General features: G+C 45.1%; 54 protein-coding genes. 38 read left to right on the top strand and 16 right to left on the bottom strand.

The genetic code is table 11. The features are described 5' to 3' along the window. Positions 1-45: 45 nt before the first annotated feature. From BCU75_RS17980 to argE, 3 genes are all read right to left on the bottom strand, one after another. Positions 46-585 (bottom strand): PadR family transcriptional regulator, encoded by a 540-nt coding sequence (locus BCU75_RS17980; protein WP_102474648.1) that lies wholly within the window; start codon positions 583-585, stop codon positions 46-48. Between the two features lie 373 nt (positions 586-958). After that, the gene (ppc, locus tag BCU75_RS17975; RefSeq protein ID WP_198593436.1) at positions 959-3,595 is read right to left on the bottom strand and encodes a phosphoenolpyruvate carboxylase; all 2,637 of its coding nucleotides are present in this window, start codon (positions 3,593-3,595) and stop codon (positions 959-961) included. A 251-nt stretch (positions 3,596-3,846) separates the two neighbouring features. Continuing rightward, entirely contained in the window at positions 3,847-4,983 is a 1,137-nt protein-coding gene (argE, locus tag BCU75_RS17970; RefSeq protein WP_102474647.1) for an acetylornithine deacetylase, read from the bottom strand. Positions 4,984-5,136: 153 nt separating this feature from the next. Here argE and argC point away from each other — a divergent pair, with 153 nt between their 5' ends. From argC to argH, 4 genes are all read left to right on the top strand, one after another. Further along, entirely contained in the window at positions 5,137-6,141 is a 1,005-nt protein-coding gene (gene argC, locus BCU75_RS17965) for an N-acetyl-gamma-glutamyl-phosphate reductase (protein WP_102474646.1), read from the top strand. Positions 6,142-6,153: 12 nt separating this feature from the next. Further along, positions 6,154-6,942: an acetylglutamate kinase gene (gene argB, locus BCU75_RS17960; protein WP_102474645.1), complete on the top strand. Its 789-nt coding sequence runs from the start codon at positions 6,154-6,156 to the stop codon at positions 6,940-6,942. Positions 6,943-7,055: 113 nt separating this feature from the next. Next, on the top strand, positions 7,056-8,267 hold the full coding sequence (locus tag BCU75_RS17955; RefSeq protein WP_102474644.1) for an argininosuccinate synthase: 1,212 nt from the start codon (positions 7,056-7,058) through the stop codon (positions 8,265-8,267). A gap of 347 nt (positions 8,268-8,614) precedes the next feature. Next, positions 8,615-10,489, top strand: coding sequence for an argininosuccinate lyase (gene argH / locus BCU75_RS17950; RefSeq protein ID WP_076675449.1), 1,875 nt, complete (start codon positions 8,615-8,617; stop codon positions 10,487-10,489). A gap of 259 nt (positions 10,490-10,748) precedes the next feature. Here the strand turns inward: argH and BCU75_RS17945 are convergent, their stop codons facing one another. Continuing rightward, positions 10,749-10,997, bottom strand: coding sequence for a DUF3624 domain-containing protein (locus BCU75_RS17945; protein WP_076675447.1), 249 nt, complete (start codon positions 10,995-10,997; stop codon positions 10,749-10,751). 89 nt (positions 10,998-11,086) lie between these two features. On the opposite strand from BCU75_RS17945, the gene BCU75_RS17940 reads away from it, so the two are divergent. Further along, positions 11,087-11,434 (top strand): RidA family protein, encoded by a 348-nt coding sequence (locus BCU75_RS17940; protein ID WP_004729674.1) that lies wholly within the window; start codon positions 11,087-11,089, stop codon positions 11,432-11,434. Between the two features lie 237 nt (positions 11,435-11,671). On the opposite strand, the gene BCU75_RS17935 is transcribed toward BCU75_RS17940, so the two are convergent. The 3 genes from BCU75_RS17935 to BCU75_RS24635 all read right to left on the bottom strand — a co-directional run bounded on the left by BCU75_RS17935 (position 11,672) and on the right by BCU75_RS24635 (position 14,436). After that, positions 11,672-13,138 (bottom strand): dihydrolipoyl dehydrogenase, encoded by a 1,467-nt coding sequence (locus BCU75_RS17935; RefSeq protein WP_102474643.1) that lies wholly within the window; start codon positions 13,136-13,138, stop codon positions 11,672-11,674. A gap of 345 nt (positions 13,139-13,483) precedes the next feature. After that, entirely contained in the window at positions 13,484-14,212 is a 729-nt protein-coding gene (locus BCU75_RS17930) for a glutathione peroxidase (RefSeq protein ID WP_004729672.1), read from the bottom strand. 44 nt (positions 14,213-14,256) lie between these two features. Continuing rightward, positions 14,257-14,436 carry a hypothetical protein gene (locus tag BCU75_RS24635; protein WP_017080197.1) on the bottom strand — a complete coding sequence of 60 codons (180 nt, stop codon included), beginning with the start codon at positions 14,434-14,436 and terminating at the stop codon, positions 14,257-14,259. On the opposite strand from BCU75_RS24635, the gene oxyR reads away from it, so the two are divergent. Beyond that, positions 14,435-15,328: a DNA-binding transcriptional regulator OxyR gene (gene oxyR, locus BCU75_RS17920; protein ID WP_076675443.1), complete on the top strand. Its 894-nt coding sequence runs from the start codon at positions 14,435-14,437 to the stop codon at positions 15,326-15,328. The two genes, BCU75_RS24635 and oxyR, sit on opposite strands and share 2 nt — an antisense overlap. A gap of 105 nt (positions 15,329-15,433) precedes the next feature. Here the strand turns inward: oxyR and BCU75_RS17915 are convergent, their stop codons facing one another. After that, on the bottom strand, positions 15,434-17,995 hold the full coding sequence (locus tag BCU75_RS17915; protein WP_198593435.1) for a penicillin-binding protein 1A: 2,562 nt from the start codon (positions 17,993-17,995) through the stop codon (positions 15,434-15,436). 151 nt (positions 17,996-18,146) lie between these two features. Here BCU75_RS17915 and pilM point away from each other — a divergent pair, with 151 nt between their 5' ends. From pilM to BCU75_RS17825, 18 genes are all read left to right on the top strand, one after another. After that, on the top strand, positions 18,147-19,172 hold the full coding sequence (pilM, locus tag BCU75_RS17910) for a type IV pilus assembly protein PilM (RefSeq protein ID WP_102474641.1): 1,026 nt from the start codon (positions 18,147-18,149) through the stop codon (positions 19,170-19,172). Continuing rightward, positions 19,156-19,770, top strand: coding sequence for a PilN domain-containing protein (locus tag BCU75_RS17905; protein ID WP_102465050.1), 615 nt, complete (start codon positions 19,156-19,158; stop codon positions 19,768-19,770). The genes pilM and BCU75_RS17905 overlap by 17 nt, the downstream gene beginning before the upstream one ends. Continuing rightward, positions 19,763-20,392: a type 4a pilus biogenesis protein PilO gene (locus BCU75_RS17900; RefSeq protein WP_102474640.1), complete on the top strand. Its 630-nt coding sequence runs from the start codon at positions 19,763-19,765 to the stop codon at positions 20,390-20,392. Before BCU75_RS17905 ends, BCU75_RS17900 begins: the two co-directional genes overlap by 8 nt. After that, the gene (locus BCU75_RS17895; protein ID WP_372202235.1) at positions 20,376-20,897 is read left to right on the top strand and encodes a pilus assembly protein PilP; all 522 of its coding nucleotides are present in this window, start codon (positions 20,376-20,378) and stop codon (positions 20,895-20,897) included. The genes BCU75_RS17900 and BCU75_RS17895 overlap by 17 nt, the downstream gene beginning before the upstream one ends. Positions 20,898-20,932: 35 nt before the next feature. Further along, entirely contained in the window at positions 20,933-22,651 is a 1,719-nt protein-coding gene (locus BCU75_RS17890; RefSeq protein ID WP_102474638.1) for a type IV pilus secretin PilQ, read from the top strand. Between the two features lie 176 nt (positions 22,652-22,827). After that, positions 22,828-23,346, top strand: coding sequence for a shikimate kinase AroK (gene aroK / locus BCU75_RS17885; protein ID WP_004729664.1), 519 nt, complete (start codon positions 22,828-22,830; stop codon positions 23,344-23,346). A gap of 25 nt (positions 23,347-23,371) precedes the next feature. Then, a complete protein-coding gene (aroB, locus tag BCU75_RS17880; protein WP_102474637.1) occupies positions 23,372-24,460 on the top strand; it encodes a 3-dehydroquinate synthase in 1,089 nt (362 codons plus the stop codon). A 79-nt stretch (positions 24,461-24,539) separates the two neighbouring features. Next, the gene (locus BCU75_RS17875; RefSeq protein WP_102474636.1) at positions 24,540-26,057 is read left to right on the top strand and encodes an AAA family ATPase; all 1,518 of its coding nucleotides are present in this window, start codon (positions 24,540-24,542) and stop codon (positions 26,055-26,057) included. A gap of 69 nt (positions 26,058-26,126) precedes the next feature. Beyond that, positions 26,127-26,975: a Dam family site-specific DNA-(adenine-N6)-methyltransferase gene (locus BCU75_RS17870; RefSeq protein ID WP_102474635.1), complete on the top strand. Its 849-nt coding sequence runs from the start codon at positions 26,127-26,129 to the stop codon at positions 26,973-26,975. Positions 26,976-27,175: 200 nt separating this feature from the next. Continuing rightward, entirely contained in the window at positions 27,176-27,850 is a 675-nt protein-coding gene (gene rpe, locus BCU75_RS17865; RefSeq protein WP_102474634.1) for a ribulose-phosphate 3-epimerase, read from the top strand. 102 nt (positions 27,851-27,952) lie between these two features. Next, positions 27,953-28,639 (top strand): phosphoglycolate phosphatase, encoded by a 687-nt coding sequence (locus tag BCU75_RS17860; RefSeq protein WP_102474633.1) that lies wholly within the window; start codon positions 27,953-27,955, stop codon positions 28,637-28,639. Positions 28,640-28,814: 175 nt separating this feature from the next. Next, positions 28,815-29,831: a tryptophan--tRNA ligase gene (gene trpS, locus BCU75_RS17855; protein WP_102474632.1), complete on the top strand. Its 1,017-nt coding sequence runs from the start codon at positions 28,815-28,817 to the stop codon at positions 29,829-29,831. A 386-nt stretch (positions 29,832-30,217) separates the two neighbouring features. Next, positions 30,218-32,812, top strand: a complete 2,595-nt coding sequence (locus BCU75_RS17850) for an ExeM/NucH family extracellular endonuclease (protein WP_102474631.1) — start codon at positions 30,218-30,220, stop codon at positions 32,810-32,812. Positions 32,813-33,000: 188 nt separating this feature from the next. Then, positions 33,001-33,579 (top strand): aminodeoxychorismate/anthranilate synthase component II, encoded by a 579-nt coding sequence (locus BCU75_RS17845; RefSeq protein WP_102465058.1) that lies wholly within the window; start codon positions 33,001-33,003, stop codon positions 33,577-33,579. Between the two features lie 465 nt (positions 33,580-34,044). Next, a complete protein-coding gene (locus tag BCU75_RS17840; RefSeq protein WP_012604934.1) occupies positions 34,045-35,256 on the top strand; it encodes an aspartate aminotransferase family protein in 1,212 nt (403 codons plus the stop codon). Between the two features lie 107 nt (positions 35,257-35,363). Continuing rightward, entirely contained in the window at positions 35,364-36,383 is a 1,020-nt protein-coding gene (astA, locus tag BCU75_RS17835) for an arginine N-succinyltransferase (protein ID WP_102465060.1), read from the top strand. Positions 36,384-36,422: 39 nt separating this feature from the next. Continuing rightward, positions 36,423-37,880 carry a succinylglutamate-semialdehyde dehydrogenase gene (gene astD, locus BCU75_RS17830; protein WP_102474630.1) on the top strand — a complete coding sequence of 486 codons (1,458 nt, stop codon included), beginning with the start codon at positions 36,423-36,425 and terminating at the stop codon, positions 37,878-37,880. Positions 37,881-38,160: 280 nt separating this feature from the next. Continuing rightward, entirely contained in the window at positions 38,161-38,952 is a 792-nt protein-coding gene (locus BCU75_RS17825; protein ID WP_102474629.1) for a DUF1338 domain-containing protein, read from the top strand. Between the two features lie 145 nt (positions 38,953-39,097). On the opposite strand, the gene crp is transcribed toward BCU75_RS17825, so the two are convergent. From crp to BCU75_RS17795, 6 genes are all read right to left on the bottom strand, one after another. Further along, positions 39,098-39,730, bottom strand: a complete 633-nt coding sequence (gene crp, locus BCU75_RS17820) for a cAMP-activated global transcriptional regulator CRP (RefSeq protein ID WP_004729651.1) — start codon at positions 39,728-39,730, stop codon at positions 39,098-39,100. A gap of 239 nt (positions 39,731-39,969) precedes the next feature. Next, complete coding sequence (locus BCU75_RS17815) at positions 39,970-40,839, bottom strand: phosphoribulokinase (protein ID WP_004729650.1); 870 nt, start codon at positions 40,837-40,839, stop codon at positions 39,970-39,972. Between the two features lie 77 nt (positions 40,840-40,916). Next, positions 40,917-41,129, bottom strand: a complete 213-nt coding sequence (locus tag BCU75_RS17810) for a YheU family protein (protein ID WP_004729649.1) — start codon at positions 41,127-41,129, stop codon at positions 40,917-40,919. Positions 41,130-41,230: 101 nt separating this feature from the next. After that, complete coding sequence (locus BCU75_RS17805; RefSeq protein WP_076675404.1) at positions 41,231-42,253, bottom strand: hydrolase; 1,023 nt, start codon at positions 42,251-42,253, stop codon at positions 41,231-41,233. 271 nt (positions 42,254-42,524) lie between these two features. Next, complete coding sequence (locus tag BCU75_RS17800; protein WP_102474628.1) at positions 42,525-42,995, bottom strand: TIGR02444 family protein; 471 nt, start codon at positions 42,993-42,995, stop codon at positions 42,525-42,527. Further along, complete coding sequence (locus tag BCU75_RS17795; protein ID WP_102474627.1) at positions 42,992-44,914, bottom strand: ABC transporter ATP-binding protein; 1,923 nt, start codon at positions 44,912-44,914, stop codon at positions 42,992-42,994. The genes BCU75_RS17800 and BCU75_RS17795 overlap by 4 nt, the downstream gene beginning before the upstream one ends. A gap of 174 nt (positions 44,915-45,088) precedes the next feature. Here BCU75_RS17795 and kefG point away from each other — a divergent pair, with 174 nt between their 5' ends. The 5 genes from kefG to BCU75_RS17770 all read left to right on the top strand — a co-directional run bounded on the left by kefG (position 45,089) and on the right by BCU75_RS17770 (position 49,674). After that, positions 45,089-45,673, top strand: coding sequence for a glutathione-regulated potassium-efflux system ancillary protein KefG (gene kefG, locus BCU75_RS17790; RefSeq protein ID WP_076675395.1), 585 nt, complete (start codon positions 45,089-45,091; stop codon positions 45,671-45,673). After that, positions 45,660-47,456 (top strand): glutathione-regulated potassium-efflux system protein KefB, encoded by a 1,797-nt coding sequence (gene kefB / locus BCU75_RS17785; RefSeq protein ID WP_065104116.1) that lies wholly within the window; start codon positions 45,660-45,662, stop codon positions 47,454-47,456. Before kefG ends, kefB begins: the two co-directional genes overlap by 14 nt. A 137-nt stretch (positions 47,457-47,593) precedes the next feature. After that, positions 47,594-47,794 carry a YheV family putative zinc ribbon protein gene (locus BCU75_RS17780; protein WP_086048637.1) on the top strand — a complete coding sequence of 67 codons (201 nt, stop codon included), beginning with the start codon at positions 47,594-47,596 and terminating at the stop codon, positions 47,792-47,794. 94 nt (positions 47,795-47,888) lie between these two features. After that, a complete protein-coding gene (slyD, locus tag BCU75_RS17775) occupies positions 47,889-48,473 on the top strand; it encodes a peptidylprolyl isomerase (protein ID WP_102474626.1) in 585 nt (194 codons plus the stop codon). Between the two features lie 235 nt (positions 48,474-48,708). Continuing rightward, the gene (locus BCU75_RS17770; RefSeq protein ID WP_102474625.1) at positions 48,709-49,674 is read left to right on the top strand and encodes an isoaspartyl peptidase/L-asparaginase family protein; all 966 of its coding nucleotides are present in this window, start codon (positions 48,709-48,711) and stop codon (positions 49,672-49,674) included. A gap of 196 nt (positions 49,675-49,870) precedes the next feature. Here the strand turns inward: BCU75_RS17770 and BCU75_RS17765 are convergent, their stop codons facing one another. Beyond that, complete coding sequence (locus tag BCU75_RS17765; RefSeq protein WP_009848930.1) at positions 49,871-50,098, bottom strand: SlyX family protein; 228 nt, start codon at positions 50,096-50,098, stop codon at positions 49,871-49,873. Between the two features lie 5 nt (positions 50,099-50,103). Continuing rightward, positions 50,104-51,081, bottom strand: coding sequence for a WD40 repeat domain-containing protein (locus BCU75_RS17760; protein ID WP_102474624.1), 978 nt, complete (start codon positions 51,079-51,081; stop codon positions 50,104-50,106). 131 nt (positions 51,082-51,212) lie between these two features. Between BCU75_RS17760 and fkpA the strand changes: the two genes are divergently transcribed. From fkpA to BCU75_RS17715, 9 genes are all read left to right on the top strand, one after another. Next, entirely contained in the window at positions 51,213-51,989 is a 777-nt protein-coding gene (fkpA, locus tag BCU75_RS17755; protein ID WP_004729852.1) for an FKBP-type peptidyl-prolyl cis-trans isomerase, read from the top strand. Positions 51,990-52,194: 205 nt separating this feature from the next. Beyond that, on the top strand, positions 52,195-52,920 hold the full coding sequence (locus BCU75_RS17750; protein ID WP_004729851.1) for a helix-turn-helix transcriptional regulator: 726 nt from the start codon (positions 52,195-52,197) through the stop codon (positions 52,918-52,920). Continuing rightward, positions 52,914-53,303 carry a sulfurtransferase complex subunit TusD gene (gene tusD / locus BCU75_RS17745; RefSeq protein WP_102474623.1) on the top strand — a complete coding sequence of 130 codons (390 nt, stop codon included), beginning with the start codon at positions 52,914-52,916 and terminating at the stop codon, positions 53,301-53,303. Before BCU75_RS17750 ends, tusD begins: the two co-directional genes overlap by 7 nt. Beyond that, complete coding sequence (gene tusC, locus BCU75_RS17740; protein WP_102474622.1) at positions 53,300-53,656, top strand: sulfurtransferase complex subunit TusC; 357 nt, start codon at positions 53,300-53,302, stop codon at positions 53,654-53,656. The genes tusD and tusC overlap by 4 nt, the downstream gene beginning before the upstream one ends. 8 nt (positions 53,657-53,664) lie before the next feature. Beyond that, positions 53,665-53,940, top strand: a complete 276-nt coding sequence (gene tusB, locus BCU75_RS17735; protein WP_102474621.1) for a sulfurtransferase complex subunit TusB — start codon at positions 53,665-53,667, stop codon at positions 53,938-53,940. Positions 53,941-54,121: 181 nt separating this feature from the next. Next, positions 54,122-54,496 carry a 30S ribosomal protein S12 gene (gene rpsL / locus BCU75_RS17730; protein WP_012604917.1) on the top strand — a complete coding sequence of 125 codons (375 nt, stop codon included), beginning with the start codon at positions 54,122-54,124 and terminating at the stop codon, positions 54,494-54,496. 103 nt (positions 54,497-54,599) lie between these two features. Next, entirely contained in the window at positions 54,600-55,070 is a 471-nt protein-coding gene (rpsG, locus tag BCU75_RS17725; protein ID WP_017073678.1) for a 30S ribosomal protein S7, read from the top strand. A gap of 166 nt (positions 55,071-55,236) precedes the next feature. Further along, positions 55,237-57,333 carry an elongation factor G gene (fusA, locus tag BCU75_RS17720; RefSeq protein WP_102474620.1) on the top strand — a complete coding sequence of 699 codons (2,097 nt, stop codon included), beginning with the start codon at positions 55,237-55,239 and terminating at the stop codon, positions 57,331-57,333. Between the two features lie 146 nt (positions 57,334-57,479). Beyond that, positions 57,480-57,671, top strand: a 192-nt coding sequence (locus BCU75_RS17715) for a GTP-binding protein (protein WP_241905392.1), incomplete at its 3' end; no start/stop codon positions are given.

The following is a 57,671-nucleotide window of genomic DNA, read 5'->3' as shown; positions in this document are numbered from 1 at the left end:
ACTCTAAGAGTTCAAGCCTTTTACTTTTCTAGCGTCTAGCTTAACTTAAGCAAGAGCACCAAGTTCAAGCAGTACTTCGTCAGCCCATACAATCCATGCTTCACGGATAAGTAGGTTACGACGAAGCGTTAGACGCTCAAGGCGTGCTTGCTTGTCTAGTGTAGATGGCGTTGCGTAGTAAGCCGCTTCAATTTCTTTGTAGTGAGAAACCAGCTTGCGAGACTCTTCTACTAGTTCAGCAAGTTGTACACGGTACGGGTCAGATGCTTGAACAGCACAAGCCATTAGCTTAGCTGAGAACTCATCACGAACCGTTGGGTGTGCAGTCGGCTGTTCAAACCATTCACCTAGAGCGCCACGACCAGCGTCAGTGATAGAGTAAACTTTACGATCAGGTTTGCCTTCTTGAGGTTCAAGCACGCAAGTTACTTGGTCGTTCTGAGCCATTTTATTTAGCTCGCGGTAAACTTGTTGGTGGCTAGCTTTCCAGAAGTAACCAATGCTTGCGGAGAATTCTTTTGTGATATCGTAACCAGTAGCATCGCGTGTACTTAAAACGGTTAGAATTACGTGTGGTAATGACATGTCTGAAATCCAAATGGTAAACAGTAAACAAATACTTAGACAACAAGTGTGCTTCTAATGGCACGTTATATTGGTTATGTCTAAGTAGCACCAACTCGGCGGTTGGTTATGTCACCTTACAAAGCCGTTTATCACCTAGGTTGACCAGTTTATTGGTCAAGTTGCTGCAGATTATTTTTTTGGAGTGTTTCCGCAGCGGAGCAGTAGTATATCTAAATAATAAGCATAAAGTAGAATACATGGACAAAATAACCCAAAAAACTGACAAAATACTTATTAGTGGTTATCTAGCAAAATAAAAAGGTCGCACATGGCGACCTTTTGTTCTTTTTGTGGATGTAAACACTGATAAGGTTATAGTAGGAATCACTAATTAACCAGTATTTCGCATACCTGCTGCAATGCCTGCAATCGTCACCATTAGCGCTTCTTCTAGTTCTGCTGGTGGTGTTTCACACTTACGAGTACGGTAAAGCAACTCAGCTTGAAGCATGTTTAGTGGCTCAACATAGATGTTACGTAGGCGAATTGATTCAAGCCCCCAAGGGTCACTCTGCATCAGGTTCTCGTTATTTTCTACATTCAGCACGGCTTTGATGTCTTTCTGCAATTGTTCACGCAGTAATTCACCTAACGGCAGCAGTTCTTTATCAACAAGGCGTTGATCATAGTACTTAGCGATTTCCATGTTGCACTTCGAGTACACCATTTCCAACATACCCAAACGAGTTGAGAAGAATGGCCATTCGCGACACATCTCTTCAAGTAGCGCTTGATGGCCTTGGTCTACTGAGTATTGAATTGCTTCACCTGCACCTAACCATGCTGGAAGTACCAAGCGGTTTTGGCTCCATGAGAAGATCCATGGAATCGCACGTAGGCTTTCTACGCCGCCGTTCGGGTTACGTTTCGCAGGGCGAGAACCAAGGGGCAATTTGCCTAACTCTAGCTCTGGCGTAGCTTGACGGAAGTAAGGTACGAATTTCTCTTCACCGCGAACCACGTTACGGTAAGCCTCACAAGAGACTTGAGACAGCACTTCCATTAGGTCGCGCCATTCTTGTTTTGGTTCAGGTGGTGGCAGAAGGTTCGCTTCTAGAATCGCACTTGCGTAAAGGTTGAAGCTGTTTACTGCAACATCTGGCAAGCCAAGTTTAAAGCGGATCATCTCGCCTTGTTCTGTTACACGTAAGCCGCCTTTCAAGCTCTTAGGTGGCTGAGAAAGAAGAGCAGCGTGCGCTGGCGCACCACCACGACCAACTGTACCTCCACGACCGTGGAATAGAGTCAGCTCAATGCCTTCTCCTTCACAAACCTTAACCAGCTTGTCCATCGCGTCGTACTGAGCCCAGCCTGCAGACATTACGCCGGCATCTTTTGCTGAGTCAGAATATCCAATCATCACCATTTGGTGGTTCTGGATAAAGCCACGGTACAAGTCGATGCTCATTAGCTGTTTCATTACCGCTTCTGAGTTGTTCAAGTCGTCTAGCGTTTCGAACAATGGACATACGTCCATGCGGTACGGGCAACCACATTCTTGCAGCAGCAAGTGAACAGCCAGCACATCTGATGCTGTACGAGCCATAGAGATCACGTAAGCACCAAAGGCTTCACGAGGTTGAGCAGCAACGACTTTACAGGTGTCCAAAACCTCTTTGACCTGTTCAGATGGCTCCCAGTCGCGCGGTAGCAGTGGGCGTTTTGAGCTTAATTCATTGGTTAAGAAAGCAACCTTGTCTTGTTCGCTCCACTGGTCGTAATCGCCAATGCCTAGGTAGCGAGTCAGTTCAGACAGCACATCTGAGTGACGTGTACTTTCTTGACGAACATCGAGACGAACTAAATGTACACCGAATGCTTTTAGGCGACGTAGAGTATCAAGCAGAGAACCATCTGCGATTACGCCCATGCCGCATTCGTGCAGTGATTGGTAACACGCATAAAGTGGTGTCCAAAGTTGGTCGATGTTCTGCAATGTTTCTTTCTTCGGTACTTCTGCGTCGTGCAGTTTTGCGTCAAGCACTTCTAGCGTGTTGTTGAGCAGAGTACGTAGGCTCTTGAGGATTGCACGGTAAGCTTCGTGCTCATCACCTGCTAATTCACGAACGGCATCATTACACTTGGTCATCGACAGTTCGGTTATCAGCTCGTTCACGTCACCTAGGTAAAGATCAGCGGCTTTCCAGCGAGATAGGCGCAGTACTTCTTTGGTGATGGTGTGCGTTACGAATGGGTTACCATCGCGGTCGCCACCCATCCAAGAGGAGAAATGTACTGGGCGAGCATCGATTGGTAAGCCTTCACCAAGGTAGTCTTTTAGTCGGCCGTCCATATCACGTAGGAAATCAGGCACGGCTTCCCATAGAGAGTTTTCTACAACCGCAAAGCCCCACTTAGCTTCATCAAGTGGTGTCGGGCGTTGCTGACGAATGACATCAGAGTGCCAACCTTGAGCGATAAGCTGCTCTAGGCGACGTTCTGTTTTCACGCGTTCTTTGTGTGATAGATCGCTTAATTCTAATTTAGACAGACACTCGTTGATCTTAACCAGCTTGTTGATCATGGTTCGGCGAGTGATTTCTGTCGGGTGAGCGGTCAAAACGAGTTCAATGTTCAGGTCGCGAACGGCTTGAGCCGCGTCTAGCTTGCTGATGTCATTTTGATTTAGCTTAGAAAATAGAGATTGCAGCACGTCTGGTTCGCAAACATGCTCCTCACAGTGGCGAGAGATGGTGTGGTATTGCTCTGCCATGTTAGTGAGGTTGAGAAATTGGTTAAATGCACGAGCAACAGGAGTGAGTTGTTCGTTCGGCAGGTTTTTGATTTCTTCAACTAGGCTGTCACGGTCAGCTTTGTTGCCTGCGCGGGCGGATTTGGAAAGTTTACGGATAGTTTCCACTTTCTCTAAGATAACGTCACCATGTGCATCTTGGATTGTGTTACCTAGCAAGCGTCCCAGCATGCTTACGTTACTCTTGAGAGCGGCGTATTTCTCGTTCATTGTCATCCTGCCTCGTAAAAAAATTACATCCATTGTTCCTTGTTAAGTACACAATCTAGCGAAAAGTGCTGTATCTAGTCAAATAAAGCATTCTAAGTTTGCAATTATTAGGTTTAAAAATGCGGGAGAAGTAAATCTTTCAAAACTTAGAGAAAAAGTGAAATTTAATTACAAGATCAGGCTGTGTCAGGGATAACAGAATAAAAGCCGCCTTTTGGGGGGGCTTTTATATGAAAATATTGGAAGGGAAGAAATAACTAGAAACAATATTTACGGATAGATTTACTCAGAACATCAATTGTTGGGTCAATAAAATCGAAGCTTAAGAACTCATCCGGTTGGTGAGCTTGGTCGATTGAGCCCGGGCCCAGAACTAAGGTTGGGCAAAGTTCTTGAAGGAAAGGAGCTTCAGTACAATAGTTCACGGTTTGTGATTCAATTTCACAAACTGATTCCATTCCACCGATAAATGGATGGTCGTGTTGGCACTCATAACCCGGGATGGGTTCGTGCAGTGGCGTGATCTCAATTCGGCCTGGCCATTTTGCTTCTACTTCTTTAAGCGCGCTACGCAGCATGTTATCCAAGCCATCTAAGCTAATGCCCGGTAAAGGACGAACATCATAGTGCAGTTCACAACAACCACAGATACGGTTAGCACTGTCGCCACCGTGAATATGACCAAGGTTGAGAGTAGGGCTTGGAATCGCAAAACCCGGGTGATGATACTCTTTTACTAACTTGTCACGCAGCTGCATTAAAGCAAATAACACTTCATGCATGATCTCGATAGCATTGACGCCTAAAGCGGGATCTGAAGAGTGACCTGATTTACCCGTTACTCGCACGGCATTGGCGACATGGCCTTTATGACCACGAATAGGTACAAGGCTGGTTGGCTCACCAATAATGCAGTAGTCCGGTTTAAACGGTGCATTTTCAGTGAAATGACGAGCACCCAGCATAGTGGTTTCTTCGTCACAGGTTGCTAATACATAAAGCGGCTTGGTTTGCTTGTTCCAATCCATCTTCTTCGCAGCTTCATAAACGAAAGCAAAAAAGCCTTTCATATCAGCCGTGCCCAATCCGTAGAAGCGGTTGTTGTGCTCTGTCAGTGCGTGAGGGTCGAAGTTCCAACGTCCTTCATCGAATGGCACCGTATCGCTGTGCCCTGCAAGTAATAAGCCTCCCTCGCCAGAGCCCATCTTTGCGACCATATTATGTTTGCCGGGTTCGACCTCTACCACCTCAACGTTAAAGCCTATGCCTTTAAACCATTGAGCCATTTTTTCGATCACTTTCTCGTTGCCATGATCCCAGCTTGGATCGGTCGAGCTAATGGAGTCGGTGGAAATCAGGCCTTTATAGACCTCAAGAAAACTCGGTAATTGCATAATAACTTCACTTCTACTATTGACAGGAAAACCATAAGTCGGTAAAACACATATTAAATCATATTTAATGCATAAGAAATCAAATAAAGCTAAAAATTAAGTATGAATAGTCAAATTTGAAATGTAACTTACCTCAAGAATGGATGTGTTGAGATGTTGAAAACCACGATCATTGGCGCAAGCGGCTACACAGGAGCAGAACTGGCTCTAATGATAAACAGACACCCTGAGCTCACGCTATCAGGTTTATATGTCTCAGCCAATAGTGTAGACGCAGGCAAACCTATTGCGGCACTGCACGGTAAGTTAGCTGGCTTGATTGATATGCCAGTACAACCTTTAACAAATCCGGAAGAAATGGCTAAACAGTCTGATGTGATTTTTTTAGCGACAGCACATGAAGTCAGCCACGACCTAGCGCCTATCTTTCTTGAGAACGATTGCCAAGTATTCGACCTATCGGGTGCATTCAGAGTTAAAGGCGAGAACTTTTACCAAGAGTTTTACGGTTTTGAACATCAACACGAACAATGGCTAGATAAAGCGGCTTACGGCTTAGCCGAGTGGAACGAGCAAGAAATTAAAGAAGCGCAGCTTGTTGCAGTAGCCGGTTGTTACCCAACAGCTTCTCAATTAGCGATTAAACCTTTAGTTGAAGCAAAGCTACTTGATACAAACCAATGGCCAGTGATTAACGCGACCAGTGGTGTCACTGGAGCAGGCCGCAAGGCGAGCATGGTTAACAGCTTCTGTGAAGTGAGCTTACAAGCTTATGGTGTATTCAATCACCGTCATCAACCTGAAATGGCTGCCCATCTAGGATGTGATGTGATTTTCACTCCGCATCTGGGCAACTTTAAGCGTGGCATTTTAGCGACCATTACCATGAAACTGGCTGACGGTGTGACAGAACAACAGATACAAGAGGCCTTCGAACAAGCTTATCAAGGTAAACCAGCTGTGAGATTACTCGAAGAAACATTGCCAAAAATTCAAGATGTAGAACAAACACCTTTCTGCGATTTAGGTTGGAAGGTACAAGGTCAGCACATCATCGTTGTTTCAGCGATTGATAACTTATTAAAGGGTGCATCTAGCCAAGCGATGCAGTGTTTAAATTTACGTTATGGTTTTGCACCATTAACTGCGTTAGTGTAAAGGAATCTAGATATGAGCCTTAATAATCAACCATTAATCATAAAGTTAGGTGGCGCTGCGCTATCTTGTGGTGAAACACTTAGCAAGTTATTTGGTGCTATCTCTGCTTATCAACAACAGGCACAACGACCAATCGTGATTGTTCACGGTGGTGGTTACCTTGTTGATGATTTGATGAATCAGTTGAACCTCGAAACGGTTAAGAAAGAGGGGCTACGTGTTACTCCTTATGATCAGATTCCAGTTATTGCCGGTGCGTTAGCAGGCACGGCCAACAAATTACTTCAAGGCCAGGCGATTAAAGACGGCATCAACGCCGTTGGTTTGAGCCTAGCTGATGGTGGCCTATGTAAAGTCAGCGAGCTAAACCCTGAATTAGGTGCAGTAGGTAAAGCTGAGCCGGGCGACTCAACCGTTCTGCAAGCGATCCTTAATGCTGGTGCATTGCCAATCATTAGTTCTATTGGTCTCACTGAGCAAGGACAACTGATGAACGTTAATGCCGATCAAGCCGCGGTTGCCGTTGCAGGCGCACTTGATGCTGAACTGGTACTGCTTTCTGATGTCAGTGGTGTATTGGATGGTAAAGGCCACTTGATTCCAAGCCTTAATCAACAACAAGCTGATGACCTTATTAAAGGTAAAGTGATTACCGACGGCATGATCGTGAAAGTGCAAGCCGCACTAGAAGCCGCTAACGACCTCGGACGACCAATTGAAGTCGCTACTTGGCGATACCCAGACAAGCTGACACAACTTTTTTCAGGTAAGAGCATAGGAACACAGTTTTTACCTCAGTAGGCCTTACACCGAGTGACTACTAAAGAATTTAGATAAACAGATTAAACATATAATTATTAAAGTCATTTCCAACGCTGACCGCCATGTGCAGTATGGAAATTAGGAGAAAGAAAATGAGCAAAGTTAACGTAAAGAAAGTTGTAGTAGCCTACTCTGGCGGTCTAGACACATCAGTAATCATTCCATGGTTAAAAGAGAACTATGACTGTGAAGTTATCGCATTTGTTGCTGATGTAGGCCAAGGCGATGAAGAGCTGATTGGTATTGAAGAGAAAGCAAAAGCTTCTGGTGCGTCTGAGTGTTACATCGCTGACCTTAAAGAAGAAATGGTGGCAGATTACATCTACCCAACGCTTAAAACTGGCGCTTACTACGAAGGTAAATACTTGCTAGGTACTTCAATGGCGCGTCCAATCATTGCGAAAGCACAGGTTGAAGTTGCACGTAAAGTGGGTGCAGATGCACTATGTCACGGTTGTACAGGTAAGGGTAATGACCAAGTTCGTTTTGAAGGTGCATTTGCTGCACTAGCACCAGACTTACATGTAATTGCACCTTGGCGTGAATGGGATCTAGTGAGCCGTGAAGAGTGTCTAGACTACCTAGCTGAGCGTAACATCCCTTGTACCGCTTCTCTTACTAAGATTTACTCGCGTGATGCAAACGCATGGCACATTTCTACAGAAGGTGGCGTTCTAGAAAATACATGGAACGCACCGGATGAAGATTGCTGGGCTTGGACTGTAGACCCAGAGCAAGCGCCAAACGAATCTGAAACAGTGACGCTTAAAGTTGAAAAAGGCGAAGTGGTAGCGGTTGATGGCGAAACAATGACGCCATACAACGCACTGGTTTACCTAAATGAGAAGGGTGCGAAGCATGGTGTTGGTCGTATCGATATCGTAGAAAACCGTCTTGTTGGCATGAAGTCTCGTGGTTGTTACGAAACTCCGGGTGGCACGATCATGATGGAAGCACTGCGTGCAGTAGAGCAACTGGTTCTGGATAAAGCGGCGTTCGAGTTCCGTGAAGAACTGGGTGTTAAGGCTTCTCACCTTGTATACGACGGTCGTTGGTTCACTCCGCTATGTAAGTCAATTCTTGCAGCAACAGATGAGCTAGCACAAGACGTGAATGGTGAAGTGGTTATCAAACTTTACAAAGGCCATGCAACGGTGAATCAGAAGCGTTCTGACAACAGCCTGTACTCAGAAGAGTTTGCAACCTTTGGTGAAGATGAAGTTTACGACCAAAGCCACGCTGAAGGCTTCATCCGTCTTTACTCGCTATCAAGCCGCATCCGTGCTCTGAATAGCCAAAAGTAATCCTAACAATGAGTTAGCTAGCTAGCCTTTAGCGAAAGGTTGAAGGCCAGTAAACAGACATAATTATGCAAAGCCCATTGACTATTGACTAGTGAATGGGCTTTTTGCTTTCTGTTCGTTTAATAAATCAGCTTCGGTTTTTACTGTCGAATGGCATATAATTCGCGCTCCACGCTTAAAATAAGTAATGGAATGATCTCTTGGTGAATAAATATGTGAAAATAATGAATTAATACTTTATTTTCATTTTGAATTGCCGTAAGTTTAAACCATCAGAAAAATACTGAATCTTAATCAGAATTATCATTTGCAAAAACAGTGAGCACTGTGCAATTAGGAGATACACAATGGCATTATGGGGCGGTAGATTTACCCAAGCAGCAGACACCCGGTTCAAAGATTTTAACGATTCTCTTCGTTTTGATTACCGATTGGCTGAGCAAGACATTGTGGGCTCTATTGCCTGGTCAAAGGCTCTTCAGTCGGTCAATGTTCTAACAGAAGAAGAGCAACAAAGATTAGAGCTTGCACTGAATGAGCTAAAACTCGAAGTGATGGAAGATCCTGAACAGATTTTACGTTCTGATGCAGAAGATATTCACAGTTGGGTTGAGCAACAACTTATCGGCAAAGTCGGTGATTTGGGCAAAAAACTGCATACTGGCCGTTCTCGTAATGACCAAGTAGCGACGGACCTTAAACTTTGGTGTCGTCAGCAAGGTAATCAGCTGCTGTTAGCGCTTGATCGTCTGCAAAGCCAAATGGTAAACGTTGCTTCTCAGCATCAAGAAACCGTGCTTCCTGGTTATACTCACTTACAACGTGCTCAGCCGGTAACTTTTGCTCACTGGTGCTTGGCTTACGTTGAAATGCTTGAGCGTGATTATTCTCGTTTGAATGATGCGATTAAGCGTCTAGATACATGTCCGCTGGGTTCTGGTGCCCTTGCTGGAACGGCTTACCCGATGGACCGCGAAGAGTTAGCTCACAACTTAGGTTTCCGTCGTGCAACGCGTAACTCTCTAGATTCAGTGTCTGACCGTGACCATGTGATGGAGCTGATGTCGATTGCATCTATCTCAATGCTTCACCTTTCACGTCTTGCTGAAGATATGATTTTCTACAACTCAGGTGAATCAAACTTTATCGAGTTAGCCGATACCGTGACGTCAGGTTCATCTCTGATGCCACAAAAGAAAAACCCGGATGCGCTAGAACTTATCCGTGGCAAAACTGGCCGTGTATACGGTTCATTAGCTGCAATGATGATGACAGTGAAAGCTCTGCCTTTAGCCTACAACAAAGACATGCAAGAAGATAAAGAAGGTCTGTTCGACGCTTTAGATACTTGGAATGACTGCATGGAAATGGCAGCACTGTGTTTTGACGGCATCAAAGTGAACGGCGAACGTACACTAGAAGCGGCGAAACAAGGCTACGCGAACTCAACTGAACTGGCTGATTACCTAGTAGCGAAAGGCATTCCTTTCCGTGAAGCTCACCACATTGTCGGTGTAACAGTAGTGGCGGCGATTGCTAAAGGCTGTGCATTAGAAGAGTTAACCATCGCAGAGATGAAAGAGTTCTCTGAGGTGATCGAAGAGGATGTGTATGACATCCTAACCATTGAATCGTGTCTGGAAAAACGTAGCGCGCTAGGTGGTGTATCACCACAACAAGTAGCTTACGCGGTTGACCAAGCTGAGAAGCGTTTATCACAGCGTGATACTTCCATAGTGAAAGTTCGTTCCGCTCGTCTGACGGATATTGAGGCGTTGGAAGGCATGGTGGCCTATTGGGCGAACATGGGTGAAAACCTACCTCGCTCTCGTAATGAACTGGTGCGTGATATTGGCTCGTTTGCTGTTGCAGAACATCATGGTGAGGTGACAGGTTGTGCATCACTCTACGTGTATGATTCTGGCTTAGCGGAAATACGTTCATTAGGTGTTGAAGCTGGCTGGCAAGGTCAAGGGCAGGGTACCGCGATTGTGCAGCATTTGGTTGAGAAAGCGCGACAAATGGCCATCAAGAAGGTGTTCGTATTGACTCGTACTCCAGAGTTCTTTATGAAGCATGACTTCTTACCGACATCGAAATCTCTGTTACCTGAGAAGGTGCTGAAAGATTGTGACCAGTGTCCTCGTCAACATGCGTGTGATGAAGTGGCTTTAGAAGTGAACTTGGTCGAGCAGATTATCGCTAAGGTGAATGTTGCATAACGCATTGATTTTATAGCCCCTAAAAAAAAGATCAAAAATCTGATCTTTTTTGGGAACAAACTAAGAAAAGTCCGGTCTATTAAAGTACCACTGCTTTTTCTTAGAATTTTCTAAGAAAGCCCTAGAATCGATTGGTTCTGGGGCTTTTTTCTATCTGCTGTTTGGACAATGATGATGATTTACTAAGCAGGGTTATTTAACTGAGCATCTAACCTCTATCGCTTATCTAGCCTTTATCACTTATCTAGCAAAGTCTCTATTAACGCTTTTTGTTCCTTAAAGGCAGCACGACAAACTTCATTATCCAATGCAACGATAGCAAGCCACTGAATGCGAACGCAGCCATCATCAAAGCGATGGCATTGATGGTTTTTGGGGCTTCTTTGAAAAACAGCCACCATACTCCCCAACTTAAAATCGACAACACCATCAGCTGATTCATGCAACGCTGGCAGCGGCCGAGTTTGTTACGGATTTTTTCACTTTTATTGCAATGAATGCATGTCATCTTGGGTTTGATTCGCGTTATGCTTGTTGCCTTGATAATAACACGTCACAAGATATTGGATCATGGTGACACAGATAGAGATGAAGTTGATGATTGAGCGCCAAGAAACCAAGCAACGCATGAGCCGTATTGTTAAACACAATGGCACTATCTACCTATGTGGCCAAGTTTGTGCTGATGCAACGAAAGACATCACAGAACAAACACAGACGATGCTGGATAAAGTGGAAGCCCTACTTGAGCAAGCAGGCAGCGACAAAGAACACATGCTGTCAGCAACGATTTACTTGAAAGACATGAAAGACTTCCAAGAAATGAACGCAGTATGGGATGCATGGGTTCCGGAAGGTCACGCTCCAGCACGCGCATGTGTGACTGGCGACATGGCTCGTGAAGCGCTACTTGTAGAGATCTCTGTGATTGCAGCTGAAAAGTAATAGCTAAATCTTTAGCGACAGGCAATTGCTTCAAGAGATTCCAGATACCTCGTCCCTCGGTTCTGGAATGACGGTTAAGTTTTGGTTTAGTTGCATAAATAAAGCAGCGTCATTCCCGAAAGCGACAAAGGAGCGTAATCGGGAATCTGTTATTTGCTCGTTGCCAAAAAAAAAGGAAAGCCAATGGCTTTCCTTTTTAGTATCTAGCGTTTGCTCATTGCTAACGATAGCCTGAGATTAACAACCAGGACCACAATCTAGACAGTGTTTCACCGTCTCTGGACCAAGGTGCAGTTTCGCATTGAGGTCACGCAGCGCTGTTCGCACACCCTCTTCGATTACTGGGTGGTAGAACGGCATATCTAGCATTTCCGAAACCGTCATCTTATTTTGATGCGCCCAAGCTAATAAGTGAGCCAAGTGTTCCGCATTTGGCCCCATCATCTCAGCACCAAGGAAGCGACCGGTGCCTTGTTCGCCGTAGACGTGCAGAATACCTTTGTTGCGTAGCATCACTCGTGAACGACCTTGGCTCTCAAACGACACTTCTCCTGTTGCGAAACAACCACATGTGCCCAAGCGTGTTGTTATCTCTTTGTATGTTTCGCCAACCATCGCGATTTGCGGGTCAGAGAATACCGCTGAGATTTTAGAGCGGCGTAAGCCTGCTCGAATTTCAGGAAAGCGACCTGCGTTGTCGCCCGCAATACGCGATTGGTCTGCTGCTTCATGCAATAGAGGCAGCTGGTTACTTGCATCACCAGCAATAAAGACTGATGATAGCGATGTTTGTAGCGTGTAGTGGTCGGCAATTGGAACACCACGCTCATCAAGTTCTAGAGAGGTATTCTCTAGGCCAAGCTTATCTGTGTTAGGACGGCGGCCTGTTGCTGCCAGCACATACTCAACGATATTGGTTTCTAGTTCACCTTGCTTATTGATGAACTGGATTTCAACGCGAGCTTCACCCGACTCAATAGTAATACGCTTCATGCTTTCGATTTTTACGTCAGCATCTAGGTAGAACTCTTCATTGAACGCTTTATCTGCGTAAGCCATGATCTCTGGGTCGGTCACTGGGCCAACTTGACCACCTAGACCGAACAGTTTTGTTTTCACACCTAGGCGGTGCAGTGACTGACCAAGCTCTAGGCCAATAACCCCTGGGCCAAATACCGCAACCGATTCTGGTAAATCATCCCAGCTGAACACGTCATCGTTAATGATCAGACGGTCACCCAGTTCATTCCAAACTGCAGGGTATGCAGGGCGCGAACCTGTCGCGATAACAATACGTTTAGCGGTGACAACCGTGTGGTCATCGATTTGTAGCGTATTGTCGTCTAAGAACTTTGCGTAGCCAGAGATCTTGTCTTGCTCTGGGATTTCATCAACACCTTCTAAAACAAAACCAACAAAACGGTCACGTTCAAATTTCACTCGGTCCATCACTTCACGGCCGTTAATCACAATATCGCCTTGTGGGTGAACGCCAAAAGCCGGAGCCTTCTCGATTTGGTGTACGCTTTCTGCAGCTGCAATAAGCAGTTTAGATGGCATACAGCCAACACGAGCACAGGTTGTACCGTAAGGGCCGCCTTCAATCATCACGACACTGTCAGTGTGTGCTTTTGCAGCGCGGTAAGAACCTAGACCTGCCGTACCGCCCCCGATAACTGCTACATCTACATTGACTTGTTTCATAATAATTTTCTCGCAATGGCTAAATTTAGTTTGAACGAACCCCTCCAACTCTGGTGATTTTTTGAGAGTCAGGATTGCGGGTCTGTTTTGTGATTCTGTTTTACTAGGTTTCGCTTGTGATTCAGCTTTTTGTTACTAACTGCTTCTTGTTACTAACTGCTTCTTGTTACTAACTGGCTTCTGCTTACTAAATATAGATTAGTTAAAAGTCGGCGAGTCCGAAGCTATAATCTTTTTCCAAAGCTCAGATAAGAGTCGTTTGGAATAGCTAACCCACAAGAGGGTGGGTTAGCTGGTATTGCTTAAATTATTTAAAGATTTAAGCTTTTATCGACGACTTAGTGATTAACCTAGGAACGTTTCTAGTTCTTCGCTGCCACCGATGTGTTTGCCACCGATGAATACTTGAGGAACGGTTGTGCGACCAGAGATTGCACGTAAGCTTACGGTTGTTGCATCTTTACCTAGAACCACTTCTTCGTAGTTTAGACCTTTGTCGATTAGGTTTTGTTTCGCTTTCATACAGAAAGGACAGCCTGGCTTAGTGAATACTGTGATTGACTCTTGCTCTTTGTGCTCAGGAGCAAGGTAGTTAAGCATAGTATCTGCATCAGAAACCTTGAACGGGTCACCTGGTACGTCTTCTTCGATGAACATTTTTTCTACCACGCCGTTTTTAACCAGCATGCTGTAGCGCCATGAACGTTTGCCGAAGCCGATGTCATTTTTCTCAACTAGCATACCCATGCCGTCTGTGAAATCACCGTTGCCATCTGGGATGAATGTGATTTTTTCAGCTTCTTGGTCTGCTTTCCATGCGTTCATTACGAACGTGTCGTTTACAGAAACACAAAGGATGTCATCAACGCCGTTTTCTTTGAATACAGAGTGCAGCTCGTTGTAACGAGGCAAGTGGCTTGAAGAACATGTTGGTGTAAACGCACCAGGAAGGCTGAATACGATAACTGTCTTGTCTTTGAATAGCTCTTCCGTCGTTACGTTAACCCATGCATCACCTTGGCGAGTTGGGAATGTTACTTGAGGGATTGATTGACCTTCTTTAGATGCAAACATATTGATTTCCTTAAATAGTATTTTTAATTTTGTTCTATCAGAGCTTAACGTTTTTCTTTGCTCTGTTTCGTTTCGTTGAGCCCATTATTAGATAAATCCTTTGATAGCTCTAATCGTTTGATGTTATGGTTTTGATAGGTAAATTCTATCAAGAGCATTTTTCTTTTAAATGTTTCTATTAAAACCCTTGTTCTTATTAAAACCTGAGGTAAGAGACTGAGCATGAACATTCGTGACTTTGAATACTTGGTGGCGCTCGCTGAGCACAAACATTTTCGAAAAGCAGCAGAAGCGTGCTTTGTAAGTCAGCCGACATTGAGCGGTCAAATACGCAAACTGGAAGATGAAATTGGACTTCAGTTAACCGAGCGTAGCCCAAGGAAGGTAATATTTACAGAATCAGGTTTACAACTTGTTGAACAAGCCAAGCGCATTCTCAATGAGGTAAAGACGTTTAAAGATATGGCGAGTGGACACGGTGAAGCGATGACGGGCCCAATGCACATTGGTTTTATCCCGACCGTTGGCCCGTACATTTTGCCCAAGATTATTCCTTATCTAAAAGAGAGTTTCCCAGATCTTGAACTTTACTTGCACGAAGCGCAGACGCATCAGTTAGTGAGTCAGTTAGAAGATGGCAAGCTTGATTGCTTGGTGCTGGCTGCTGTTGATGAAACGGCGGCGTTCAAAGAGATTGATGTCTATGACGAGCCATTAAGTGTTGCCGTCCCGTGTGACCATGAATGGGCACAGCAGGACACTGTCGATATGCTGCAATTAAACGGACAAACTGTACTTGCGCTAGGTGATGGTCACTGCTTACGAGACCAAGCCTTGGGCTTCTGTTTTGCTGCGGGCGCAAAGGATGATGAACGTTTTAAAGCGACCAGCTTAGAAACGCTGCGTAATATGGTAGCGGCTGGAGCTGGTATTACCTTGCTGCCTCAGCTATCGGTACCAAAAGAGAAGCAGAAAGATGGTGTGTGTTATGTGCCTGCAGTGAACCCAACGCCTTCACGTCGCATTGTTGTTGCCTACCGACCAGGCTCTCCGCTAAAGGGGCGTTTTGAGCAATTGGCTGAGTCTATCCGAACTCAATTAGATAAAACGGCTTAACGGGCAAACTAAGAATTGTAGGTACAAAGTAGTTTAAACTGTAGATAAATAAAAAAGGGTTGATATGAATTCATATCAACCCTTTTTTGTTGGTTTAGCTATCGATTAAAACAGCTCTTCTACGGCTTCGCCTGATGACGTTGAGTAGATGTCATCATTGAAACGTTCAGTGATGTACTCTGTTGGCTCTGTGCCTTTCTCGAAGTACTCGAACATTGATGAACTATCGAACTTGTTCGTCAGTAAGCCCGTTTCACGGTCGATACGAACCCGGATGATGTTTTCTGGAAGCTCTTTACGTTGTGCAGGAACGCCTGCTAACGCTGTACCCATGAAGTCAACCCATGCAGGCTCTGCCGTTTTAGCGCCCGCTTCGGCACCGGTAATCTGGCTCTTGCCAAGGTTAGAGTTCGCTTTAGTTCGACCTAGGTTACGGTTGTGGTTATCAAAACCAACCCATACCGTTGCAACCATGCCAGGGCCGTAGCCGCTGTACCATGTATCTTTCGAGTCATTGGTGGTACCGGTTTTTCCGCCAATGTCACGACGTTTCAACGGCTGAGCACGCCAGCCTGTACCATTCCAACCAGTGCCTGCACTCCAATCACCGCCGCCCCAAATGTTGCTGTACATCATTTCACGAACTAGGAATGCGTTCTGCTCAGAGATCACTTGAGGTGCGTACTGTACTTTCGCGTCGACATCTTGCTCTGCAAACTCATCGGCCATTGGGTCTGTGGCAACCTTATGCTCGCAATTGTCCTTACAAACCACTTTCGGTGTCGCTTCGAATTCAGTCTCACCAAATGGCGTTTCAATACGGCTGATGTAGAAAGGTTCAACGTAGTAGCCGCCATTAGCGAATACTGAGTAACCTTGAGCTACCTTCATTGGCGTTAAGCTACCCGCACCTAGAGCAATGGTTTCAGAGCGAGGTACTTCGTCAATATCAAAACCAAAACGAGTTAGGTAATTACGAGTATCATCTAAACCAACTTCACGCAGCACACGCACAGCCATTACGTTTTTAGATTGAGCTAAGCCAATACGTAAACGCGTAGGACCCACGTAGGTCGGTGGTGAGTTCTTTGGTCGCCATGCGGTACCTTGGCTCTTATCCCATTGATTGATAGGCGCATCGTTGATCAGGGATGCTAACGTTAAGCCTTTATCAATGGCCGCTGAGTAAATAAATGGTTTGATACCAGAACCCACCTGACGAATAGATTGCGTCGCACGGTTGAATTTGTTGTGAACAAAGTTAAAGCCACCCACCATCGACAATACCGCGCCGTTGTTCGGGTTCATTGCAACAAAAGCAGTGTTCGCATTGGGTACTTGGCTTAGTCGCCATTCAACAGGTGTTTCTGACTTCGCCTCTGCTGACTCTTCTGTCGGTTCTTCAGATACTTCGTCTCCTGTAATTGCTTCATGGCGAACCCAAACTTGCTCACCAACAGCAAGAATCTCTTTCGCTTGAGAGGGGGCTGGCCCTTGGCGATTATCCGTTAGGAATTTACGTGCCCAGTTCATGCCTTGCCACTCGATAGTTCCTTCGCCTTGGTTCTTAACCCAAACTTGAGCGCTTTTCGAATCAACAGCGGTAACAACAGCAGGGACTAAGTCACCATAGGTTGGTTGAGACTTAAGGTGTTTAACGATTTGTTCTTGATCCCAAGCTGATTGTGCTGTTTGCCACAATACTTTTTCCGCACCACGGTAGCCGTGACGCTCATCGTAACCAAGTAGGTTCTTAATTGCCGCTTGGTTCGCTGCTTTTTGCAGTTTCGAATCAACGGTTGTGTAAACCTTCATTCCTGATGTGTAAGCGGCTTCGCCATAGCGTTCAACCATCCAAGCTCGTGCTACTTCAGCAACATATGGCGCGCTCAGTTCAATCTCGGCACCGTGATATTTCGAGATAAGTTCTTCACTGCGAGCGTCATCGTACTCTGATTGAGTGATGTATTTTTCGTCTAACATACGACGTAATACCACGTTACGACGGTGAGTCGCGCGCTCAATCGAATAGATAGGGTTCATCGTGGACGGCGCTTTTGGCATACCGGCTAGCGTAGCGATTTCACTCAGAGTCAGTTCAGGGAGGTCTTTACCAAAGTAAACACGCGCTGCAGCACCAAAACCGTACGAGCGGTGACCAAGGAAGATCTTGTTTACATAAAGTTCCATGATCTCTTCTTTGCTAAGTAGCTGCTCAATATGGATCGCAATGAAGATCTCTTTGATCTTACGCATGATCTTTTTCTCATTAGATAAGAAGAAGTTACGCGCAAGCTGCTGAGTAATGGTACTAGCCCCTTGTTTTGCCGAACCCGACATAGCAACGACGAGCGCTGCACGGGTGATACCGATTGGATCAATACCTGGGTGTTCGTAAAAACGGCTATCTTCGGTGGCAATCAGGGCCTCAACTAAGTGGCGAGGAATCTCGTCATAAGTCACTGGGTTACGACGCTTTTCGCCAAATTGAGAGATCAACTTACCGTCTTGACTGAAGACTTGCATTGGCGTTTGGAGCTTCACGTCACGCAAAGTGGCAACATCAGGTAATTCTGGTTTTACGTAATAATAAAACCCAAAAATTGTACTGACTCCAAGAATCATGCAAATCAATGTAAATATGAATAATCGCTTTATGAACTTCACCGGATAATCCCTGATTAGTTAAGGCTGATAAGCAGCAAACCCTTGTACTCTAGGCTAAAAACTTAGCTTTCGTTTATTAACGCTTATTTAACTAATAATCACAACCCCTAGATAATCAACGAAATGCTTGGCACTTCAGGAGCTAGGTCACATGGGTTCATCATTAATTACAGGTATAGATATAAATCATCACAGCATCAAAGCTGTGGTACTAAAACCCGTGGGGGAGTTGTATGCCCTAGTGGGATACAAAGAGCTGCCGATTTCGGACGACATTTTTACAGCTAACCATACTCTGGAGTATCAGAAAACTGTTAAGAAACTCAAAGAACTTAGGAAAGGACTGCCTTTTGGCTGTTGCAACGTCGCCATTTCAGTACCTGATAACACGGTGATCAGCAAAGTACTGCAAATAGAGAGTGAGTTAGAAGACAGAGAAAAAGAGTTTTCGATCTATCAAACCTTTGCTCATCAATCTCCCTTTCCGATAGAGGAGCTGAGTTTAGATTTTGTAAAGCTGGAAGACAAACGATTTGGTAAAGGTTCGACAAGCAGTTATCAGGTATACGCCACTCGTAAGGAAGTCGTCGACAGCCGAGCGGAAGCTTTGACCAAAGCTGGTTTTAAACCGGTGGTGGTAGACACGCAGGCGCATGGGCTGCTTAACATCTGGCAAATGGCATCGCGCCTTTACCCCGAAAAGAAAAACTGGCTGCTGGTGGATGTGGGAATCGACCAAACGTCGCTAGGCATTATTCCACAAGGTTTGGCACCGTTTTATAAAGATATCGCTTTTGGTACCAAAGACCTTCGCTGTAATAGTGCTGCAAATGATATCGAGAGTGTGTTCGCCACCACGGAAGATACACATCAATTTATTGTTAATTTGATTGAGAAGCTCAAGCGTCAATTACAGCTCTATTCATCAGGAAATGCACAGCAACCTATCTCAGGGATCTGGCTGATGGGCGAGGGCGCCAGCATTCCTATGGTAACCGAAGAGCTAGAACGTCAATTTCAGTTGAGTTGCGAGTCACTGAACCCTTTGTCTCTGTTTGAGAATAAGGTGGCGAAGCGATGTCGATTACCAACGAACTGGCAGCATTTCGGTATTGCGGCGGGTATGGCGATGAGTGGACTCAAGTGGCAGGGAGAAAAGCATGTTGCATCAAATTAACCTGTTGCCGTGGCGTGATGAGATTCGTGCTCAGCACAAGAAGCGCTTTATCCATCTGATCATTCTTGGTGTCATCATCGCGCTTGCAGGGCAATGGGCGGTTGGTCACTATTTTCACGACCAACAAGCCAAGCAGCAAGCACGTCTTAGTTATCTCAATCGATATATTGCCAAACTCGACCGACAAATTAAGTCATTAAAGGTCGCGGAGCAGGAGCATAAAGCGATTCTGACTAGGCTTGATGTCGTCGAAACACTGCAGCTTGGTCGCAACAAGACCACTGACTTTATGAACCTGATGCCGGAACTTATTCCTGAGGGCGTGTATGTCGACAAGATAAAGATGAATGGTCAGGAGATTGAAATGTCGGGCATCAGTGACAGCACCGCTCGTCTCGCCACCATGTTGGACAACCTAGAGCGTTCTGATTCTCTGGAAGGGGTCGAGATGCACTCCATCGTTCATAACCGCAAGCGCTTCAATAAAGAGTTTCAGACCTTCAAGGTTTCTTTTGTGTTTAGCCCTGTTTCTTTAGAAAACACAACCGCAGAGGGCACAACCGCAAACATAAAAGATAAGGGGGCGAATCATGGCTAACTTTCAAAATAGGATTAGTTGGCAAAATAGGATGAACTTGCAAGATCTTGATGTTGATGAAATCACCGAATGGCCGTTACTGCCTCAATTACTTGTGATTTTGGCGTTGATCATACTTATCCAAGGGGTGGGTACTTGGCTCTATGTTTTGCCACTTGATGATGAGCTACAACAGATGAAGCAACAAGAGCAGACCTTAAAAGCGACCTTGCGAATAAAGGCTAATAAGGTTGCAGCCTTACCTAAGCTTCAGAGCCAGTTGGATGAGTTAACTAGCCGTTACGACTATTTATTGGAGCAATTACCCGTTCAAAAGGAGTTGGCCAGTATGTTGGCCTCAGTGAACGAGCTTGGGTTAGATAATAAGCTGACATTTACGCGAATTGACTGGGGGCAGAAGCAGAACAAAGCGTTTCTCTATCGTTTACCACTCAATATCGAACTGACGGGTGACTACCACGAGATTGGTGATTTCTCTGCGGCCATTGCAAAACTGCCGCGCATCATCAGCTTTGATGATGTTAATTGGCAGCGAGTGAGCCAAGAAAGTAGCACGCTGCATTTTCGGGTTCGAGCTTACACCTACCAATTTAAATCGGAGGTGAATGATGAAACCCATTAGCATGTTTTATTCCCTATTGTTACTGCTCGCGTTGTCAGGCTGTAAAGCCAATCAGGAGTCGTTAGAAAACTTTGTGGTGCAAGTGGAAGCTAAGGCAAAAAAAGAGGTCGATCAGCTTGTCCCAGCAACGGAATTTGCAGCCGCTAGCTATCAACGAAGAACATTTCGCCCTCCGTTTGAGCTTCCTAAAGAAGCCATCGTGCAAAATCAGCCTTTAGTTAAGAAAGACTGTTGGCAACCTAGCGCACGTTCTCGCAATGGCAAATTAGAGAAGTACCCGCTGAGTAAGCTTCGTTTAAGAGGCGTCATGGGAAGCGGAACAAGTGTGTTTGGGTTAGTGCAAACACCCAAAGGGAACGTGGTAAACGTAAAGAAAGGCCAGTTTATTGGCTTAAATAATGGCCGAGTTACTAAAGTGACGAGCCAGTACGTTCAGATTAATGAAACTCTTCCAGATGGCTTAGGTTGTTGGCATAAGCGCAACGTTAGACTGGCTCTGAAGTAAACCAATGTCACATGATGTGGATATGAGATGTAAATATGATCAAAGGAATAAGTGGGTTAATAAAAAAAGGGCTGCAAGGCATAATCGTGTCTCTGATGCTGGTCTTTAGTGTGCTCAGTCACGCCGAGAGCTTACCTAATCAATTGGAGAATATTGATTTTAGGGTAAACAAGGATAAAGACGCCGTCATTGTTATTGAACTGGCAACCAGCACCGCTGTGGTGGATGTGCAACGTGCTCAGGAAGGTTTAAGTATCGAATTACTCAATACTCAAGTTAATGACGATAAGCTTTATCTTTTGGATGTGAAGGATTTCGCGACCCTAGTGGAGGGTATCGAAATCTATAAAGAGACGCCCAGCACGCGACTGTTGGCGACGATCGCTGGTGACTATCAGTATGAATATAACTTAAAAGGTCGTTTCATAGAAGTGGTGATCAGCAAACCTGCTATCAATGAAGCGACCAAAGAGAAAAGCGTTTTAGAAAAAGAAGGCAAGCTGATATCGATTAACTTCCAAGATATCCCGGTACGAAATGTCCTGCAGCTGATTGCTGACTACAACGATTTCAATCTCGTCGTGTCTGACTCGGTAGCTGGTAACTTAACTTTACGTTTAGATGGCGTACCTTGGCAGCAAGTTCTCGACATTATCTTGCAAGTTAAAGGACTAGATAAGCGCATTGATGGCAATGTTATTTTGGTGGCGCCAAAAGCAGAACTCGATCTTCGAGAGCAACAAGCGTTAGAGAAATCTCGCTTGGAAGAGGAGTTGGGGGAGCTTAAGTCGGAAATCATCAAGATTAATTTTGCTAAAGCCACCGACATTGCCGACATGATTGGCGGTGAAGGTGCGGTGAGCATGTTGTCTGATCGTGGCTCGATTACCATTGATGAACGCACCAATTCCCTATTGATTCGTGAACTGGAAGAAAACATTGCCGTGATACGAGGCATCATTGAATCTTTGGACATCCCCGTAAAGCAAGTCCAGATCGAGGCGCGCATTGTAACCGTTACCGAGGGTAACCTTGATGAGTTAGGGGTGCGCTGGGGTGTTTCTTCCACCAACGGTAGCTTCAAAGTTGGCGGCTCGATAGAGGGCAACCATCCATCGCAAATTACGCCGTATGACGATAATGGTGGGAATAGTGCGATTGACGATTTCCTCAACGTTAATCTAGGGGCTACATCTCCTAATGCATCAAGCATTGCGTTTCAGGTGGCTAAACTGGGTTCAGATACCTTACTTGATCTTGAGTTGTCGGCACTACAACAAGAGTCAAAAGCTGAGATTATTTCTAGCCCACGTTTAATCACCACCAATAAAAAGCCCGCTTATATTGAGCAGGGTACTGAAATTCCTTATTTAGAGTCATCTTCAAGTGGTGCTACTTCGGTCGCATTTAAGAAAGCAGTATTGAGTCTTAAGGTGACACCACAAATCACGCCCGACAATCGTTTGGTATTGGATTTAAGCGTGACTCAAGATAGACCAGGGCAAGTCGTGAAAACGGGAACGGGTGAGGCTGTTGCCATTGACACTCAACGTATCGGTACGCAAGTGCTTGTTAATAATGGTGAAACAGTCGTACTTGGCGGGATATTTCAGCACAGTGTGAGCAGTACAGTGGATAAAGTTCCTCTGTTAGGAGACCTGCCAGTTTTGGGGGCATTGTTCCGTCGTAGCTATGAAAATGTGGGTAAAAGTGAACTACTTATTTTTGTTACACCCAAAGTTGTGATTCAGTAATGAACAATTAGATTAAAAATAAAGTTGCATTAGTGGCACCTAACCTTGATAATTTCGGGTCTTATCACGAATTATCTGTGAGGAATCGGTGCCACAGGCCTTTTAATTTCAGTACTTGTACTGACCTACCTTGTGGCGATGTCATTGAATTAACGTTGTAAATTACTGCTAAAAACATGGCTGAGAAACGCAATATTTTTCTTGTTGGCCCAATGGGCGCCGGCAAAAGTACAATTGGTAGACACCTAGCTTCCCAACTTCATATGGAGTTTCTAGACTCTGACACTGTGATCGAAGAGCGCACTGGCGCAGACATCGCATGGGTTTTTGATGTTGAGGGCGAAGATGGTTTCCGTAAACGCGAAGAATCTGTAATCAACGATCTGACAGAAGAACAAGGTATTGTTCTTGCGACAGGTGGTGGTTCAGTGCTGAGCAAAGAAAACCGTAACCGTCTATCTGCACGAGGCATTGTTGTATACCTAGAAACAACAATTGAAAAGCAACTTGCTCGCACTAACCGCGACAAGAAACGCCCTCTACTTCAAACAGACAACCCGCGTGATGTGCTAGAAGATCTAGCTGTATCTCGCAACGCACTATACGACGAAGTGGCGGACTACACAGTTCGTACCGACGATCAAAGTGCAAAAGTGGTAGCCAACCAGATCGTAAAAATGCTAGAAGAACGTTAAGTTCATTTTTTCGGAGAGCAAACCCATGGAACGGATTACGGTCAATCTAGCTGAGCGTAGCTACCCTATCTCTATTGGCGCCGGGTTATTTGAAGACCCGGCGTACCTTTCTTTTTTATCAGGCAAACAGAAAGTTGTTGTTATCAGTAATGTGACAGTAGCGCCTCTTTATGCCGATAAAATTTTATCGCTGTTGGATCAAGTAGGCTGTCAAACTTCTCTTTTAGAGTTGCCAGACGGTGAGCAGTACAAAACACTTGAAACGTTCAACTCAGTGATGAGCTACATGCTTGAAGGAAATTACAGCCGCGATGTGGTGGTGATTGCTTTAGGTGGTGGTGTTATCGGTGATTTGGTCGGTTTTGCTGCCTCTTGTTACCAGCGCGGTATTGATTTCATTCAAATCCCGACGACCCTTCTTTCTCAAGTGGATTCCTCTGTAGGTGGTAAAACTGCAGTGAACCATCCCCTTGGTAAGAATATGATCGGTGCTTTTTACCAACCAAAATCTGTCATCATCGATACTAACTGCTTATCAACGCTTCCAGAGCGTGAGTTCGCAGCGGGCATTGCTGAGGTGATCAAATACGGCATCATTTACGATGAAGTCTTCTTTGATTGGTTGGAACAGAATCTAGAGAAACTTTATCAACTTGATGAAGACACACTGATTACCGCGATTGCTCGTTGTTGTGCAATTAAGGCTGAAGTGGTTGCTATAGATGAAAAAGAGTCAGGAATCAGAGCGTTATTGAACCTAGGTCATACATTTGGTCATGCGATCGAAGCAGAACTAGGCTATGGTAATTGGCTACATGGTGAAGCTGTGTCGTCAGGCACTGTAATGGCAGCGAAAACAGCTCAATTACAGGGACTGATCTCTCAGCAGCAACTTGAGCGAATTATTTCTATACTCAAGAATGCGAAACTGCCAATCCATACGCCAGAAAGCATGTCTTTTGAAGACTTTATGAAGCACATGATGCGTGATAAAAAAGTGCTGTCTGGTCAGTTACGTTTGGTATTACCAACAAGTATTGGTACCGCTGAAGTGGTCGCTGATGTGCCTCAAGACATCATTAAACAAGCGATTGATTTCTGCCGTACTCTTTAAATTTGGTTGTGAGGTTGCCTAGCTAAACCCTAGGCAGCTGAAGCGTTTTACTGATCGATCTTATCAGTAGGGATACCCAATGAGTTTGGCTCATGAATTAAGAGTATTAGAGTTAGAATCTCAAGTTGAGCTGCTAGAGCGCTTACAGCTTTTGACTAACTTTGGTTCAAACCTTGTAACGGTTGCGGGCAAAGCTGGCTCTGGCCGATCTTGGTTGGCTCAACGTTACCTTGAAGCATGGTCGACAGAAAAAAATCAGTGTTTACTGCTTTGTCACCCAAGCCAAGACGATCAACAGCGTCGCGCGCTTATTCTTAGCCAAATTGTTTCTGATCCCCTGTTTAATCAACATGATTCTTTATCAGATAGCCTCGCAAGGCTACTGGATGGAGAGTCGTGTAATGTGGTTATCGTTGTAGATGATGCCCACCGACTGTCTGAGCTATTGGTATCCGAATTATGGATGTTGGTACTTGAAGCTCAATCAAACCCTCAATGGACGATCAATATCGTTCTCTTCTCGGAAATTGGCCATCTAGACACGCTACTAACACGTCTTAGTTACGGGCAACCACACAAGCCTATCGACCTCGAGATCGATGATCTTTCTCAACCAGAAGCGGAACATTTCTTTGAATCCCTAGTGATTCGATATGTTGATGATGAGTCTGAAACTCGCGTGCGACGTGCGTTTAATAAAGCACAACCTTTGCCCGGTGAGTTAATGGCTTTAGGAGAATTGAAAGTGGAAAAAAGGATTATTATTCGCTCAATTATTGGCTCACCCATCAATATCGCGATTGTGGTGGCCTTGTTGTTGGTTTTAATTGGTGGTGGCTATTGGTGGATGTTTAGTCAACCAACCCCTGACGATAAAGCGCAATCACTTATCGCTCCCATTGAACAAACAGCTATCCCAACGTTTGAAGTGGAAAGTGGTACTGAGCAAGCCGGAGTCGACGGATCTTCAGATTCTGAAGCCGAAGCTGACATGAGCTATCAAGGTGCTGACGATGACAGTTCATCTTTACCACCGGTTGTGGTGGAAGGTACAGCCAGTGTTGGCGAGGTGAAACAAGAGCAGCAACGTGTGGTGATTACTTCTGATGTGGTTGATGCCTTGCTTGATGACAAGCCGAAAAGTGCCGATACCAGTGCGATTGATGCTGCCGTAGAAGAAAACACAGGTGCCGTGGTTAGCGCGCAACCTGATGCGGCGAAAAACGAGTCACAAGCTTCAGTTGATGGAGATACTGACCTAACGGAATCAACACCGCCGACGAAAAAGATCACCTTCTCATTTGCTCGCGAAGAGTTACAAGCTATCTCGCCACGCGCGTATACCTTACAATTGAGCGCGATGACGTCATTAGAAGATGTTCAGTCTTTTATTGAAGAATATGACGTCGAGGACAAGGTTCGTATTTATCCAACACTTCGTAACGACACCAAGTGGTTTATCATCACTTATCAAGATTACCCAACGATTCAAGTAGCGCGAGACGCGGTAAGTGCATTATCAAAACCACTTCAACAGTTGGAACCTTGGGCAAAATCGATGAATCAAGTACATCGAGAGATAGAACGTGCGAAATAACCCTGAGCTTAGCCTCAAAATATGTTACATTCCGCAGCCTTATTTTTGAGTTGATAGATAGAGCAGTAAATGAAAAAGCAGCGTGCCTTTCTAAAATGGGCTGGTGGTAAATATGGCCTAGTTGAAGACATCCAACGTCACCTGCCACCTGCTCGAAAATTGGTAGAACCTTTTGTCGGTGCCGGCTCAGTATTTCTGAATACTGATTTTGAACAGTACCTGCTTGCAGATATCAATCCCGATCTTATCAACCTATACAATCTACTTAAAACCGATCCTGAAACCTATATCACTGAAGCGAAGCGTTGGTTCTGCCCTGAGAATAACCGTAGAGAGGCGTTCCTAGATATTCGCGCTGAGTTTAATGGTACAGATAACGTCATGTATCGATCGTTAGCTTTCTTGTATATGAACCGATTTGGCTTCAATGGCCTATGTCGTTACAACAAGAAGGGCGGTTTTAACGTTCCATTTGGTTCTTATAAAAAACCTTACTTTCCAGAAGTTGAGTTGGAATTTTTTGCTGAGAAAGCGAAGAAAGCGACGTTTGTTTGTGAAGGATATAGCGAGACCTTTAGCCGCGCCCGTAAAGGCTGTGTGGTTTATTGTGATCCTCCTTATGCGCCATTGTCTAGTACTGCTAACTTTACCTCTTATGCGGGTAATGGCTTCAGCTTAGATGATCAAGCGGCCTTGGCTGATGTTGCAGAAAGAGCGGCAATGGAACGAGGCATCCCTGTCTTGATTTCAAACCATGACACCACCTTAACGCGCCGTCTATACCATGGTGCGGAATTGAACGTGGTCAAGGTTAAGCGTACCATTAGCCGTAATGGCGCAGGGCGTAATAAAGTTGATGAGTTACTGGCACTTTTTCATAAAGAGAAAAACCAGCAACACGCTTCAACAGAATTGTAGTCGTCAGCATAACCCTCGAACTCATTAAAATGAGTGACCAACGGGTACTTTCATAAACTAATCTTTCGAACTGCTAGAATCTACTTAGGTGCTTAGGTAGAATTGCACACCAAATAGTCTTGGGATTGAGTCTTGTATTTGTGTACGAGATGTCACAAGGCGGTGATATTCGCAATTTACTCACTCTTAAGAGGTTTGGTATGAAAGATTTTCTAATCGCTCCATCGATTTTGTCTGCAGATTTTGCTCGTCTTGGTGAAGACGTAGAAAAAGTACTCGCAGCCGGTGCCGACGTTGTGCACTTCGATGTGATGGACAACCACTACGTACCTAACCTGACTTTTGGCGCTCCTATCTGTAAAGCGCTACGCGACTACGGCATCACAGCTCCTATCGATGTTCACCTAATGGTTAAGCCAGTAGACGGCATCGTACCTGAGTTTGCTAAAGCCGGCGCATCAATGATTACCTTCCACGTTGAAGCGTCTGAGCACGTTGACCGTACTCTACAGCTAATCAAAGAACACGGCTGTAAAGCGGGTGTAGTATTGAATCCAGCAACGCCACTTTCTTGCCTTGATTACATCTTAGATAAAGTAGATATGATTCTACTGATGTCTGTGAACCCTGGCTTTGGCGGTCAATCTTTCATTCCTCACACTCTTGATAAGCTGCGCGCTGTTCGTAAGCTTATTGACGAATCAGGCCGTGATATCCGCCTTGAGATTGATGGCGGCGTGAAGGTGGATAACATCCGTGAAATTGCAGAAGCGGGCGCAGATATGTTCGTTGCCGGTTCAGCTATCTTCAATCAACCAGATTACAAAGAAGTGATTGATGAGATGCGTGCAGAGCTTGCAAAAGTAAACGCATAATCGTAAAACTACAGATAGATTGAATATTAAGGGGCTCATTAGCCCCTTTTTTACGTCTTATAGCTCAACTCATAAGGCGAAAATTATAAATAGGAAAGTAAGATGTCATTAAGCTCAATAAAACTGATCGCCTTTGATTTGGATGGAACCTTATTAGATAGCGTGCCTGATTTAGCTGTCGCCGCTGACCAAGCTTGTCAGGAATTGGGGTTTTCTTCAGTAAGCGAAGAACAAGTTCGCGACTATGTGGGTAATGGTGCTGATGTTCTAATCGGACGTTCATTGAGCCGCAATTTGACGGTTGACCCAAGCTTAGAGCCTGAGCTTCTGAAGAAAGCGCGCATCCTGTTTGATGATTTCTACGAGCAGGGCGGTCATAAGCTAAGCCACCTTTATCCATCAGTAAAAGAAACGCTCGCTGAGTTGGATAAAGCAGGTTTCACTATGGCACTTGTTACCAACAAGCCATCGAAATTTGTACCAGACGTTCTGGCGCAGCACGATATCGATAAGTACTTTATTGATGTGTTGGGTGGCGACTCTTTTCCAGAGAAGAAACCGAACCCAGTGGCGCTGAACTGGTTGCTAGAAAAGCACAATGTGAAGGCTGAAGAGATGCTGATGGTTGGTGATTCAAGCAACGACATCAAAGCGGCTAAGAATGCAGGCTGCCACTCGTTTGGTCTGACTTACGGCTATAATCACGGTGAGCCGATTTCAGTATCAAACCCTGACTATGTCGCAGACAACATTGCACAATTACTAGATGTCGTTCTAGTTTCAGCATAAAGCGGACAAAAGTTAGCTAACCTACTAGCAAAATACTTATCAATGAGTACACTGGATGAGCCGTACAGAAGAGCTGTGCGGCTTTCTATTTTAAAGTTAAGAAGCTAAGTTTTTCAGATACTACGTTAAGAAACTAAGTTAACGAGCTTAGCGAACAAGCAAAGGAATTAAAAGCATGAGCAAGCCCATCGTATTGAGTGGTGTTCAACCATCTGGTGAACTAAGTATCGGTAACTACTTGGGTGCTCTACGTCAATGGCAACAGATGCAAGATGATTACGATTGCCAATACTGTGTTGTAGACCTTCACGCAATTACGGTTCGCCAAGATCCGAAAGCACTGCATGAAGCGACTCTAGACGCATTAGCAATCTGTCTTGCTGTCGGTGTTGATCCAAAGAAGAGCACGCTATTTGTTCAGTCACACGTACCAGAGCATGCTCAACTTGGTTGGCTTCTTAACTGTTACACACAAATGGGTGAATTGAGCCGTATGACTCAGTTTAAAGATAAGTCTGCACGTCACTCAAATGACGTAAACGTAGGCCTATACGACTACCCAGTGTTGATGGCTGCAGACATCCTGCTTTATGGTGCTCACCAAGTGCCAGTAGGTAGCGACCAGAAACAACATCTAGAGCTAGCGCGTGATATCGCAAATCGCTTTAACAACATCTACGGCCCTGAAACGCCAATCTTCCAAGTACCAGAACCTTACATTCCAACAGTGAATGCACGTGTGATGAGCCTGCAAGATGCGACTAAGAAGATGTCTAAGTCTGATGATAACCGTAAGAACGTGATTACTCTGCTAGAAGAGCCTAAGTCGATCATCAAGAAGATCAACAAAGCGCAAACGGATGCAGAAACGCCACCACGCATTGCCCATGATTGGGAAAACAAAGCGGGTATCTCTAACCTAATGGGTCTGTACTCTGCGGCGACGGGTAAAACGTTTAAAGAGATCGAAGCGCAATATCAAGGCGTTGAAATGTATGGTCCGTTCAAGAAAGATGTCGGTGCCGCATTGGTTGAGATGCTTGAGCCAATCCAAGCTGAATACCACCGTATCCGTGCTGATCGTGCTTACATGGATGCAGTAATGAAAGCGGGTGCAGAAAAAGCCTCTGAGCGCGCCGCAGTCACACTGAAAAAAGCATACGAAGCAGTTGGTTTTGTTACTCGCCCGTAGGGTTAACTAAAACAAGCTGTTTGAAAATTTAAGCCCAAAGTGGATTTTGTTTACTTTGGGCTTTTTAGTGCCCGCCCTATTTGAATTCCCTATAGCCCCCCTTGTTTGAATTGATGATTTACACATTGTCGGACTAACATATTCATATTGTTAATGCTGTGTTATTGATCTTATTCACTGATTTTAAGTTTTATAAAATTAAGCTCATTTCTATTTGTGTTGGAAATACATAACGTGCCAAACAATTGATAATCCCTAAGTGATAAGTTCCTCATTTTCTTGCCAACTGACTTATTCCTTTCATAAATAAACCTGATAGTTACCACAAAATACATGACTGCCAATAGACGGCAGTAACTATAAATCGATGAACTCAGGTGAAACGGATGGCTCTTTTACACAAACCTTCATTGCTAGCAGTGGCAATTGGTAGCTTGCTAACAGCAAGTGCACACGCTGATTTGTTTATTTCACAATATGTGGAAGGCGGCAGCTACAACAAAGCGGTTGAGATTGGCAATAACGGCGATAGCAGCATTAATTTAGATGGTTATTCACTGGCTAAATCAGCAAATGGCAACGGCTCATGGGGTGCCACTTTACCTTTAGATGGCCACGTTTTAGCACCTGGTGAGGTGCTTGTTGTCGCTCATACGAGTGCGAGTGATGAGATTAAGGCAATCACTGACATTCTAAATGCTTCGATTGCTAACCATAATGGTGATGATCCACTGGCTATCTTGAATTCAGATGGTTCGGTACACGATGTTGTTGGTTTGATGGGCGATGTAGACTGGGGTAAAGATGTTACTTTGGTTCGTGCGACACAAACACCTTCTGCGACGTTTGATGCTTCACAATGGGTATCGCTACCAAAGGACAATATTGAAGGGCTAGGTTCACTAGACAGTGTGGAACTGCCAGAAGCGTTCACTTGTACACAAGATGGCTCTGATCCAGTATTCACAACCATTCAAGAGATCCAAGGCGAGGGCGGAACATCACCGTTCATTGATGGCTACCCGTACATCACCGACGATGAGTACTTCGTGAAAGGTGTTGTGAGTGCGGTGACAACGGGCATAACCAAAGGCTTCTACCTGCAAGCACTTGAAGATGACTTCAATTCAAGCACTTCTGAAGGTCTATTTATCCACACGAATCAATCGAGCTCAGAACTGGCTGCGGGCGATGTGGTGTGTGTGAAAGGTAAGGTTCAAGAATACTACAGCCATACTCAGCTTAAAGTTGAAAACAACCAATGGCTAAAACAGGGCGAACAACAAGCACCTGAAGCAACGGCGATAGAAGCGCTAGACAGTGATGAGAACTTCGCTGCAACGCTTGAACGCTACGAAGGCATGTTGGTGAAAACGACCGAAGCGCTTGATATGCGTGTGACTCGTACCTTTGGTTATGACTACTCAGGTCGTCGTAACAACATGGTACTGGCACATGAGCGTATTAACATGCAGCCGAACCAGCTTTTCGCAGCAGGTTCTGAAGACGCGAAACAACAAACGGAAGATAACGCAGACCGTCGTCTTTTCGTTGAAACCGATCAAAAAGCGGGTGACGGACAGGTTCCTTTCTATCCAGACTTTGGCCGTACCGATATTGATCAAGATGGTTCAACAGAAGACTACATCCGTATTGATGACACCATTGTTGGTCTAGAAGGCGTACTTACCTACAGCTACGGTGAGTACCGCTTAGTGACAACTAACCAAATCTCGGCTGAAAATTTCGTTCGTAACGATCCGCGTACCGACAAACCAGGTATGGATGAAGGCGACCTTCGCATCGCGACTTTCAATGTTTTGAACTACTTCAACTCTCCATTTGGCGGTGACGCGAACCAACACGGCAACAACCGTGGTGCGAACACCATCACCGAGTTTGAGATGCAACAAGAGAAGATAGTGAACGCGATTCTTCGCTTAGATGCAGACATCATTGGTTTGATGGAAATTGAGAACAACGGCTTTGGTGAAGGCTCTGCAATTGGGCAGCTCGTTAACCAACTTAATGACCGCATTGAGCGCAAGAAAGACCGCTATACCTTTGTGGCTGTTGATTCTAATGAAGATGGCGTAACCGACGAGATGGACTCGATTGGTACCGACGTTATTACAACAGGCGTTATCTACCGTAAGAAGGTGGTTAAGCTTAAAGATAGCCGCGTTATCGCGATGCCAAGCCAACAAGCCCCAGAAGTATTAGACGATTCAGGCAAGGTGATTGAAGACGGTAAGAACTACCAACGTGACTCATTGGCGCCAACCTTTAAAGTTAAGGGCACCAAAGAGAAACTCACCGTTGCGATTAACCACTTTAAATCGAAAGGTTCTAAGTGTTGGGAAGATGCAGCACCTGTTGAACAGGGCGGCCAAGGTGGTGTTGACGCCGATAAGCAAGGCTCATGTGAGAACTTCCGTGTGGCAGCAGCAGTTGCTCTGGGTGAAGCGCTAGACGGCATCAAAGGCCATAAAGTGATTCTGGGGGATATGAACTCGTACGGCATGGAAGATCCAATGCTGGTGCTTACGGATTACTCTGAAGAGAAATACGGTAAGCAAATTAAAGCGGCTCGTAACACTTACATTGATGGCGCTGAGCAGTTTGGTGACAGTGGTGCGGTGATCACTAAGAATTACGGCTACATTAATGCTGTGGCTCAAAAGCACCCGGACAGTTGGAGCTATTCATACAACGATGAAGTTGGTGCTCTGGATCATCTGTTGATCAGTGACAGCTTGAAAGAGATGGTAGTAGATGCAACCGACTGGCACATTAATGGTGGTGAGTCGACGTTGTTTGACTACAACGAAGAGTTCAAAGGTGACCTGCCTAAGTATCAAGATCACTTCCGTTCATCGGACCATGATCCTGCTGTTCTTGAACTACGAGTAGGCGGTTCATTTGGCTTTGGTGCACTGATGTCATTGTTTGGTTTAGCAATGTGGCGTCGTCGCAAGTAGCGACATCGTTAACTGCGCAAGCCAACTGATACAGGTAACTGAAAGTTATCTGTAAACAATTAAGGTCAACTTAGGTTGGCCTTAATTGTTGGCGAAATGCAGTTTCCACTTGCCTTTCGCCATGGGTATTGCACAATACCGCCCCTATATCCCCCAATTATTTAGTATTTAGCAAACGATTTCGACCCATGTTACTTATCATCGATAACTACGACTCTTTTACCTATAACTTGTATCAGTATTTCTGTGAGTTAGGGGTCACTGTGAAAGTTGTTCGCAACGATGAGATTGATATTGCGGGTATTGAAGCGCTGAATCCTAGCCATCTTGTTATCTCGCCGGGACCTTGTACGCCCGATGATGCGGGAATCTCTCTGCAAGTCATTGAACACTTCGTGGGTAAGTTGCCGATCTTAGGTGTGTGCCTTGGTCATCAAGCCATTGCTCAAGTCTTTGGTGGTGAAGTGGTTCGAGCCAGACAAGTGATGCACGGTAAAACCTCTCCAATCCGCCACAATGGCAAGAGCGTTTTTCATGGGCTTAATAACCCTCTAACCGTGACACGTTACCATTCTCTAGTGGTGAAAAATGGCACGCTACCTGACTGCTTTGAACTGACCTCTTGGACGGAATTTGAAGATGGCAGTATGGATGAAATCATGGGTTATCAACACAAAACCTTGCCGATTGATGCCGTACAATTTCACCCTGAGTCGATTAAAACAGAGCAAGGACATCAGCTCCTCGCTAACTTCTTAGCGCGTTGAGTGTTTAAATTTGACTCTTTCTGTGTCTAAATAAGCCAGTTGAACCTGTTAGCCCATTCGTTAAGCGTTTAAATTCGGGCGCTACGCGTCTCTTACTCCTCTGACGCCGATCACTTTTTATAACATTTCTCTCTCTTCAGGCTAAGTTTTTAGCCTATGCAAAATTATTCGCCTTATTTCGTCTCGAACCCTATATACCGCAATGCCAGTAAGGCTTTGCTATTACTGGTTATGCGTTTAGGTAAAAAAAGCTTCATAAAACAGATTAATTGATGCATAAATAGTCATAGGTAGTGACGTTTAGCTGGTTGTTAGGGATGGCTAAAGAATAATCTACTATTGAAAACGTTAATTAAATGTAAATATAATGCTGCAGCGGGATTATGGCGAGAGAAAATATCTTTGTCTCACTTATGAACCAGTACGCTTATTTGCGAAGCTTGCGGTATCGAAAAGGAATGTACGATGACAGTGGAAAAAAAAGTAGAACGTAGTCTGTTTAATGAGGTGATGGTGCCTTGTTATAACCCAATGGAAATGATCCCGGTAAAAGGGGAAGGCGCACGCGTTTGGGACCAACAAGGTCGAGAGTATATCGACTTTGCTGGTGGTATCGCTGTGAGCTGTTTGGGTCACTGTCACCCAGCAATGGTTAACGCAGTTACTGAGCAAGCAAACAAGATTTGGCATTTAAGTAATGTAATGACCAACGAACCTGCATTGCGTCTTGCGAAAAAGTTAACAGACGTATGTTTTGCAGAAAAAGTATTCTTTGCCAACTCTGGTGCAGAAGCGAATGAAGCAGCATTGAAGCTAGCTCGTCGTTGGGCAGCGGATGTTCACGGTCCTGAGAAATCTGAAATCATTGCATTCAAACAAGGTTTCCACGGTCGTACTTTCTTTACCGTAACGGTCGGTGGTCAAGAAGCTTACTCTGATGGTTTCGGTCCTAAACCGGGCGATGTAACTCACCTGCCTTACAACGATATTGCAGCGCTAGAAGCGCACATCTCTGATCGCACTTGTGCAATCATGATGGAACCTCTGCAAGGCGAGGGCGGTATCATCTCTCCAACATCTGAGTTCGTGAACACGGTTCGTGAACTGTGTGACAAACACAATGCGCTGCTTATTTTTGATGAAGTGCAAACAGGTAATGGCCGTACGGGTAATTTTTACGCTTACCAAGGTCTAGGTGTGACACCTGACATCCTAAGCACAGCGAAATCACTAGGTGGCGGTTTCCCAATCGGCGCAATGCTAACAACGTCTGAACTTGCGACGCACCTTAAAGTCGGTACGCACGGTTCTACTTACGGTGGTAACCCACTAGCGTGTGCCGTTGCTGAAGCGGTTGTTGACGTAGTAAGCCAACCTGAAACGTTGGCTGGCGTGAAAGAACGCGAAGCACTATTCCGTGATGGTTTAGCTAAGATTAACGACAAATACCAAATATTCAGTGAAGTTCGCGGTAAAGGCCTATTGCTAGGCGCTGCGCTTAATGAAGCATGGCAAGGTCGTGCTCGTGATGTATTAGTAGCAGCAGGCGAACAAGGCTTGATGGTACTGGTTGCGGGTGCCAACGTAGTTCGTTTCACACCATCACTGGTTATTACTACACAAGAAATTGAAGAAGGTTTATCAAAACTAGACAAAGCAATCGCTACGCTAGTTTAGCCTGAGCGGCGTCATAGGTATGATCGCCATTAGAGCGATCCCATGACGTACTGCTAAAGGCCCAAGCTTCTGGTTTTGGGCCTGTTTTGCATCTGGAGGGAATATTGATGCTAGTTGTTCGCCCAATAAAATTATCTGATTACGATGCGCTGCATACCTGCGCGGTTGAATCTGGTCACGGATTCACATCTCTTCCGGTTAACGAAGAACTGTTAACCAACCGTATTACTCACTCTGAATACAGCTTTGCTAAACAAGACGTGACTGAACCCGGAGATGAAGGCTACCTAATGGTTGGCTTCGACACTGAAACGGGAGAAGTTGCAGGCACGACAGGCATCGAAGCCTCAATTGGCTGGGACGTACCGTTTTACTCTTACCACATCAGTAAAGTGGTTCACTCATCGCAAAAGCTTGGCGTGAATAACGTCGTGAAGTTGCTGACTTTCGGTAACAACTACACCGGATGCAGTGAGATCTGCACACTGTTCTTGCGCCCAGCTTTCCGTGGTGGATTGAATGGTCGTTTGATGTCGAAGTGTCGCTTCCTGATCATGTCTGAGCACCCAGAGCGTTTCTCGAAAACGATTTTTGCTGAGATGCGTGGTGTATCCGATGCGGAAGGTAACTCACCTTTCTGGCAATGGCTGCAAGAGCACTTCTTCTCAATTGATTTTACGCTCGCCGATTACCTAACGGGTATTGGTAAGAAAGGCTTCATTGCTGACCTAATGCCGAAGCTGCCTATCTACGTGAACCTACTGAGCAAAGAGGCTCAGGCGGTGATTGGAGAGGTACATGATAATACACGCCCAGCACTTAAGTTGCTGGAACGTGAAGGTTTCACTAACCGCGGTTATGTCGACATCTTTGATGCAGGCCCAACGGTTGAGTGTGATCTAAGAAACATTGAATCAGTGCGTAATGCGATTCGTGCTCAAGTGAAAATTGCAGAGCACTCTAGTTCTAAAGACTTCCTAATTGGTAATACCTCGTTTGAGAACTTCCGCGCAGTAGCTGCGAAAGGTGCGTATGACCAAGCAAGCGACACAGTGATTTTATCATCTGAAGTAGCAAGCGCTCTTGAAGTAAAAGAAGGCGAATTCGTTCGCATGTTGGCTCAATAAGAGCGGCGATTATCTGTCGAAGATTTTAAGGATAGAAGTATGACTCAGTGGATAGCAGGACAGTGGGTGGCAGGTCAAGGCGACGCCATGACATCAGTAAGCCCATACAACAATGAAGTCGTGTGGCAAGGCGATAGTGCAACACCAGCACAGGTTGAATCTGCAGTAGCAGCGGCGCGTGATGCTTTCTTAGTTTGGAAAAAATTGAGCTTTGCAGAGCGTGAAGCGATCGTGTTGAACTTTGCTGAGAAGGTAAAAGAGAACAGCGAAGAGATTGCACAGATTATTGCAAAAGAGACGGGTAAACCGATTTGGGAAACTCGCACTGAAGCGGGCGCAATGGCGGGTAAAATCGCTATCTCTATTCGTGCATACCACGAACGTACGGGTGAAGCTTCGCGTGAAGCTGCAGGTAACCAAATCGTACTGCGTCATCGTCCATTAGGCGTTATGGCGGTATTTGGCCCTTACAACTTCCCAGGCCACCTACCTAACGGTCATATTGTTCCAGCACTGCTATCGGGTAATACCGTGGTATTTAAGCCGTCAGAGCAGACACCTTGGACAGGTGAGTTTGCGATGAAGCTATGGCAAGAAGCTGGCCTTCCTGCTGGCGTGATCAACCTAGTGCAAGGCGCTAAAGAGACAGGTATCGCACTAGCCGATGCTAAAGGTCTTGATGGCGTGCTATTCACGGGTAGTGCGAATACCGGTCATATCCTTCACCGTCAATTCGCAGGTCAACCGGGCAAGATGCTGGCGCTAGAGATGGGTGGCAATAACCCGATGGTGATCAGTGACCAATTTGGTGATGCTGACGCGACGGTTTATACCATTATTCAATCGGCTTTCATCAGTGCGGGTCAACGTTGTACATGTGCACGTCGCTTGTATGTTCCTGTTGGAGAGAAGGGCGATCAACTGCTTGATAAGCTCGTTGCGGCTACCTTGAAGATTCGTGTCGATCAGCCATTCGCTGAGCCAGCTCCTTTCATGGGTCCACAGATCTCTGAAGCGGCGGCTAAGTTCATTCTGGACGCACAAGCTAATCTGCAATCGCTAGGTGGTGTAAGCCTAGTAGAAGCAAAAGCGGGTGAAGCGGCGTTTGTTTCTCCGGGTATTATCGATGCAAGCAACATTGCTGAATTGCCAGATGAAGAGTACTTCGGCCCATTGCTGCAAGTAGTTCGTTACCAATCGCTAGAGCAAGCTGTTGAATTGGCTAATGACACGCGCTTTGGTTTGTCTGCAGGCCTAGTTTCAACCGACGATTCGGAGTGGGAATACTTCGTTGACCATGTCCGTGCGGGTATTGTTAACCGTAATCGCCAGCTAACAGGCGCAAGTGGTGATGCACCATTTGGTGGCCCAGGTGCTTCAGGCAACCTGCGCCCAAGTGCTTACTATGCGGCTGACTACTGTGCTTACCCTATGGCATCAATGGAAGGTGGTGAAACTCAACTGCCAGCGACATTTAGCCCGGGCATTGAGCTTTAGTTTCTGAACGACAGATTTATGAACCATAGGTTTATGAAGTATAGGTTTATAAGCTAAAGGCTTTTTGACTTAGGCTTATGAAGTACAGGCTCATTCGTTAAGTTTGAAATAGGGAAGTGGTGTTATCGCTTCCTTTTTCCATCACGTCCGACACCTAGATTGGGCGGTACATAATAATAGAACAAGTATGTCACAGGCTGATGGCTGCTGACTCTGTGTCCAGCCTCTCCCTTTCTAATCCAAATTACTAGCTTGCTAGAACCTCTGACAAGGAGTCACCATGACGCCCGATCTACTCTTTAAATCTCTATGGGACGATTACATTCACAGGCTTTGCCCATCAGCTGAGAAAGTTCAACATCTGCTGAAAGAAAACGAAGCCCTGATCAATGACCATATTGCACTGCGTACTTTCAATGTTGCCCCTTTGGGCATTGAAACACTAGCTAAGCCTTTCCTTGAGTTGGGTTATGAGGCGTGTGGCGATTACTTGTTTGAGAGCAAGAAGCTAGTGGCTAAGCACTACGAGCATTCAGATCCAAACCAACCCAAAGTGTTCATTAGTGAATTGAAGGTAGAAGAGTGTTCAAGTGAGCTACAAGCCATCGTTACTAAGCTGGTTGAGCAAGTGGATGCAAGCAAGCTTCAAGGTCATGAGTTCCTATTTGGTGGTCGTCTTTGGGATCTGAGCTTCGCTGATTTCCAAGTGCTGGCGAAAGAGAGTGAATACGCGTCTTGGTTAGCGGCTCATGGTTACGGTGCAAACCACTTTACAGTAAGTGTGAACCAGCTAAATGAGTTCGATGAAGTACAGGCTGTGAATGACTATTTGAGTAATTCAGGTTTCACTATCAATGCATCTGGCGGTCAAGTTAAAGGCTCCCCAGAGGTCCTGTTAGAGCAATCATCTACAATGGCAGATAAAGTCCCAGTTTCATTTATTGAAGGCAATGAGGTGATTCCTGGAGGCTTCTACGAGTTTGCTAAGCGGTACGCGATGGCGAATGGTGAGCTTTATACAGGTTTTGTGGCAGCATCAGCTGATAAGATCTTCGAAAGTACCAACGGGTAGCAAGAGGCAAGAGACTAATCTTGTTGAACTAAGTCCTAACTAGGCGTTTAGTTTTCTCGTATCTGCTTTCTAGATCTCTAGAAAACAAAAAAGCCACCAAATTTGCATTTGGTGGCTTTCTAATTTTTGGCTCAGTTAATCGAGATTAACGAGTGCCGTATACCACGATAGTTTTACCGTGTGCAGAAATTAGGTTCTGCTCTTCAAGCATCTTCAAGATACGACCTACTGTTTCACGAGAACAACCAACAATTTGGCCGATCTCTTGACGAGTGATCTTGATTTGCATGCCGTCAGGGTGAGTCATTGCATCTGGCTGTTTCGCTAGGTTTAGTAGCGTTTGAGCGATACGACCTGTTACGTCAAGGAACGCTAAGTCACCAACCTTTTGGCTAGTTACTTGTAGACGGTTTGCCATTTGCGCTGAAAGACGCATAAGGATATCTGGGTTCACCTGGATAAGTTGACGGAATTTCTTGAAAGAAATTTCAGCTACTTCACAAGGAGATTTTGCACGAACCCATGCAGTACGCTCTTGGTCTTCTTCGAAGAGGCCAAGTTCACCAATGAAGTCACCTTGGTTTAGGTAAGAAAGAATCATTTCCTTACCTTCTTCGTCTTTGATAAGAACTGCCACAGAACCTTTAACGATGTAGTACAAGGTTTCTGCCTTTTCACCAGCATGAATCAAAGTACTTTTTGATGGGTACTTATGAATATGACAGTGTGAAAGGAACCACTCTAATGTTGGATCGGTTTGGGGTTTACCTAGAACCATAATATCTTACTTCCTCTGCAGGGTATGCTTGCCGCTTTCCGTATTGTAGCTAAGCCTGGATTGACTTGTAGGGTAAGTGCACTTGTTGAGTGCTGCAAGCTATCTTGTGTTTCGTTTAAGAATAGTATCCTTTTTCAGGTACTATTTCTTGATTTTAATCGTGACCAAGCTACGATTTTTTACGCAAAATTGTGCACATGATCACGGTATGAAAAGTAATCAACCAGAATGATGATCTGTTAACCTATTTTTCCGGTTTCGATGAGTTGTTGTAGGATTGGCCTTACAATGAGCTCCATAGCAAAACTCATCTTGCCACCTGGCACCACAAGCGTGTTATGACGAGACATAAATGAGCCATCAATCATAGCCAAAAGGTAAGGGAAATCGACGTTTTTGATGCCACGCAAACGTATAACCACGAAGCTTTCATCTAAGCTTGGTATTCCTTTGGCGTTGAGTGGGTTCGATGTATCTACGGTTGGAACTCGCTGAAAGTTGATATGAGTACGCGAAAATTGTGGAGTAATGTAGTTAAGGTAATCATCCATTGAGCGAACAATTGAGTCCATTACTGCTTCGCGTGAGTGTCCACGATCACGAGTGTCACGAACGAATTTTTGGATCCACTCTAGGTTTACGATAGGCACCATGCCGATCAGTAAGTCGACGTGTTGAGAGACATTGATGTCGCCATCAACCACACCGCCGTGTAGGCCTTCGTAAAACATCACATCAGAATTTTCTGGGATCTCTTGCCATGGCGTGAAGGTGCCCGGCATTTGATTGTAAGGCACGGCTTCGTCGAAGGTATGTAGGTAACTACGGACTTTACCCGTGCCTTCATTACCGTATTGACGGAAGAACTCTTCTAATGCGCCAAAATCGTTGGCTTGTGGACCAAAGTAGCTGATGTGCTTACCTTGCTCGCGAGCCTTACGGATTTCGACATCCATCTCTGGTCGAGTGAAACGATGGAAACTATCGCCTTCAACCCAAGCAGCCTTCACGTCCATCATATTGAACATTTTACGGAAGGCTTCTGAGGTGGTGGTGGTGCCGGCTCCAGATGAACCCGTCACCGCAATAATTGGATGTTTAGCGGACATGACAACCCTTGTCTTTTGAGTAACTTACTTGTTAGCAATCGTTTACCACTATAACACGGCTCCTTTATGAGCGCAGCCTAGAAGCGTTTTGTGACTTGAATATCAACGGTTTCATGGAGCTCAGAAAACACGATGCTGACTTCCTTTGAAGCTAATTGATGTTTCACTTGGTCAATCTTGTTTTGCAGTGAAACCTCTACGTCACCGTAGTCTGTGCCTTCACGAAGCACGAACTCTTTAATGAGATTTTCTAGCGTTTCTGGTGCGATGTCTTGCCATGGGATGATCATAAATACTTCTCTCTTTTATGTTCATGGATATGTTCATTGATGTGAAGCGGGTGTGCTTAGTAATGTTTTTGCTTCTATTCTTGCTTACTTAGGCTCGGTCATTATGCCGAATTTTGGATACTTTCATAGTAAGCCGGCAACGCTTCTTCTAACCAAAATCTAGGCTTGAGTGTGCTGCCAGTAATAAACCCAACATGTCCGCCTTTTTGAAACAGTCGATAATCGATGTTATCAGGCAGAACGAACTTTGGAATCACATCATCAGTCATGAAAGGGTCGTCTTTGGCATGAATGATCTGAGTCGGCAGTTTAATCTTGTTGAGCTTAGGCAGTGCAGAACATTGCGCATAATAATCTTGGGCATTTTTGAACCCATGCAGAGGCGCAGTAATTCGTTCATCAAACTCATACAGCTTGGTGATGTTTTTAATGGTTTCAGCGGTGATACCTAGCTTTTCCTGTAACAGGTTAACTTTTTTCAACGCGTTTGATTTTAGCGAGTTAAGTAGATACTTCTTATATAGCTTGGAGAAGCCCCGTTCAATGCGACTAGAACAACAAGCTAAGTCAAAAGGAGCCGATACTATGGTCGCCGCCGACAGCAATGGGTCGTCCGCATATTCGGCCAAATAGTTCGCCAGCATGTTACCACCTAGAGAGATACCAACCGCAACCTTGGGGTTGTTGGGGAACTGCGCGTGCAGATGTCTTAGGAAAAAGCGCGCATCTTCGACTTCACCGGAATGGTATGCACGCGCTAAGCGATTCGGTTTTCCGCTACAGCCTCGGAAGTGCATCATCACGGACAACCAACCGTTTTTAGCAAACGCATTCATTAATCCATTGGCATAAGGGCTCTCAAAGCTGCCCTCTAAACCATGGAACAAAACGAAAATGGGTTTTTTACTCAGGTTATCTTTGCTTAGGTTATCACTGTTTAGGTTGCGACTACTTGTGCTGTTACCATCAGGTGATTCGCTCCAAGCAAGATCGAGAAAGTCACCGTCGGGTGTTTCTAAGGTTTGCCATTGAGGATCAAACAACGCCTGCTTTCTAATAAATCGTGGCACTAAGGTTTGTAAGTGCGGATTAGAGAGACCAGCCGCTGCGGTAAATATTGTCATAAAACAGTCCATGCTTTTTTTATGGGCTTTGATAAAGTGTTGAGCTTTTAGTGAAACGCCCACGTTTTTATTTGAGCTTGGTTGATTCTCGGCATAAGCGCAAGAGTTTCACTTATACAGGTTACAAAACAGGTTATAGGTAACTGGTTGAGTAATATCGAGATTAAGCTCTATATATTGCTAATAATCCGAGCCACCATCGCGTGAACACGAAGAACGATAGTCCCCAATAAGCTTGGATCTTGATCTAACAAAAGGAAAAGGGAATGCCTTAGGGCTGAGGGGCTGGTTCAGAAAAAGCATCATAGAGGTTTTCTGCCCCTAATAATCGACAGTATTGAAAAGCGAGAGGCGCTTGTTGGTTTGCGAAAAGCTGAAGAGAGTTTATGCAGTCGACGAGATCAGATTGTTGTTGTTTCTCTAGTTGTAATTCGAACTGCAAGGCTTCACGGTAGAGTGAATCGACAACGTGTGCTTTGAGGTGTTTACGCAGCTCCCGATAACTATGAAGTAAGGTTTCAGAGCGGCTTAAGCACTGTTGTATCTTGTGCCACTCTTCTTCGGCAAAAGACAATTGCTGCTCATCAAGCCATTTGAGAAGCAGCAGTAGATTGACGTTGCCGTGGAACTGGTTTTGCAAAGCTAAGCACGCATCCTTTACACCGCGCACACTGTAATACTGAAGGCTAAACTGCCATAGTCGTTCCAGTGTTAGTGATATTGGGGCGTGCTCTGGGCTCATAAGCTATCCATATCCTGTTCCATCTGCTCAAGTTCTTCTTGAGTGGACATCCAATCCATTTCAACTTCTTCTAGCTGTGACTTACTGCTCGCTTGTAGAGCGAGTACTTTATTCAGTTTAGCCTTATTTTCAGCTTCATACAGTGAAGTGTCGGATAATTCTTGTTCAGCTTCTTCGAGAGATAGCGTTAACTTATCCATCTGCTTTTCGAATTGAGTCAGCTTTTTACGAAGTGGTGCCGTCAGTTTACGGAACTCTGCTTCTTTACGTTTCTGCTCTTTTTTCGCTGCTGCACTGTTGGCTCCGTCTTTTGCTGGTGCCAATGCTTGTGCTTCTTTGCGCTCAACTTTCTGTTGTTCGGTTAGCCACTTGTAGTAATCGCTTAGGTCACCATCAAACGGTGCAACTTGACGGTCGTGCACAAGGTATAAATCATCAGTAGTCGCACGAAGTAGGTAACGGTCGTGCGATACGATAACCATTGCGCCTTCAAACGTTTGTAGGGCGAAGGTCAACGCCTGACGCATGTCGAGATCCAAGTGGTTGGTTGGTTCATCGAGTAGCAACAGGTTTGGTTTTTGCCATACCAGTAGTGCTAATACCAAGCGCGCTTTTTCACCACCCGAGAATGGCGCCACCTTGTCGAGTGCTTTTTCACCTTGGAAGCCAAAGCTACCGAGGTAGTCACGCAGTTGTTGCTCGGTGTGTTTCGGCGCAATTTGCATCATGTGCTGAAGTGGCGTTTCTTCTGGGTGCAGCGTCTCCAATTGATGCTGAGCGAAGTAACCCATCTTAACGCCTTGCGAATAGCTCAGCTCACCGCCTTGCTGTTTCAGTTCACCTGAAAGTAGCTTGATTAGCGTGGATTTACCGGCACCATTTCGACCAAGCAGACCGATACGGCTGCCGGGTACTAGATTTAGGCGAATCTTCTCTAGAATCAGATTGTCATCATAGCCCGCTGATACCTCGTCCATCATCATGATTGGATTTGGTAGCGCGTCTGGCTCTCTAAACTCAAAGCTAAATGGGTTATCAAACTGAGCGGGCAGCACTTGTTCCATTTTCTCTAGCGCTTTAATACGGCTTTGCGCTTGGCGAGCCTTTGAAGCTTTGTAACGGAAACGGTCAATGTAGCTCTGCATGTGAGACATTTGTTTCTGCTGCTTTTGGAACATTGCTTGTTGCAGGATCAGCTTTTGAGCTCGTTGAGTTTCAAACGATGAGTAGTTACCGGTGTATTCGTTGAGCTGTTGGTTTTCAACATGCACGATACGGTTGACGATAGGATCTAAGAAGTCTCTATCGTGCGAGATAAGAACGAGTGTACCTGGGTAGTTTTGTAACCAGCGTTCTAGCCACATTACTGCGTCTAAATCCAAGTGGTTGGTTGGCTCATCGAGTAGCAGTAGGTCACTGCGGCACAGTAGGGCTTGTGCTAAGTTCAAACGCATACGCCAACCACCCGAGAACTGGGTGAGGTTCCATGTCATTTGTTCTTGGCGAAAGCCTAAGCCATCCAATAGCTCAGCAGCTCTTGCTTTGATGCTGTAACCACCAATGGTTTCAATCTTGCCGTGGATCTCTGCTACTAATGTGCCGTTGTCGGCTTGTTCCGCTTTCTCTAGGTGATCTTCAAGGCCACGGTATTCACGATCACCATCAATCACGTATTCAATGGCTGTTCTTTCTAATGCTGGTGTTTCTTGAGCAACCCAAGCCATTTCCCAATGAGCAGGTTTACTGAATGAGCCAGCATCAATAGACAGTTCGTCCTTAATTAGGGCGAATAGCGTAGATTTACCACAGCCGTTTTTACCAACCAAACCGATCTTGTCGCCAGGTTGAAAAGTCGCAGATGCTTGGTCGAGGAGTGGCTTACCGCCGCGGAGCAATTGAATATCAGAGAAAGTAATCATAATTGAAGTAGCATAGAAATTAGAGGTGAACAGACGCCTGCATAGTAGGCTGAAACCAGATAAAAGTCGATCACAATGCAATTTGCGTTATGATGCCAATAACATATTAATAACTTTTGCTTAAATTCTTGTGGCCTTGCCACCGTTTAGCCCTCAAAGGAATGTTTCAAAGGAATGAGTAATACTCCCTCGACAGACAAAGCCATGCCAAAGGTGTTAATAATCTACGCACACCCAGAGCCGCACACCTCTATTGCTAATCAGATGATGATTAAAAAGGTCGAGTCGCTCGGTCATGTCAAAATTCACGATCTCTACGCCATCTACCCAGACTTTTTCATTGATGTGCCTTATGAGCATGCATTGCTCCTTGAATATGACGTGATCGTGTTTCAACACCCTCTGTTTATGTATTCCTGCCCTTCGTTATTGAAGGAGTGGTTTGATCGCGTGTTAGGCAAGGGTTTTGCGTTTGGTGAGCAGAGCGTACTTAAAGGTAAACACTGGCGCAGCGTTATTACTACTGGTGGTAAAGAAGAGGCGTTTGGCGCTGCAGGCTATAATAAATACCCATTACAAGAGATCTTACAACCTTTCGAGCTAACGGCTTCTTTGTGTCAGATGCATTGGATATCACCTTTGGTTTTACACTGGGCGAGAAATGTTTCGGATATGACGCTTTACCAACATGCAGAAGCGTATCGAAATTGGTTGCGAGACCCGCTACAAGATATAGGAGCGAATGATGGCTCTGACTAATGATTTTCTACAAAGTAGCGTTATATTTTTAGCGGCTGCTGTGGTTGCGGTTCCTATCGCTCAGCGAGCTGGATTAGGTTCAGTTCTCGGCTATCTATTAGCTGGTGTGGCGATTGGCCCTTGGGGGCTTGGTTTAATCAGTGATGTCGAAGCGATTCTGCATTTCTCCGAGTTCGGGGTGGTACTCCTCCTCTTTCTAATTGGTTTAGAACTTAATCCTAAAAAGCTGTGGCAGATGAGAGCGCCTATTCTCGGGCTGGGTGGCGCACAAGTGTTGATTACGACCCTGATTATTACCGCTATCGCCTGTCTGTTCGGTTTAACTTGGCAAACCAGTCTGGTCATCGGTATGGGTTTAGCGCTCTCTTCTACTGCCATCGCCTTACGAGTTATTGAAGAGCGAGAGCTCGGTGGTAAAGAAGCGGGGCAGTCAGGCTTTGCTGTATTACTTTTCCAAGATATTGCAGTAATCCCTATGTTGGCGATGCTGCCTTTGCTTGCGGGTAATACGGGCGGCAGTTGGGCTGACATGTTGTGGATGCTAGGTGGTGTCATTGGCTTGCTTGTCGGTGGTCATTTCTTATTGAGGCCATTGTTCCGATACGTAGTGATGAGTGGCGTACGTGAGTTGTTCACAGTCGCAGCTTTGTTACTGGTGATTGGTATTGCCGTCATCATGCAACAGATTGGCCTGTCGATGGCACTCGGTACTTTTTTAGCTGGCGTACTTCTGGCTGAAAGTGAATATCGACATGAGCTTGAAATCGCCATTGACCCATTCAAAGGGTTACTGCTCGGTTTGTTCTTCATTTCGGTTGGTATGGCGGTGAACTTAGGTTTACTGGCAGAAAGCCCATTTGCAATATTGATCGCTGTGTCATCTCTGGTCGTATTGAAAGGTTTGGTTCTTTATGCACTGGCTCGTATTTTCGGAACTCAAGCCAAAGCGCGTAGCCGAATGGCGATGATTCTCAGCCAAGGTGGTGAATTTGCTTTCGTTATTTTTACTGCAGCGAGCGCGCAAGGCATCTTGAGTGGTGACCAAGTGTCTTTCTTACTGGTTGTTGTGAGCCTTTCTATGGTGACCACACCATTGATGCTCAAGCTGCAAGATCGCTTCTTTGCTCGTCAACTCAATCAAATTAGTGAAAGTGCGATGTCTTCGGATGTTGTCGATCGCAGCCCTCGAGTGATTATTGCGGGCTTTGGTCGTTTCGGTCAGATCATTGGTCGTTTGATGTATGCCAATAAGATTCGTATCACCGTCCTTGAGAGTGATGCTAGTCAAATACACATCCTTAGGAAGTTTGGCTACAAGGTATTTTATGGTGACTCAACTCACCTTGAGCTGTTACGAGCTGCGGGAGCTGATAAGGCAGAGGCCATTGTGTTGTGTACCGATTCTCCTGACGAAATCATGAAGACTGTCGATTTGTGTAAACAGCACTTCCCACAGTTGAAGATTTTAGCGCGAGCTCGAAGCCGTGTTGAAGCGTATCAATTACTTAACCACGGTGTGAGTAACTACTCTCGTGAAACCTTCCTTGGAGCACTGGATTTAGGTCGTCAAACATTGACTGAACTTGGCATGCATCCATATAAAGCCAAGCGAGCAGAAGCACACTTTAGAAAGTTGGATAATGGTATGCTGAAAGAGTTGCTCCCTCAGCATAACGAAGATGCCGAGTTAGCCCAAAGAGCGAAAGAGGCTCGTAAAGAGCTTGAAGAGATCTTTGGACACGAGATGGAAAACGATCACCAATCTCGAAACTATTGGCAGTAGCCTGAGTTAAAAACTAATAGCTTGATTTAAGAAAAAGCACCTAAAAGAACCAATCTAATAATAAACGCGGTCTCTGCTTAGTCTTTAATAGAGCATGTGGGAAGAACTGCGAATCCAGAGTAGTAAAGGATATGAACGTGAAACAGAAAAAACGCTTTATCGCTGGGGCGAGCTGCCCAAGCTGCAAGACTCAAGACACACTCCGCTGGTGGGTTGAAAATAATATCGAGCTGGTGGAATGCGTCGATTGTGACTTCACAGAGCAGCGTAAACCGAAAACTGTAGAGAAATCTGAACACGCGAATCAAGAAATGATCGGTATTTTTAAGCCAGAATGATTGAGTTTCGTTAATTGATCCCCATAATATCCCGGTACAGAATTTTTCCTAAGCTCAACTGTTCGAGCTTAGTCCAAACCTCCTTGGAGCTCTCATGAAAATTGAAAAGAACGTAGTAGTTAGTGTTGCATATCAAGTGAAACTTGAAGATGGCGTAGTAGTTGACCAATCAACTGCAGAAGCTCCACTAGATTACCTTCACGGTCACAACAACCTAATTACAGGTCTTGAAAAAGAGCTTGAAGGCAAAGTAGCTGGCGACAAGTTCTCAGCAACTGTTACTCCAGAAGACGCATACGGCGAGCACAACGATGACCTAGTTCAACGTGTTCCTGCAGACGTATTCCAAGGTGTTGAACAAATCGAAGTTGGCATGCGTTTCCTAGCGGATACTGACCAAGGTCCAATCCCAGTTGAAGTGACTGAAGTAGATGGCGACGAAGTTGTTGTTGATGGTAACCACATGCTAGCTGGCCAAACGCTAACGTTTGACGTTGAAGTTGTAGCGGTTCGTGAAGCGACTGAAGAAGAAGTTCAACACGGTCACGTACACCAAGAAGGTGGCTGTGGCGACCACGATCATGACCACGAAGGCGGTTGTTGTGGTGGCGAAGACCATGACCACGCTGAAGAGAAAAAAGACGGCTGCTGCGGCGGCGGTAGCTGTGGTTCTCACTAATACCGAATTAACGGTTTAGTTTAAGAATATTGAAAGCCTCCCTTGTGGAGGCTTTCTTCGTTTAAGAGCCGAGCTTTCTGAGCAGGCTTTTAATCTAGCGAACTAAGTGTCTGCAAATCTAAGTGCCCGCAAATCTTAGTATTCGTAAAAAGTTTGGTTTTCGCTATCAGACATCAAACCATGGATGTGGTATTGATAGCACAACATTATAAGACGACGTCAGTGGAGAGTTCGCATGTCACAGCCTTTTTCAATTGCCATTCATGGTGGTGCAGGCACCATCTTACGAGAGCAAATGAGCGATGAATTAAAAACGGGTATTACCGAGGCTTTGGAGAAGTCGGTTTTGGCTGGCTATCAAGTTTTGCAATCGGGTGGCGATGCGTTGGATGCAGTGGTGGCATCGGTTAAAGTGATGGAAGACAGTCCGCATTTTAATGCCGGTAAAGGTTCGGTTCTGACTCATGATGAATTTGTTGAGATGGATGCATCTGTGATGCACGGTCGTGAAATGGATGCGGGTGCTATTGCAGGTGTCCGCCATATCAAAAACCCAATTGAGCTTGCGCGTGATGTGATGCTTAAAAGCGACCACGTACTGCTGATTGGCGAAGGCGCAGAGAAGTTTGCGTTTGAGCATGAATATATCTTCACCGAGCAAGATTACTTCTTTACTGAGCGTCGTTATGACCAACTTCAATCGATGAAAGAGAAAGGTATCTTTGCTTTATCTGAAGCGAAATATGATGAACAACAAGCCCAGAAATATCCAGACGATAAAAAGTACGGCACAGTTGGCGCGGTGGCGTTAGACCAAGCCGGTAACTTAGCGGCAGCAACCAGCACCGGTGGCGTGACCAATAAGAAATATGGTCGTGTGGGAGATTCTCCGATCATCGGCGCGGGAACCATGGCTGAGAATGGTAACGTGGCCGTTTCAACAACGGGTATGGGCGAGTTCTTCCTACGTAAAATGGTTGCCAGTGATGTGGCAGCACGAATGCGTTATCTGAAAGAAGATGTGCACACGGCTTGTGAAACGATCATTCAAGGTGAATTGAAAACCATGGGCGGAGAAGGCGGTTTGATCGCTATTGATGGCCAAGGTGATATTCACTTCGGTATGAACAGTTCAGGGATGTATCGTGCGAGTGTTGATACTAACGGTTATGTGGAAGTGAAGATTTACGCCGATGACTAAGATTGTATTGGCTTAATAGACTTTAGCTTAATTGGCTTTAGTTTGTTTATTCCGATGAAATAAGCAAAAGGGCGACAGATAAGTATCTGTCGCCCTTTTTAGTTTTCTATGTCCCGTCCTGACATGTGTTTACACATCGAGGGCGAGAGACTAGCGATGTGTGTCACTAGAATCAATTTGTCATTTTGAACGGCGCTTAATAGTGTGGAGGTGGCGTCTCTTCTGATGCATCAGCGAGGTTTGAGCCATCCATATTCTTCACTTTGCCTACCACGAACTTCATTTGATCTTGCATTCTCGTGATCAACATCTGTTGTTGGCTAAGCGCTTCATTGAGTTCTTCAATGGTTTGTTCTTGGAAAGCTAGCTGACACTCTAGGTCATTCACGCGGCTTTCTAGTTGTTCAACTCGCTTTTCTGTCATCGTTCTTAATCCACATTCCAAGCTTGGGCGATGCCCGCAGAGGTGCCCGATATCACACGGTTCTTTTCATCAAAGGCTGCATCATACACTACCGCACGGGGAGGGCGAGCATCTTTTAATGGCTCAGCATCGTGACGAGAAATTCGTTTTCCATCTTGAGTATTCCACACGCTCACTTGGCTTGATGGCGTACCTGTCACCAACATACTGCCGTCGTCAGAAAAGCGAGCACTGGAGAATATCAGCTGTCGAGACCAACTCTGCAATTGCGCTTGGGGTTCACCCGTTTCTAGATCCCAAATCATCGCTTGGTTGCCGCCATCGGAAGTAAAAGCCAATTCTCCATCCCGTTGTAGTGCAACGCGTACTACTCTTTGTTCATGCTCGAAAGTACGTAACACCAAGCCTGATTCGGTATCCCAAAGGTAAGCTTTGTAGTCGTTACCACCCGATAATGCGTAGCGTCCATTAGAAGAGAGGGAGACTGAATTAACTTTTTCTCGGTGAGCAAGGAACTCAAGACGGCGTCCGGTGACTAAGTCCACATAGATTGCTTTGCCGTTAGACAGGCCAAGTAAGACTTTTTCACCATTGCTGGATATGTCGACATCGCGAATCAAGCCATCGGAGATAGACCATAGTCCTTGTGCTTGAGTCCAAGATAAGTCCCAAACAGCGAAATTCATCTGGCTAGCGGTAATGGCAAAGCGACCATTGTCAGAGATGCGAATCCGCGATACTTGGTTTTCTAACTGATCTTGTGGGCCAAGCTGAGCGAGTTCTTTATCTTGGACGAGATCCCAGAGTAACAGTTGTTTTTGCTGAGAGTAGAGCAGGGCGAACCGTCCATCTCTGCTTAGGGCAAAGCTGGTGGCGCCATTGGGTTCAATTTCCCAACGTTGCTCATCATCTTGAAAGAAAAAGCAACCATTTAACAAGGTGATGACAATCGTACATAGCAATGAGTGGAAAAATATTCGCATCACATCTAATAATCCGGTTTGTGTCGAAAGACATATGACTAGTATATTGTTATAACTAACGTATTCACACCAATCTAATCATTAGATTTGTGCACAATAACCAATGGCTTGGCCATTAATTGGAGAATTCAATGAAATCAGTTTTAAAAGTATCACTGCTTGCCGCAACGGTTATGCTAGCAGTTGGTTGTCAGAAAGAAGAACCAAAGGCAGAAGCTCCACAGGTAGAAGAAGCTAAAGTTGCAGCAGTAAACTTTAAAACAGAAGATGACAAAGCGGCATACGCAATCGGTGTATCTTTCGCGAACTACCTAAGCACAAGCATTGATAAGCCAAGCGAGCTAGGCATTAACCTAGACAAAGATATGGTTCTTCAAGGTATCGAAGACGTATTCGCAGAGAAAACAGCACTTAACGAAGAAGAAACTCGTGCAGCTCTTGAAGCTCTGGACAAGCGTGTTGCTGAAACAATGCAAGCACAAGCGGCAGAGAAATCAGCAGAAGTGAAGAAAGCTGGTGATGACTTCCGAGCTGAGTTCGCTAAAACTGAAGGCGTAAAGCAAACTGAATCAGGCCTACTTTACCAAGTAATGACTGCAGGTGAAGGTGCTTCTCCAAAAGACACTGATACCGTTCAAGTACACTATAAAGGTACGCTAACAGACGGTACTCAGTTCGACAGCTCTTACGATCGTGGCGAACCAGCAACATTCCCACTAAACCGCGTAATCCCAGGCTGGACTGAAGGCGTACAACTTATGCAAGTTGGTTCTAAGTACAAGTTCGTTATCCCGCCAGAGCTAGCATACGGTGAGCAAGACACACCGACCATCCCTGCTAACTCAACGCTAGTATTCGAAGTTGAACTACTAAAAATTGATAACGCTGAAGCGGCTCCTGCTCAGTAATATCGGTTAAAAGCTTCTTACTAAAATACGTTGATTGAATAAAAAGCCTAACTTTGAGTTAGGCTTTTTTTATGATTTGAAGGTGAGTATTTGATTTTTAAACTTGTTCTAAATCACTAGTTGCAATGTTAGCTAGGTGTGCAATTAAAATTTTCTGATAAACTTACATAAATTTGTTGATTTTTCACACGAAGGTAAGGAATAAGTGACTACTACAGAAACAGTCAATGCAGATGTGTTACTTGAAATGGAATCAGTCCACGTCATGCCATTCAGTGAACACGATAAAATCATTCTAAGATCTTATGAAGCCGTGGTTGACGGTATTGCGAGTCTTATCGGCCCGTTTTGTGAAATCGTTTTACACTCTTTAGAAGACCTCAATACTTCTGCGATTAAAATTGCCAACGGCGAGAATACAGGTCGTCAGGTTGGTTCGCCGATCACCGATCTTGCATTGAAGATGCTGAAAGATATTGAAGGTTCTAAGCGTAACTTCTCACGTTCATACTTTACTCGCGCTAAAGGCGGAGTATTGATGAAGTCGATCACGGTTGCTATCCGCAATGGTGAAGACCGAGTGATTGGTTTGTTGTGTATTAACGTAAACTTAGATGCGCCATTCTCACAAGTTCTGCAATCTTTCATGCCTACGCAAGACGCAGACGAAGCAGCATCATCTGTAAACTTTGCGAGCGATGTTGAAGAGCTTGTTGACCAAACGGTTGAGCGTACTATTGAAGAAATCAATGCAGACAAATCAGTATCGAACAATACTAAGAACCGTCAAATCGTGATGGAGCTTTACGACAAAGGTATTTTCGATATTAAAGACGCGATTAACCGTGTAGCTGAGCGATTGAATATCTCTAAGCACACCGTTTACTTATACATCCGTCAACGCAAAACAGAGGATGAAGAGGGTTGTTAAGCTACACACTCCTAGTTAATGGGCCCGTTTACGGCTCACAATCCGCAAGAAGTGCTTATCAGTTTGCCGTGGCTCTATTGAAACAGGGCCACAAACTCCACAGTGTGTTCTTCTATCAAGACGGTGTCAGCAATGGCTCCGGCATTACGGTGCCTGCTAATGATGAATTTGACTTGGCTTCCGCTTGGCAAAAACTGGCGTATGAGCACAATGTTAGCCTAGAGACATGTGTGGCTGCTGCGCTTAGACGCGGAGTGATCAGTACGGACGAAGCCACACAACATCAATTGAGTGCCTCTAACTTGGCGGCTGGGTTTACCCAAGCTGGCTTAGGGAGCTTATCTGAAGCACTTTTAACGCAAGATAGGGTTGTGCAGTTTTGAGCAAATTGGCCTTTGTATTTAACACTTTTCCTCATACGACGGCTGCGGGTAGGGAAGGGCTAGACGCACTGCTAGCGGCTTCAGCCTATAGTGAAGACATTACCGTATTCTTTGTCGGTGGTGGCGTTACACAGCTTCTCAAGGCTCAACAGCCAGATGAATCCCTATCACGTGACTATATTTCTGCATTCAAGCTCATGGACCTCTACGACGTAGAACAGGTTTACGTGTGTCAACATAGCCTCAATCAGTTCGGCCTCTCAACAGATAACTTGTTGATCGATGTGACTGCGCTAGAAGTGAGTGAGTTGACGCAGAAGTTAGCTCAGAGCCAAAAAATACTGACTTTCTAGGGAACGTTATGCTTCATATTGTAAAATCAGTAGATAAACTCAAGCTTGCATTGGCGTACTCGCAACAACAGGATCACATCCTTTTGGTTGAAGATGCGGTGTATGTTTGCCTTCCAAATCATGAGTTATTCAATCAAATCTCAACCGTTGATCATGTGTCGGTATTAAAAACAGATCTCGATAGCCGAGGTTTACAACAACTTGCTTCAAGCACTCTGAATCAAGTGGACTTCGATGGATTCGTCAAACTGACGGTTTTGAACGCTAAATCAGTAACTTGGTAGCTGTATTTTATCAGCATGGTTAAAAAAAGACCATCCTGAGCTCTAGACGGCTAAAAAAGATCTGTATATTTCTTGACACACATCCCACTGCTGAATAGAATTTTGCGTCCCTATTTACACTATGTGTAATAGGGCTAGATTTTTCATCAAGCTTACTTTCAAGTAAATCAGGAGCTAGTTAATGGCAACTATTAACCAGTTGGTACGTACTCCTCGTGTAAAGCAGGTTGTTAAAAGCAACGTGCCTGCACTAGAAGCGTGCCCACAAAAACGTGGTGTATGTACTCGCGTATATACTACTACTCCAAAAAAACCGAACTCAGCACTACGTAAAGTATGTCGTGTTCGTCTAACTAACGGCTTTGAAGTTACTTCATACATCGGCGGCGAAGGTCATAACCTTCAAGAACACAGTGTTGTTCTTATCCGTGGTGGTCGTGTTAAAGATTTACCAGGTGTGCGTTACCACACTGTTCGCGGTGCACTTGACTGTGCAGGCGTTAACGACCGTAAGAAAGGTCGTTCTAAGTATGGTGTGAAACGTCCTAAGTCTTAATGCGTCTTTTTTAAAAAGAAAGCGTTAAGTAAGGCCAAACACTATTTATTTATTATTCTGAAAAGTTTTGGAAAAAACCTGAAGAAGACAACGGAGAAATTCCATGCCACGTCGTCGCGTAATAGGCCAGCGTAAGATCCTTCCAGATCCTAAGTTCAAATCTGAACTGCTGGCAAAATTCGTTAACATCCTTATGGTTGACGGAAAAAAATCTACTGCAGAGAAGATTGTTTACACTGCACTAGAAACTATGGCTGAGAAATCTGGTAAAGATCACTTAGCTGTATTTGAAGAAGCTCTTGAAAATGTTCGCCCAGCGGTAGAAGTTAAATCTCGCCGTGTGGGTGGTTCAACTTACCAAGTACCTGTAGAAGTTCGTCCGGTTCGCCGTAACGCTCTTGCTATGCGTTGGGTAGTTGAAGCTGCGCGTAAGCGTGGTGAAAAATCTATGGCTCAACGCCTAGCTGCTGAAATGCTAGACGCGTCTGAGAACAAAGGTACTGCGGTTAAGAAACGTGAAGACGTTCACCGCATGGCTGACGCAAACAAAGCGTTCGCACATTACCGCTGGTAATACCTTTTTAGTGCAGCAAGGTTCCTTGCTGCACTTCTTTAGTTCCTATGCTTATGCTAGGAACTATTGCTATTTCTAGGGCAAGCACTTTTGAGCGAAGCGTCGCTTTTAACGCGTAATCTAGACATAGCAATAGTCCCTAAGTCTCTAATAAGAGGATTCAACCGTGGCTCGTAAAACTCCTATAGAGCAATACCGTAATATCGGTATCGTTGCTCACGTAGATGCAGGTAAAACAACCACAAGTGAACGTATTCTGTTCTATACCGGTCTTTCTCACAAAATCGGCGAAGTTCACGATGGTGCAGCAACCATGGATTGGATGGAGCAAGAGCAAGAGCGCGGTATTACGATCACTTCAGCAGCAACGACTACGTTTTGGCGTGGTATGGAAGCTCAGTTCTCGGACCACCGTATCAACATCATCGACACTCCTGGACACGTTGACTTCACAATTGAAGTAGAACGTTCTCTACGTGTACTTGATGGTGCAGTTGTTGTGTTCTGTGGCTCATCTGGTGTTGAACCTCAGTCAGAGACAGTATGGCGTCAAGCTGATAAGTACCAAGTCCCACGTATGGTTTTCGTTAACAAAATGGACCGTACAGGCGCAGACTTCCTACGCGTAGTTGAACAGATCAAGGATCGCCTAGGCGCAACTCCTGTTCCCATTCAACTGAACATTGGTGCTGAAGAAAACTTCCAAGGCGTTGTCGATCTTATCAAGATGAAGGCAATTAACTGGAACGACGCTGACCAAGGCATGACTTTCTCGTACGAAGATATTCCTGCCGATATGCAAGAAATGGCTGAAGAATATCGTACTGAACTTGTTGAAGCTGCTGCGGAAGCAAATGAAGAGCTGATGGATAAGTACCTTGAAGAAGGTGAGTTGTCAGAAGCTGAAATCAAACAAGGTCTTCGTATTCGTACCCTCAATAATGAAATCGTACTTGCCACTTGTGGTAGTGCCTTCAAAAACAAAGGTGTACAAGCTGTTCTAGATGCAGTGGTTGATTTCCTTCCTTCTCCAGTCGATGTACCTGCCATTAAAGGTATCGATGACGAAGAGAATGAAATTGAGCGTCACGCGGACGACAAAGAACCGTTCTCAGCGCTAGCATTTAAAATTGCAACAGACCCATTTGTTGGTACTTTAACTTTCATCCGTGTTTACTCTGGAGTTGTTGAAAGCGGTAAAACAGCTTACAACTCTGTGAAGAAACAACGTGAACGTTTAGGTCGCATTGTTCAAATGCACTCAAATAAACGTGAAGAAGTAAAAGAAGTACGAGCAGGTGACATCGCAGCCATTATCGGCCTTAAAGATGTTACTACTGGTGAAACTCTATGTGACCAGAACCATAAAATCGTTCTTGAGCGTATGGAATTCCCAGATCCAGTTATTCAGATCGTTGTAGAGCCTCGCTCTCAAGCTGATCAAGATAAAATGACTATTGCTCTAGGTAAGTTAGCAGCAGAAGACCCATCATTCCGCGTTGATATGGATGCGGAAACTGGCCAGACACTGATTTCTGGTATGGGCGAACTACACTTAGATATCATCGTTGACCGTATGAAGCGTGAATTTAGCGTGAACTGCAACGTTGGTAACCCGCAAGTAGCTTACCGTGAGACTATTCGTGGTACAGCGAAAGCGGAAGGTAAATTTATCCGTGAACATGGTGGTAAAGGACAGTACGGTCACGTGTGGCTGAAACTTGAACCATCAGAAGTTGGCGAAGGCTTTGTCTTCGTAGATGAAATTGCCAATGGTATTGTACCAAAAGAATTTATTACCTCTGTCGCTAAAGGCGTTGAAGAGCAGATGAACAATGGTGTACTTGCTGGCTATCCAGTTTTGGATATCAAAGCTACACTATATGATGGTTCTTACCATGAAACAGATTCAAGTGAGATGGCGTTTACAATCGCTGCCTCTATGGCTTTCAGAACAGGTGCAATTGAAGCGCAACCTGTACTGCTTGAGCCTATGATGAAAGTTGAAGTAACTACTCCAGAAGACTGGATGGGTGACGTTGTTGGCGATATTAACCGTCGTCGCGGCATCATCGAAGGTATGGACGAGGGGACAGCTGGCCTGAAGATAATTCGTGCACAAGTTCCGTTGTCTGTCATGTTCGGTTACGCAACTGATTTACGTTCTGCGACACAAGGTCGTGCTTCTTACTCTATGGAGTTTAGTGAGTACGCTGAAGTGCCTAACAATGTTGCAAAAGCAATCATTGCAGAGCGTGGTTAAACAAAAGGGACGCATTTTTTTCATTTTTTGAAAGATCAATGCGTCCAAATATTGCGCTAACGAGAGTTGGCGCATAAAATAGCAATTTCTGGCGCGTCTCGCTCAATAATGAACGTGGCGAATCATAACTAGGAAGGAACACGATTGTGTCTAAAGAAAAATTTGAACGTACGAAACCGCACGTAAACGTTGGTACTATCGGCCACGTTGACCACGGTAAAACAACTCTAACTGCTGCTATCTGTACTACACTTGCAAAAGTGTACGGCGGTGTTGCTAAAGATTTCGCATCTATCGATAACGCTCCAGAAGAGCGCGAGCGCGGTATCACAATCGCA

It is taken from the genome of Vibrio splendidus (genome assembly GCF_002873455.1).
GTDB classification, from domain to species: Bacteria; Pseudomonadota; Gammaproteobacteria; order Enterobacterales; family Vibrionaceae; genus Vibrio; species Vibrio splendidus_J.
Note: the sequence above shows the minus strand (reverse complement) of the source record. Positions and strands in the feature narration are given on the sequence as shown.

Excerpts from the sequence above, each read along its gene's own strand:
- rpe (WP_102474634.1), top strand. The coding sequence starts at position 27,176 with ATGAAAGATTTTCTAATCGCTCCATCGATTTTGTCTGCAGATTTTGCT.
- BCU75_RS17760 (WP_102474624.1), bottom strand. The coding sequence starts at position 51,081 with ATGCGAATATTTTTCCACTCATTGCTATGTACGATTGTCATCACCTTG.
- argH (WP_076675449.1), top strand. The coding sequence starts at position 8,615 with ATGGCATTATGGGGCGGTAGATTTACCCAAGCAGCAGACACCCGGTTC.
- argB (WP_102474645.1), top strand. The coding sequence starts at position 6,154 with ATGAGCCTTAATAATCAACCATTAATCATAAAGTTAGGTGGCGCTGCG.
- crp (WP_004729651.1), bottom strand. The coding sequence starts at position 39,730 with ATGGTTCTAGGTAAACCCCAAACCGATCCAACATTAGAGTGGTTCCTT.
- BCU75_RS17810 (WP_004729649.1), bottom strand. The coding sequence starts at position 41,129 with ATGATCATCCCATGGCAAGACATCGCACCAGAAACGCTAGAAAATCTC.
- rpsL (WP_012604917.1), top strand. The coding sequence starts at position 54,122 with ATGGCAACTATTAACCAGTTGGTACGTACTCCTCGTGTAAAGCAGGTT.
- slyD (WP_102474626.1), top strand. The coding sequence starts at position 47,889 with ATGAAAATTGAAAAGAACGTAGTAGTTAGTGTTGCATATCAAGTGAAA.
- BCU75_RS17875 (WP_102474636.1), top strand. The coding sequence starts at position 24,540 with ATGAGTTTGGCTCATGAATTAAGAGTATTAGAGTTAGAATCTCAAGTT.
- BCU75_RS17955 (WP_102474644.1), top strand. The coding sequence starts at position 7,056 with ATGAGCAAAGTTAACGTAAAGAAAGTTGTAGTAGCCTACTCTGGCGGT.
- argE (WP_102474647.1), bottom strand. The coding sequence starts at position 4,983 with ATGCAATTACCGAGTTTTCTTGAGGTCTATAAAGGCCTGATTTCCACC.
- trpS (WP_102474632.1), top strand. The coding sequence starts at position 28,815 with ATGAGCAAGCCCATCGTATTGAGTGGTGTTCAACCATCTGGTGAACTA.
- BCU75_RS17825 (WP_102474629.1), top strand. The coding sequence starts at position 38,161 with ATGACGCCCGATCTACTCTTTAAATCTCTATGGGACGATTACATTCAC.
- BCU75_RS24635 (WP_017080197.1), bottom strand. The coding sequence starts at position 14,436 with ATGCTCAGTCTCTTACCTCAGGTTTTAATAAGAACAAGGGTTTTAATA.
- kefG (WP_076675395.1), top strand. The coding sequence starts at position 45,089 with ATGAGTAATACTCCCTCGACAGACAAAGCCATGCCAAAGGTGTTAATA.
- BCU75_RS17765 (WP_009848930.1), bottom strand. The coding sequence starts at position 50,098 with ATGACAGAAAAGCGAGTTGAACAACTAGAAAGCCGCGTGAATGACCTA.
- BCU75_RS17940 (WP_004729674.1), top strand. The coding sequence starts at position 11,087 with ATGATTGAGCGCCAAGAAACCAAGCAACGCATGAGCCGTATTGTTAAA.
- BCU75_RS17805 (WP_076675404.1), bottom strand. The coding sequence starts at position 42,253 with ATGACAATATTTACCGCAGCGGCTGGTCTCTCTAATCCGCACTTACAA.
- tusB (WP_102474621.1), top strand. The coding sequence starts at position 53,665 with ATGCTTCATATTGTAAAATCAGTAGATAAACTCAAGCTTGCATTGGCG.
- BCU75_RS17890 (WP_102474638.1), top strand. The coding sequence starts at position 20,933 with ATGATCAAAGGAATAAGTGGGTTAATAAAAAAAGGGCTGCAAGGCATA.
- BCU75_RS17795 (WP_102474627.1), bottom strand. The coding sequence starts at position 44,914 with ATGATTACTTTCTCTGATATTCAATTGCTCCGCGGCGGTAAGCCACTC.
- BCU75_RS17840 (WP_012604934.1), top strand. The coding sequence starts at position 34,045 with ATGACAGTGGAAAAAAAAGTAGAACGTAGTCTGTTTAATGAGGTGATG.
- BCU75_RS17900 (WP_102474640.1), top strand. The coding sequence starts at position 19,763 with ATGGCTAACTTTCAAAATAGGATTAGTTGGCAAAATAGGATGAACTTG.
- BCU75_RS17945 (WP_076675447.1), bottom strand. The coding sequence starts at position 10,997 with ATGACATGCATTCATTGCAATAAAAGTGAAAAAATCCGTAACAAACTC.
- BCU75_RS17870 (WP_102474635.1), top strand. The coding sequence starts at position 26,127 with ATGAAAAAGCAGCGTGCCTTTCTAAAATGGGCTGGTGGTAAATATGGC.
- BCU75_RS17980 (WP_102474648.1), bottom strand. The coding sequence starts at position 585 with ATGTCATTACCACACGTAATTCTAACCGTTTTAAGTACACGCGATGCT.
- aroK (WP_004729664.1), top strand. The coding sequence starts at position 22,828 with ATGGCTGAGAAACGCAATATTTTTCTTGTTGGCCCAATGGGCGCCGGC.
- astA (WP_102465060.1), top strand. The coding sequence starts at position 35,364 with ATGCTAGTTGTTCGCCCAATAAAATTATCTGATTACGATGCGCTGCAT.
- BCU75_RS17850 (WP_102474631.1), top strand. The coding sequence starts at position 30,218 with ATGGCTCTTTTACACAAACCTTCATTGCTAGCAGTGGCAATTGGTAGC.
- oxyR (WP_076675443.1), top strand. The coding sequence starts at position 14,435 with ATGAACATTCGTGACTTTGAATACTTGGTGGCGCTCGCTGAGCACAAA.
- argC (WP_102474646.1), top strand. The coding sequence starts at position 5,137 with ATGTTGAAAACCACGATCATTGGCGCAAGCGGCTACACAGGAGCAGAA.
- BCU75_RS17800 (WP_102474628.1), bottom strand. The coding sequence starts at position 42,995 with ATGAGCCCAGAGCACGCCCCAATATCACTAACACTGGAACGACTATGG.
- fkpA (WP_004729852.1), top strand. The coding sequence starts at position 51,213 with ATGAAATCAGTTTTAAAAGTATCACTGCTTGCCGCAACGGTTATGCTA.
- BCU75_RS17895 (WP_372202235.1), top strand. The coding sequence starts at position 20,376 with ATGATGAAACCCATTAGCATGTTTTATTCCCTATTGTTACTGCTCGCG.
- BCU75_RS17905 (WP_102465050.1), top strand. The coding sequence starts at position 19,156 with ATGTTGCATCAAATTAACCTGTTGCCGTGGCGTGATGAGATTCGTGCT.
- BCU75_RS17930 (WP_004729672.1), bottom strand. The coding sequence starts at position 14,212 with ATGTTTGCATCTAAAGAAGGTCAATCAATCCCTCAAGTAACATTCCCA.
- BCU75_RS17860 (WP_102474633.1), top strand. The coding sequence starts at position 27,953 with ATGTCATTAAGCTCAATAAAACTGATCGCCTTTGATTTGGATGGAACC.
- aroB (WP_102474637.1), top strand. The coding sequence starts at position 23,372 with ATGGAACGGATTACGGTCAATCTAGCTGAGCGTAGCTACCCTATCTCT.
- astD (WP_102474630.1), top strand. The coding sequence starts at position 36,423 with ATGACTCAGTGGATAGCAGGACAGTGGGTGGCAGGTCAAGGCGACGCC.
- BCU75_RS17770 (WP_102474625.1), top strand. The coding sequence starts at position 48,709 with ATGTCACAGCCTTTTTCAATTGCCATTCATGGTGGTGCAGGCACCATC.
- pilM (WP_102474641.1), top strand. The coding sequence starts at position 18,147 with ATGGGTTCATCATTAATTACAGGTATAGATATAAATCATCACAGCATC.
- BCU75_RS17815 (WP_004729650.1), bottom strand. The coding sequence starts at position 40,839 with ATGTCCGCTAAACATCCAATTATTGCGGTGACGGGTTCATCTGGAGCC.
- BCU75_RS17935 (WP_102474643.1), bottom strand. The coding sequence starts at position 13,138 with ATGAAACAAGTCAATGTAGATGTAGCAGTTATCGGGGGCGGTACGGCA.
- BCU75_RS17845 (WP_102465058.1), top strand. The coding sequence starts at position 33,001 with ATGTTACTTATCATCGATAACTACGACTCTTTTACCTATAACTTGTAT.
- rpsG (WP_017073678.1), top strand. The coding sequence starts at position 54,600 with ATGCCACGTCGTCGCGTAATAGGCCAGCGTAAGATCCTTCCAGATCCT.
- ppc (WP_198593436.1), bottom strand. The coding sequence starts at position 3,595 with ATGACAATGAACGAGAAATACGCCGCTCTCAAGAGTAACGTAAGCATG.
- kefB (WP_065104116.1), top strand. The coding sequence starts at position 45,660 with ATGGCTCTGACTAATGATTTTCTACAAAGTAGCGTTATATTTTTAGCG.